This window comes from Pseudomonas ficuserectae (assembly GCF_024584585.1).
GTDB classification, from domain to species: Bacteria; Pseudomonadota; Gammaproteobacteria; order Pseudomonadales; family Pseudomonadaceae; genus Aquipseudomonas; species Aquipseudomonas amygdali.
This window is the reverse complement of the sequence record NZ_CP085684.1, coordinates 1,439,852-1,497,522: the sequence shown is the minus strand read 5'-3', so window position 1 is coordinate 1,497,522 and position 57,671 is coordinate 1,439,852. Positions and strand designations below refer to the sequence as shown.

Genomic DNA, 57,671 nt, shown 5'->3' with positions numbered 1-57,671 from the left:
TTCGGCGCCTGTACCAGCAACATCGCCCATTTCCTGACCTTCGTCAGGCAGCGCGCCAACAGTGACCGTCAGCTTCTGACGCTTGCCGTCGCGAATCACTTCAAGTTCGGCCTTACTGCCGTCCTTGAGGTTGCCTATCAAGTGCGGCAGGTCAGCCGACATGATGATTGGCTGACCGTTGGCACTCAGAATCACGTCGCCAACCTGCAGGCCACCCTTGGCAGCCGGGCCATCTTCAAGCACCTGAGCAACCAACGCACCGGCAGGCTTGTCCAGACCAAACGATTCGGCAAGGTCCTTGTTCACTTCCTGAATAACCACACCCAACCAGCCACGGCTGACTTTGCCGCTGGCCTTGAGCTGGTTGGCCACATCCATGGCGACGTCAATCGGAATCGCGAACGACAGCCCCATGAAACCACCGGAGCGGGTAAATATCTGCGAGTTGATCCCGACTACCTCACCCGCCATGTTGAACAGCGGGCCACCCGAGTTACCCGGGTTGATGGCCACGTCAGTCTGAATGAACGGCACATACGTGTCGTTTGGCAGACTACGACCCTTGGCGCTGACAATGCCTTTGGTCACGGAGTGATCGAAGCCGAATGGCGAGCCGATCGCCAGCACCCACTCACCCACCTTGAGCGTATTGGAGTTGCCCAGTTTCGCTGTAGGGAGGTCCTTGCCGTCAATTTTCAGAACCGCAACGTCGGTGCGCGAGTCGGTACCGATCAGCTTGGCTTTCAACTCGCTGCGATCGGAAAGGCGCACAAGAATCTCGTCGGCACCATCGATCACATGATTATTGGTCAGAATGTAACCATCGGGGGAAATGATAAAGCCCGAGCCCAGTGACTGGGCTTCGCGCTGACGATCACCCTTGCCAGCTCCGGGCGGACGCGACCCTGGCGGCATGCTGCGCTCGAGAAATTCGCGCAGCATGGGCGGCAAGCCTTCCAGGTCAGGCATCTGCTGATTGGCTACGGCGCGATCACGCAGTTTCTGGCGCGTACTGATATTCACCACTGCTGGCGAGGCCTGCTCGACCAGCCCGGTAAAATCCGGCAGGTTCTCGGCTTGAGCCGTAGCAACCTGGCCGAGCATGAGCACAGCGGCAATCAGTGAAAAGTAGGACTTCATGCGTGGTATCGACATATAGCTCCCGTTGGTAACGAGCAAAAAATTAAGCAGTACAAGCAACTGACTCAAAGACCTCAAGCAGCGATGCTCATCTCTGGATCAGCGACATGGCCTCTGGAAACGACAAAAGGCCAAAGCTGCGAGGCTGTGACCTATAGAAAAAAACCAGAGTTTTTGCAACGTGCAAACCTCACCAAACATTTCAGTACCTGCGCCCAGGCCAGGTTGAATGCGCCCTGGCGACTCTTGAAACCCAGGATGAAAATTTTTACATCCTGGAATTCGTGACTTCAAATGTTTATTTTTTGGCTGGAGATTCGTCGTTACGCATCGACAAGGCTATACGCTCGGCGGTGCCCATCGGTATTTCTCCGACGACCGTCACCATCATGTCGCCCTGCGGTGTTGTGAGACGACGCGAGACCGCCACTGTCGGGCCTAGCTGAGTGCGAATATCAGAAGATGCGCCGCCTTTCACTGCCTCGATGAACACTGAAAAACGCGCCAGACCGTCGCCATACATCAGATGGGTAACGGAGGATTGCGTGGAGGAGTCCTTGCGCACACCACTGCTGCTGACGTCGAAACCAGGCGGCAGCCAATCAGAATGCCATGCCACAGAACTTATGGACGGCTCAGGCTTGGCTTTCAACACAGACACGGGCTTGCAGTCGGCGCTAGTCTTGAGCATTTGCTCGGACAGAACGCCGGCGGTATCAAGATCGGTAAACTGGAAACGTTCGAGCAGTTGCCCCTTCTCGCTCAACAGAAGCGACTTGAGCACAAGACCGGTTTCGTTATCCAGGTGAAGTTCAAGGCCGTATCGATGCTGGTCCTTGGGGGACAGCGCAACGATAGTAGCCTGACGACCGGCCACTCTGGATTTTCCGACAATTTTTATGTCGTACCAAGCGGAAAGTCTTTTGACATCGAATGCGCGGGCAGATGAGTCGGCCGGATTGGCCACACCCGCTTCAAGCGTGCCGCTGACGCACTGTGTAAGCCCGTCAACACGCAGAAATTCCTGAGCAGAGCCATCAAGCTGCAACAAACGCTCCTGAACATGCCCATCCGCTATGCGGTGCCAGATTCGATGGGTAGAAAAACTACCATTGCGTTCGTATACAAAGGTGCCTTGATAGCTCTGCTGCTGATCAACCTTGGCAAGACGATTGATTGCGTCTTGCGCATCATCAGCCTGTACCGGGAGGGCAAGCCATCCACCAAGCAGTAATGGCAGTAGAGGGACGGCTCGCATGATCCTCCTTAACGGTTTTCCAGACTCGCAGCACGTGCGTAAGGCAGCGCGCTTTCAGTACCTTTCAACGCTGCTTCCTGGGCGTGCTGACGCAGGTAGCCAGGCAGACGTTGATCACCTTGACCAGCACCCTGCAACACGCCGTTGGCCATAGGGCCAGGCGCCTGCTCGGTACTTTCAGTGTAGCCAGCCAGTACGGCAGGGCCTTTCACTTGTGGAACAGTCAGGTTGGCAGGCTGTTGGGTCTGCTGTGCCAGTTGTGCACCGGCGATATCGTCCTGGTTGTACAGGCGGACACCGGCCAGAACAGCTACGGTAACCGACGCTGCAACAGCCAGACGACCCAGCGTGCGCCAAGGTCCACGTGCTGCTTTGAGCGGGCTGACTTCATCGGCGATCGCGGCAGATACAGCAGCCGAAATATCCAGATGCGGGATCAGCAGCTCTTTGTGCATAGCTGCACGAGCAACTTGGTAACGCGACCAGGTAGCGCGAGTATCGGCATCGTCAATGGCATTCAATACCCGACGTAATTCCAGTTCGTCCGCTTCGTTATCCAGTACCGCGGACAGCGATTCCTGCAGGGCTTCACGACTCATGGCGGGTTCCTCTCTTGGGCTATCGCCGCTGTCTCAGGATTCCTGCAACAACGGCTGCAGGGCTTTATCGATGGCTTCCCGAGCGCGAAAGATCCGAGAGCGCACGGTACCAACAGGACACTGCATGACGCTCGCAATGTCTTCATAACTCAGACCATCGAATTCACGTAAAGTTAGCGCCGTACGTAAATCTTCTGGGAGAAGCTGGATGGTCCGATGGACGGTGCCCTCGATCTCATCTCTCAACAATGCACGTTCCGGAGACTCGATGTCCTTGAGGCCATGATCGCCGTCGTAGAACTCCGCGTCTTCAGACCTTACATCGCTATCCGGTGGACGCCGACCTCGCGACACCAAATAGTTTTTCGCCGTGTTAATGGCGATGCGATACAGCCAGGTATAAAAAGCACTGTCACCGCGAAAGTTTCCGAGAGCACGGTAAGCCTTGATAAAGGCTTCCTGTGCAACGTCCTGAGCCTCATGGGTGTCGTGCACGAATCGCACGATCAACCCTAGAATTTTGTGCTGATACTTCAGCACCAACAGATCAAATGCTCGCGTATCGCCACGCTGTACGCGCTCGACAAGCTGCTGATCCTCTTCCTGGGTTAGCATGAACACTCCTCGTTAAGCATGAAGGAGTGCTGCAACTGACATTGTTCAGGCTCGCAAACATAGACTCGGGCTTTTCGCAAAAGTTCTCCCCCTTCAAGCAAGTTTCCTGCGGGCCATCGTAAAGCCTGCACGAAAAACGCAGCGCGACACGGTCGGCTGCGTGAATAGTCTTGTCGCCGGTTTCGCAGTTGATGATCACTTATCTAACCCTGCGAAAACGACGCTGTTCCTGTGTAGGCAACCTGCTATTGAGCATGGATCCTGGCAAAAAGTTCCATTGGCACAATCACAGGCGTGAGCCGCAGACTGCACAAAGTTCTTTGAAATCAGTGCGCTGGAGCATTTCCAGTAACAGATAACAGGGAAAACAATATGCATGACATCCGGGACTGGAGCACAATCCATACCCGCTGTGGTCTCACATTGCCATGTAGGCGTGGCTATTGTGCCGTTACCCCAATACTTATACTAGTGGTCGCCAAGGGCAGAATTCGCAGATGAGTCAACATTTTCAGCATGACGTACTGGTAATTGGCAGTGGCGCTGCCGGATTGAGCCTGGCACTGACGCTTCCCGGACACCTGAGCATCGCAGTGCTGAGCAAAGGCGATCTGGCCAATGGCTCGACATTCTGGGCCCAGGGCGGTGTGGCAGCAGTACTGGATGACACCGATACCGTACAGTCTCATGTTGAAGACACGCTGAATGCCGGCGGCGGCCTTTGCAACGAAGAAGCAGTGCGTTTCACCGTCGAGCACAGCCGCGAGGCCATTCAGTGGCTGATCGATCAGGGCGTGCCTTTCACTCGGGGCGATGACGCAGATACCGACGAAAGCGGCTTTGAATTCCACCTGACACGCGAAGGCGGCCACAGCCACAGGCGGATCATCCACGCCGCCGATGCCACAGGCGCAGCGATCTTTCGTACCCTGCTTGAACAAGCCCGTAAACGGCCGAACATCGAACTGCTCGAACAGCGCGCCGCCATCGACCTGATCACCGAACGCCGTCTCGGGCTGGAAGGCCAGCGCTGCCTGGGCGCTTATGTACTCAATCGCAACAGCGGTGAAGTGGACACCTACGGCGCGCGCTTTACCATCCTCGCGTCAGGTGGCGCTGCCAAGGTTTATCTGTACACCAGCAACCCCGACGGTGCCTGCGGCGATGGCATCGCCATGGCCTGGCGTTCCGGTTGCCGGGTGGCGAATCTGGAATTCAACCAATTTCACCCCACCTGCCTGTATCACCCCCAGGCCAAGAGTTTTCTGATCACCGAAGCACTTCGCGGTGAAGGCGCCTACCTCAAGCTGCCCAGCGGCGAACGTTTTATGCCACGGTTCGACGAACGGGCAGAACTGGCCCCTCGCGATATTGTTGCCCGTGCGATAGACCACGAAATGAAGCGACTGGGTATCGACTGCGTTTATCTGGACATCAGCCACAAACCGGAAGCCTTCATCAAGACCCACTTTCCAACCGTCTACGAGCGCTGCCTGGAGTTCTCCATCGACATCACTCGTCAGCCGATTCCGGTGGTCCCGGCGGCGCATTACACCTGTGGTGGTGTCATGGTAGACAGCAAGGGCCACACCGACGTGCCTGGCCTGTACGCCATCGGCGAGACCAGCTTCACCGGCCTGCACGGTGCCAACCGCATGGCCAGCAACTCACTGCTGGAGTGCTTCGTGTATGCCCGCTCGGCAGCGGCAGACATCGAGCAGCAACTGGCCGACGTACAGATGCCCACCGACCTTCCGGCGTGGGACGCCAGCCAGGTCACTGATTCGGACGAAGACGTGATCATCGCGCACAACTGGGATGAACTGAGACGATTCATGTGGGACTACGTCGGCATTGTGCGTACCAACAAGCGCCTGCAACGCGCTCAGCACCGTGTGCGTTTGTTGCTGGATGAGATCGACGAGTTCTACAGCAACTACAAGGTCAGCCGTGACCTGATCGAGTTGCGCAACCTGGCGCAGGTGGCGGAACTGATGATCTGCTCGGCCATGCAGCGCAAGGAAAGCCGTGGCCTGCATTACACGCTGGACTATCCCGACATGTTGCCGGAGGCGCTGGACACTATTCTGGTACCGCCCACTTACGTCGGCTGAACTTCAGGCGTACACGCAGACGCCTGTGCGTGTCCAGCGTGAGCGCATCAAACGGGATGCAGCAGCTTTTTATCGAGCGGCCCGGCCGGCCTGCGACAATCGGGCGAAAACGCAGAATCACGACCAACGGTAACGCGAGGCTGTCCGGACATAACTGCACGGGCTGCCAGCCGTCGCGTTGATTCCACAATTGCCAGCCTTGACGATCGCGCTTCAGCGCGGTGAAGGCTGCCGGATGACTGAGCAGGATCGAGCGCGGCAACGTCCAGGCAGCATGCATCAGGCAGAACAGCACACCCAGTACCAACGCCAACGAAGCGATGTTCAGCCAGGACAACGCGATCAGCGCCAGCAACTGAACAGCGAGATACGCCGTCAATAGCAGGCGCGAGGCCTGCCAGTGACATTCAAATCGATCACTTGGGCTGGACACGATCCAGAATCATGCGAACCATACGTTGCAATTCAGCATCCTCGGACTCGGCGCGCTGCATGAACCAGCCGAACATGTCCTGATCTTCACAAGTGAGCAAACGGCGATACAGATCGCGGTCCACGTCATTCAAATGCGGATAGACCTCCCGGACAAACGGCACCAGCAGCACGTCCAGTTCAAGCATGCCACGGCGGCTGTGCCAGTAAAGGCGGTTGAGTTCGACGTCTTCGACCATGGAGCGCTCCTCAAAGTAGGCGGCAAGTATACAGCCGTGAGCCGGGCACGCGAATCTTGCAATGGTCGCAGCAGTTTTCACGTACCCCGTATGCATAACCTCGACTCGGCACTATGATGTGCCCCCGGACTTTTTTCCCAATCTGCGATGACCATGACCCAAAAAGCTTTTTTCTGCACGCTATCCCATGAGGGCGTTCTCGCCGTTCGCGGCGTGGATGCCAGCAAGTTTCTTCAGGGTCAGCTGACGTGCAACCTCAATTATCTGAATGAAGACAAGTCCAGCCTCGGTGCCCGCTGCACGCAGAAGGGCCGGATGCAGTCGAGTTTTCGCATCGTTTTCGAAGGCGACGGTTGCCTGCTGGCGATGGCCAGCGAGCTGATCGAGCCGCAACTGCTGGACCTGCGTAAATACGCAGTGTTCTCCAAATCGAAACTGACTGACGAAAGCGCAGAATGGGTGCGCTTCGGCCTGCAGGATGGCGACAGTGCCCTGGTCGGCCTGGGCCTGGACCAGGCGCAGGAAACCGATGCGGTGGTACGAGCCAATGAGCTCATCGCAATCCGCGTCTCCCCGGGCCGCGCCGAACTCTGGGTACGCGCCGGGCAGGCAGACAGCGTCAAATCGCAGCTGGCTTCGCAGTTGAGCGAAGGCCCGCTCAATGACTGGTTGCTGGGTCAGATACGGGCCGGCATCGGCCAGGTATTTGGCAGCACCCGCGAGGAGTTCATCCCGCAGATGATCAACCTGCAGGCGGTCGGCGGCGTCAGCTTCAAGAAGGGCTGCTACACCGGCCAGGAAATCGTTGCGCGCATGCAATACCTGGGCAAACTCAAACGCAGGCTCTACCGCCTGACGCTGAGCAGCGAAGAAATCCCCGAGCCGGGTACGGCACTGTTTTCGCCGGTACACGCCAGCGCGGTGGGCAACGTGGTCATCGCCGCACAGTCCGGCCAGAATGTTGAACTGCTCGCCGTATTGCAGGGCGATGCGGCAGAAAATGGCCATATAAATCTTGGCTCGCCAGAAGGCGCAGCGCTGCAAATGAGTGATCTGCCCTACATACTGGACAGCAAACTCGAAACTCAGCGCTAAGCCAGACGAACACATTCAGGTTCCTAGTGTCTTTAGAGCGTTCCAGTGCACATGCTGGCGCTCTGCGGAGCGCGCGGAAAACTCTGGACACCCCCAACGGCTGCGAGATGCAACATGAGCAAGATGGCTGACGAGGTGCAGAGAAACTTGATCAAGGCCATCGACAGAGATGCCTTGTTTCTGCCTACCCTGCCGGAAGTAGCACTGAGAATTCGCCTTGCCGCCGAAGACACCGAAATCAGCATTTCGGCCCTGAGCAAGGTCATCGGTAGCGATACAGCCCTTTCCGCACGCCTGATAAAGGTCGCGAACAGCCCTCTGCTGCGCCCGAATTTTGAAGTCAGCGACGTTACCACCGCGGTTCGGCGCCTGGGCGTCAATTACACCTGTAATCTGGCTATCGGCCTGGTGGTCGAGCAGATGTTCCACGCGAAGTCTCCCGTCATCGAGCAGAAGATGCGCGATATCTGGAAGCAGAGCCTGCAGGTTGCCGGCATCAGTTACACCCTGTGTCAGAACTACACGAATCTCAAACCCGACCAGGCCACACTCGCCGGGCTGATCCACTTGATCGGGATTCTGCCGATCCTGACGTATGCCGAAGACCATTACGAGCTGCTGGCTGATCCGATCAGCCTCAACCACGTGATCGACAGCATTCACCCGGTCATTGGCGAACGCCTGCTGCGCTCATGGGACTTTCCCGAGCCGCTGGCCTGCGTGCCGATTCAGTTCCAGAACTTCGCGCGCGTATCGAAAAGTCCGGACTACACAGATCTGGTGCAGATCGCCACAGTGCATATTCACAGGAACACCGACCACCCCTTCAGCCTCATCGAGATGGTCGACCTGCCTGCGTTCAGCCAACTGAGGCTTGCCAGGGCTGAAGGCATGCTGAGCGCCCAGATGGACGAAGCGAAGAGCATGCTCTACTAGGATCAGGGCGCACTGAAACTGACCCGAACCTTCAAACCCCGCTCGGCACCATCGTGCAAGGTGATTCTGGCCAGATGCGCACGGCAGATCTCACCCACAATAGCCAGACCGAGCCCGGCACCGCTGCCCTGCTGACTGCGACGGTAGAAACGCTCGAAGACCCGCTCACGCTCATCTGCCGGAATGCCGGGGCCATCATCCTCGACCTCCAGAACACCCGGCGCATACACCCGCAACACCACGTTACCGCCCGGTGAAGTGTGAGCCAGCGCATTGTCGATCAGGTTGCTCAGCAGTTCGTTCAGCAACGTCGGCTCGCCACGCAGCCAGACCGGCTCGTCAGCCTCCAGCGCCAGCGCGACGCCGCGTGAATGAGCCAACGGCGCCATGGCCATGCCCAGCTCTCTTGCCAGCTGGCTGAGGTCCAGTTGTTGCGCGCCACCTTCGGCAATGGCCCGCGCGCCGTTTTCAATCCGCGCCAGTGACAGCAACTGATTGGCCAGATGCGTGAGCCGATCCGTGCCCAGTGCGGCTGATTCCAGCGTACTGCGCCAGTGTTGCGGGTCGCGCTCGCGCAGGCCCAGCTCAACCCGCGCCTTGAGCGCGGCCAGCGGCGTGCGCAGTTCATGGGCAGCATCGGCGATGAACTGCGCCTGGCGCTCGAACTGCAGGCGCAGCCGCTCGGTAAAGTGGTTCAGCGCCCCCACCAGCGGACGTAGTTCATGCTGCACCTCAACCATTGGCAGCGAGCGCAGATCATCCGGCTGACGCTCTTCGACTGCGGTGCGCAAGCGTTCCAGCGGTCGCAATGCCGCGCTGACCGTGAACCAGACCAGCAGCAGCGCGCCCCCTCCGAGCATGCCCAGGCGCAGCAATGTGTCGGCCATCAGGCTGCGCGCCATACCCTTGCGCGCCTCCTGGGTTTCGGCAACACGAATTTCAGCCGTGCCGTTCATGCCCGGATCAGTCACTGGCTTGAGCAGGCTGACCACACGTACATCCTGCCCTTGATAAATCCCGTTATAAAACTTCGCCAGCGCAGGGTAATCATCGGTACGCAAGGTGCCCGGTGGCGGCGAAGGCAGATTTTCATAACCGGAAATCAGCTTCTGATGGATGTCATTGACCTGGTAATAGATTCGTCCTTCGCTGTCGTAGGCAAAGGTATCCAGCGCCACATAGGGAATGTCGGCGCTCAGCGTGCCATCACGCTGGGTCAGACCAGCAGCGATGGTCCGCGCTGAAGCCAGCAACGTGCGGTCGTAGGCGGTATCGGCCACTTCGCGGCCATTCCAGTAAGCGCTCATGCCGCTGGCCAGCATCAACACCACCAGCAGCAACGCCAGGTTCCACAACAGCCGCCAGCGCAGGCTGTCGTTAATCATCGCGGCTTTCAAGCAGATACCCCAGACCCCGAAAGGTCACGATGGCCACAGAATGCCCGTCGAGCTTCTTGCGCAGGCGATGGACGTAGATTTCGATGGCGTCAGGGCTGGCCTCCTCGTCGAGGCCGAACACTTGCGCGGCCAGTTGCTCCTTGCTCATCACCCGACCTGGCCGGGCAATGAGCGCTTCCAGCACCGCCTGTTCGCGAGACGTCAGGGCCAGCAGTTCCTCGCCGAGCGTGAAACGCCGGGTGTCCAGATCATAGGCCAGTACGCCGCAGCGCTGTTGCCGCTCGCCACCCAGTACGCTGCGACGCAGCAATGCCTTGACCCTGGCCTCCAGCTCGGACAGCTCGAAAGGCTTGGCCAGGTAGTCGTCGGCCCCCAGGTTCAGGCCATGAACGCGATCCTTGACGTCGCTGCGCGCGGTCAGCATCAACACCGGAAGGTTTTTGCTGCGCGCCCGCAGACGCGCCAGCACTTCAAAGCCGTCCATACGCGGCAAGCCGACGTCGAGAATGGCGACGGCGTATTCCTCGCTGCTCAACGCCAGGTCGGCGGCAACGCCATCATGCAGTACATCAACGGTCAAACCTGCGCTTTTGAGCGCCTGCGCGACACTTTCAGCCAATTGCAGATGATCTTCCACAAGAAGAACACGCATCGCCGTCTCCTGATTGTCACTGTTGTTATCGATCTGGGCATCGAGGCTTGTGGCGGTGGAGTTTACAGGCAGGCCGCCGCCTGTGAAGGACAGAAACGATTCGCGGCCCTTCAATTGCGACATGAAAGGTAGCTGAAAGGTTTGCGAAAGGTTCGTCATTTAGCATCGCCAGACGACCCGGCAAAAGGGTACGTACAAAACAGGCGCCCGGATGCGTCTGGACAATAAAAACAATAAATCGCTAAACGGAGTCACGTCATGTCTACGCCAGCCCAGGCTTGCCAGTCCATTGAGCACAGCCCGTCGCGTTTTTCCCCGCACCCGTCGCGCCCCTGCTCCACCTTCCAGCAAAACATCAGCGCACACCGCTGTACCGATGGCACTTGCGTGTCAGCCAACAGGTCTCGTGGTGCGCGAGACAAAAGCATCTGCTGAACAACTTCTCTCTTCCAAAAACAAAAATATCTCTGGAGACTGAACATGAAATCCCCTCTGCGTCAGATAGCCGCCACCGCCGCCTGCATGCTGGTTGCCAGCCAGTTGTTTGCTGCCGAGCCAAAGCGTCCGGAATGCATTGCACCCGCCTCACCAGGTGGCGGATTCGACTTGACCTGCAAGCTGGTGCAAAGCGCGCTGATCAACGAAAAGATTCTGACCTCGCCCATGCGCGTGACCTACATGCCTAGGGGCGTCGGCGCAGTGGCCTACAACGCAGTTGTAGCTCAGCGCCCCGCAGATGCTGGCACGCTGGTCGCGTGGTCCAGCGGCTCGCTACTCAATCTGGCGCAGGGCAAATTCGGCCGTTTCGATGAAAACGCAGTACGCTGGCTCGCCGCCGTGGGCACAAGCTATGGCGCCATTGCAGTGAAGAGCGACTCGCCATACAAGAACCTCGACGATCTGGTCAAAGCGCTCAAGGCCGACCCGAGCAAGGTAGTCATCGGCTCAGGCGGCACCGTAGGCAGCCAGGACTGGATGCAGACCGCATTGATCGCCAAGGCCGCAGACATCAACCCGCGCGCCTTGCGTTATGTCGCGCTGGAGGGCGGTGGGGAAATCGCTACTGCCCTGCTTGGCGGCCACATTCAGGTGGGCAGTACCGACATCTCCGACTCCATGCCGCATATTTTGAGTGGCGACATGCGCCTGCTCGCCGTATTCGCCGAGAAGCGCATCGACGAACCCGAAATGAAAGACATCCCCACCGCCAAGGAGCAGGGCTACGACATCGTCTGGCCTGTGGTGCGTGGCTTCTACCTCGGGCCGAAGGTCAGCGACGAAGACTACAACTGGTGGAAAGCCTCGTTCGACAAGATCCTGGCCTCTGAAGACTTCGCCAAACTGCGTGATCAGCGCGAGCTGTTCCCCTTCGCCATGACCGGCGCGGAGCTGGACACCTACGTCAAGAAGCAGGTTGCCGACTACAAACTGATGGCCAAGGAATTCGGCCTGATTCAGTAATTGAACTCAATTGACTGACGTTAAGTTGCGCCCGCACAGCGGGCGCGGCTCAGGAGCTTCTCATGGTCATACAACGCATTTTTGCTGCCGTACTGCTACTGGCATGCGCAGGTCTGGCCCTTATGGCCTGGCCTTATCAAGCGCCGTTCTCCTATGAACCGGTCGGACCACGCGCTTTCCCGCTGCTGATGCTCGGGTTGATGGGTGCCGCCCTGCTGTACCTGCTGATTCGGCCCACACCCATTGTCCACACCGAGGAAGAACCGGCACTGGACCGTGAAACCCTGATCAAGATTGGCGCATGCATCATTCTGCTGCTGATATTCGCCGGGCTGTTCGAACCCCTGGGCTTCATCCTCAGCAGCATCCTGATCGGCATTCCCATGGCACGCCTGTATGGCGGACGCTGGCTCCCGAGCGTGGTGGTGGTGATTCTGATGAGCGTCGGCCTTTACCTGTTATTCGACAAGGCCATGGACGTTCCCTTGCCTTTAGGCCTGCTCAGCGTTCTGGAGAACTGACATGGATACTTTCAGCTACCTGGGCCAGGGGTTCGGCGTCGCCCTCACCCCTTACAACCTGATTACCGCACTGTCCGGCACATTGATTGGTACCGTCGTCGGCCTGCTGCCGGGGCTTGGGCCTATCAACGGGGTGGCGCTGCTGATCCCCATTGCCTTTGCGCTGGGCCTGCCGCCTGAATCGGCACTGATTCTGTTAGCGGCCGTGTACCTGGGCTGTGAATACGGCGGACGTATCAGTTCGATCCTGCTGAACATTCCGGGCGAAGCGTCCACCGTCATGACCACGCTGGACGGCTATCCAATGGCACGCCAGGGGCTGGCCGGCGTCGCTCTGTCGCTGTCAGCATGGAGTTCGTTCATCGGTGCATTCATCGCCACTTGCGGCATGGTGCTGTTCGCGCCGTTGCTCGCCAAGTGGGCGATTGCCTTCGGTCCGGCGGAATATTTCGTACTGATGGTGTTCGCCATCGTCTGCCTGGGCGGCATGGCCGGTGACAGGCCATTGAAGACATTCATTGCCGCGCTGATCGGGCTTTTCCTGTCTGCGGTAGGCATTGATGCCAACAGCGGGGTGTACCGTTTTACGGGCGACAACATTCATCTGACCGACGGCATTCAGTTCGTGGTGCTGGTCCTGGGTCTGTTTTCAATCAGTGAAATCCTGTTGCTGCTGGAAAAGACCCATCGCGGCCAAGAGGCGGTCAAGGCCACTGGGCGCATGATGTTCAACGTCAAGGAAGCCGCTGCCGTGTTCGTGGTGAACATTCGCTGCGGTCTGCTGGGCTTCATTCTTGGCGTACTGCCGGGTGCCGGTGCGACACTGGCCAGCGCAGTCGCTTACATGACGGAAAAACGCATCGCCGGCCCTGGCGGCAAGTTTGGCCAGGGCGACATGCGCGGTCTGGCAGCTCCCGAGACCGCCATCGGGGCAACCGCTTGCGGCGCATTGGTGCCGATGCTGACGCTGGGTGTTCCGGGCTCGGGCACCACGGCGGTGATGATCGGCGCGTTGTCGCTGTACAACATCACGCCCGGTCCGATGCTGTTTCAACAGCAACCGGACATCGTATGGGGCCTGATCGCTTCGTTGTTCATCGCCAACATCATGCTGGTGATCCTCAACATCCCGATGATCCGTATCTTCACGCGCATCCTCGCCGTGCCGAACTGGGCGCTGGTCCCGGTGATTGCGATCATCACCGGGATCGGCGTGTATGCAGTGCACGCTACCACCTTCGACCTGTTCCTGATGGTTGGCATCGGCATCTTCGGTTACATCCTGCGCAAGCTGGATTTCCCGCTGTCGCCGATTCTGCTCGGTTTCATCCTTGGTGGTCTGATGGAGCAGAACCTGCGGCGCGCCCTGTCGATCTCCAACGGCGAACTGGGGATTCTCTGGGCCAGCCCGATCACCCTCGGGGTCTGGGTGGTGACCGTGTTCATGCTGCTGTTTCCGCTGATCCGTATCTGGCGCAAGCGCGCAAAACAGCAGGCTGCCGCAACGCATGGCTGATTCGTCACTGCGTCAATGGTGGGCAACGCCGCTGGTCGGTCTGCTCGGCGGCTACCTCGCCAGCCAGGTTGGCTGGCCGCTGCCGTGGATGGTTGGCTCGTTGCTGGCAATCATCCTGGTGCGCTGCCTGACACCCTGGCAACTGGCGCAGATTCCGGGTGGTCGTAAATGCGGGCAACTGATCATCGGTATCGGCATCGGTCTGCATTTCACGCCAGTGGTTATCGAGCAGGTGCTCGCGCATTTCGGGCTGATTTTCATCGGCGCGCTGGTCACCAGTCTGTCGTGTCTGGTTGGCGTCTGGCTGATGCTGCGCACCGGAGAAGATCGCCCTACGGCGTTCTTTTCGAGCATGCCGGGCGGTTCCGGGGAGATGGTCAACCTTGGCGCACGTAACGGTGCAACGCTAAGCAGCGTCGCAGCCGCGCAAAGTCTTCGGGTGCTGGCAGTAGTATTGTGCGTGCCGGCGATCTTCAAATACCTGCTGGGTGACGGTACGCCTTCGCTGCATGCCACAGCGGTCGATTGGCGCTGGCTGGCATTCCTGCTGCCGGTCGGCGCAGCATTGGCCTAGCTGTGGCAACGTCTCAAGCAACCCAACCCGTGGCTGTTCGGCCCTCTGTTGCTCAGTGCCGTAGTGAGCGTGGTCTGGGATCTGAAAATCGGCTTGCCCAACGGTGCCAGCCAGCTGGGTCAGCTACTGATCGGCAGCGGGCTGGGTTGTCATTTCAATCGGGCATTCTTTCGGCGTGCGCCATCGTTTCTGGCGCGTACGCTGTTGGGCACTGCGCTGACCATGTTGATTGCCGCACTGGCTGCGCTGGGGCTGAGCGCCCTCACCCACCTGGACCTGCGCTCACTGACGCTGGGCATGATGCCCGGTGGCATTGCCGAAATGAGCCTGACCGCAGAAGTGCTGCAACTGTCGGTCCCCCTGGTGACGGCCATGCAGGTCATGCGCCTTCTGTTCGTGCTGTTTCTTGCCGAGCCGCTGTACCGGCGCTGGAACAAGCGGTTCGCTGACTGAGCCCAATCAGAAGCACTTTGATCAGAGAACGGGCAAGCGCCAGTCGATTGGCTCGATGCCGTTTTGCTCAAGGTACTTGTTGGCCCGCCCGAAATGCCCGTTACCCAGGAAGCCTTTGTAGGCTGACAACGGCGAAGGATGGACGGAGGTCAGCACCAGGTGCTTGGTCGCATCGACCAGTTTCTGCTTGCTCTGCGCATGAGCGCCCCACAGCAGGAACACCAGATGCGGCTGATGCTCGCTGACCACTTGAATGATCCGGTCCGTGAAGTGCTGCCAGCCTTTTCCCGCATGCGAAGCTGCGTTGGCGCGCTCGACGGTAAGAGTCGTGTTAAGCAACAGCACGCCCTGATCAGCCCATGATTGCAGGCAGCCGTGATTGGGAATGTCGATATTCAGGTCGCGTTTGAGTTCTTTATAGATATTGACCAGTGACGGCGGCGTCGGCACGCCTGGCTGCACCGAGAAACACAGGCCGTGAGCCTGATTCGGACCGTGATACGGGTCCTGACCAAGGATCACCACTTTCACATTGTTGAGCGGCGTCGAATTCAGCGCATTGAAAATCAGCGGCCCAGGCGGATAGATCTCTTTACCCGCGGCATGCTCCTGGCGCAGAAACTCGCGCAACTGCGCCATATAGGGCTGCTCGAATTCATCGCGCAGCGCTTCCTTCCAGCTGGGCTCAAGCTTGATGCGGTCGTCGCTAGTCATGGTTACATCCGGTAAAAACAATGCGCGGACACTAGAAAAGCCCGGCAGCAAAGTCAATGCCGGTTTCTACATGCGCCTTTACGATCGGACGCAGAGCGTCCAGAAAGAAGTGCCGACGCGGAGCGTCGGCACGATAGTCAGTTCGCAGCAGCCAGTTCACCGCTCTGGCATGGCAGTGAGCGCAGGTTTCAGCTACCGATGCCCGCCCCGACCATCACCGCGCCCGCCTCGTCCATGATCACGGCCATCGCGTCCGCCTCGACCGCCATGGTCCTCCCAGCCGCGGTTGCCTCGGTCGCCGCGGAAGCCGTCATTGCGTCCGAAACCACCGTTGCCTCGAAAGCCATCATTACGCCCAAAACCGCCATTGCCGCGAAAGCCGTCGTTTCTCCAGCCATAACCCGGTGGGCGTCCCGGCTGGTAGTAGCGTGGCACTGGCGGCGGCGCGTAATAACGCGGTGCCGGGGCGTAGTAGCGTGGTTGGGTGTAATAGCGTGGCTGAGGCGCTACATAGATGCGCTGCTCCTGATAGTAGGTGGAGCGGTAGCCGTTGTCGTACGCGTAAGCGCCACCGACGACGGTTGTCGGCTGCGTGTACACATCGGATTCGTAGTAACCAGGGCCTGCGTAGCAACCGGCAAGGAAAAGGGTCAGCAACGTGATAAGCAAGGGTCTTCGATACATGGCGGCCTCCTGGACCGCGATTGGGCACGAATCAGCGACGCTGATCGGCGTCCGCCAAAGCGGTTGACGGACAGAAGTTCAGACACCGAAAAGGGAATCTAGTGCGTTGGCGCAGCGTGTAAACCCTACTAAAGATGATGGCCATCCTTCACTCAAGGGCTCTAAAGCCGGGGCATGCAGGCATGTTTCGACTTCCTGCAAAGATGCTACAAAACATTTCAAAGCACTCATGCATCAACACAGTGCGGTTACGCACTAGCACAAGGCGGTTTCCCTCGGGGCTGACCTGCGATGGTCCGGGCAGGCCTTGAAAAACAAAGGCCTTGGCGAGTTGGCACAAGTCTCGCTTGATGAATGGCGTGCAGGAGTCAACACAGGTCGCGGCACCACAATTTGCAATAGCCGACTAGGGTTCCGGCTTGCCGACAGGTAAGTGGCTGGTCCGAGAGTTGGCGACCTCCAGTAGAGGTTACACGGCGGGACAAAAGCCCGGGAGACAGGGACACCAGTGGTGTCACGTTGCTCCTGGCCGCCTTTTTTCACTACTGGAGATTTCTCAACATGCAAAAGTCTCGTCTCTTCGGTCTGCTCACGGCAGGCCTGCTTGCTGCGTTGAGCTTCTCGGCGAATGCCGCCCAAAAAGATCACTTCAATGTCTGCTGGACCATCTACGCAGGCTGGATGCCGTGGGAATACGCAGGTAGCCAGGGCATCGTCGACAAGTGGGCGAAAAAATACGGCATCAAGATCGATGTCACCCAGCTCAATGACTACGTCGAATCCATCAACCAGTACACCGCCGGCCAGTTCGATGGCTGTACCATGACCAACATGGACGCACTGACCATTCCGGCTGCAGGCGGGGTGAAAAGCACGGCACTGATCGTCAGCGATTTCTCCAATGGCAATGACGGCATCGTGCTCAAGGGCGAAGGCAAGAAAGTCGCTGACCTGAAAGGTATGGATGTCAATCTGGTCGAGCTGTCGGTGTCTCACTACCTGCTGGCCCGTGCGCTGGACAGCGTCAAGCTCAGCGAAAAAGACCTCAAGGTGGTCAACACCTCGGATGCCGATATCTCGGCAGCCTTCAATACCGATGATGTGCAGGCAGTTACCACCTGGAACCCGATGCTGTCGGACATCAAAGCCAAACCCGGCGTGACCGAAGTCTTCAACTCCAGTCAGATTCCTGGCGAGATCATGGACATGATGGTCGTCAACACTCAGACCCTGAAGGACAACCCGGCGCTGGGCAAAGCCCTGACCGGTGCCTGGTTTGAAGTGGTCGCGCTGATGAACGCCAAAAACGCCCAGAGCAAGGCGGCGCTGGAGCATATGGCCAAGGCATCGGGCACCGATCTGGCCGGCTTCCAGGCGCAACTGGACACCACCAAGCTGTTTGCCACGCCCAAGGAAGCCCTTGAGTTCGCCACCAGCAAACAACTACCGGACACCCAGCGCAAGGTGGCCGACTTCTCGTTCGCCCACGGTTTGCTCGGTGAAGGCGCACGCGATGCCAACGCGGTCGGCATGTCGTTCGCCAATGGCGTGAACCTCGGCGACAAGGCCAACGTCAAGCTGCACTTTGACCCCAGCTACGTGCAGATGGCCGTCGACGGCAAGCTGTAAATCACGCTCAGTAAAAAGGTCATTGCCATGCGTTTGATAAACCGCCATCCGGATCGTGCCGGTCGCCTGATTCTGGTGATCCTGCCGTTCGCCCTGTTGCTGTTCGCCTACTTCATGGGCTCGGCCACCCGGCTTGCGGAAAACCCCACCGACAAACTGCTGCCCAGCGCGGTGCAGATGGCCGATGCGGTCAAACGCATGGCGTTTGTTGCCGATACCCGCAGCGGCGACTACCTGCTGTGGCAGGACACGGCATCGAGTCTGCAACGTCTGGCCATCGGCCTGGGGATCAGCGCGCTGTTGGGCCTGTGCCTGGGCATTGCGGCGGGCATCCTGCCGCTGTTCGGTGCGCCACTGTCGCCCTTGCTGACGGTAATGTCGATGGTGCCGCCGCTGGCGATCCTGCCGATTCTGTTCATCGTCTTCGGCCTGGGCGAGCTGTCGAAAGTGATGCTGATCGTGATCGGCATCACGCCGATTCTGGCCCGCGATCTGGAACAGCGTGCCCGGGAAATTCCGGTCGAGCTGCTGATCAAGGCGCAGACCCTCGGCGCCTCGACCTGGACGCTGATCCTGCGGGTGGTCCTGCCGCAATTGCTGCCACGCCTGTTGATCGCCCTGCTCCTGGTGCTGGGTTCGGCGTGGCTGTTCCTGATCGCCGCCGAGGCGATTGCCTCGACTGACGGTCTGGGCTACCGGATCTTCCTGGTGCGGCGCTATCTGGCGATGGACGTGATTCTGCCCTATGTGGTGTGGATCACCCTGCTCGCCTGGCTGATGGACTGGGGTCTGAAGGCCCTGACCCGACGTGCCTTTCCCTGGTACGAAGGAGCGCGGACATGAGCTTTATCAGTGTGCGCAATGTCTGGCAGCAATACACCGACCAGGTGGTGCTCGAGGGCCTCAACCTGGACGTGGCCGAAGGCGAGTTCTGCACGCTGGTCGGTGCGCCGGGCTGTGGTAAATCGACCTTTCTGCGCCTGTTGCTGGGTCAGGAAACCCCCAGTCGCGGTCTGATCACGCTAGACGGGACGGCCCTGCGCAATGAGCCAGACGCCAGCCGTGGCGTGGTGTTTCAGCGCTATTCAGTGTTCCCGCACCTGTCGGTGCTGGACAACGTGGCGCTGGGTCTGGAACTGCCCCGCTCGGCGTGGCTGGGCCGACTGTTCGGCCAGGCAAAAAGCGAGGCACGCGAGCACGCCGCGCAACTGCTTGGCAAGGTTGGCCTGGGGCATGCGCTGGATAAGTACCCCACGCAATTGTCCGGCGGCATGCAGCAGCGTCTGGCCATTGCTCAGGCGCTGATCATGAAACCCCGCGTACTGCTGCTGGACGAGCCCTTCGGCGCGCTCGACCCCGGCATTCGCAAAGACATGCACCACTTGCTGCTGGACCTGTGGCGGGAAACGAAGCTGACCGTGTTCATGGTCACTCACGACCTGTCCGAAGGTTTCAACCTCGGCACCCGCCTGCTGGTGTTCGACAAGGTCCGCCACGACCCGCACGAACCCGGCGCGTATGGCGCGCGCATCACTTACGACATTCCCCTCAACAGCGAACGCCGCGCCGAACGCGCCGCCATCGATTCGCTGCTCAACGTTTCAGAGGAGCCCGTTCAATGACTGACTCAACCACGCTGTACCCGGTTTTCGCCGAAGAGATGCTGCCCGGTGGCGGCCATCGTTCGTTCATCCTCAAGCGCGGCGAACTGCTGCGCCTGACCGACCTGCACGGCAACGCCAACGTCAGCCTGACTCTGCTCAACGCTCACGAAAAAACCGAGCGGCTGAACCTGCCCGACAGCCTCAAATGCCAGCACACCGCCAGGTTGAGCAACGGCCATTGCCTGTATTCGGACATGGGCCGCGTGCTGGCGGCCATCGTCACTGACACCTGCGGCTGGAGCGACAGCATCGGCGGCGTGCTCAATGCGCAGGAAGTCGCTGAAAAATACGGTCAGGGCCGCTATCAGGAACTGCGCAACGGCTTCTTTCGCAATGGCGTCGACAACCTGCTGGTCGAGCTGGGCAAATGGGGGCTGGGGCTGTCCGACCTGTTGATGACCCTCAACCTGTTCAGCCGAGTCGATGTCGATGAGGCAGGAATCCTGCACTTCGCCGCGAACAACTCGAAAGCCGGTGACTACATCGAGCTGTACGCACCGATGGACACGCTGGTGGTGCTGACCGCCTTGCAACATCCGATGGACCCTAACCCGCAATACGCCCCACAACCGCTCAGACTCAGCTGGATGAAGGCCGACGCCAGCGTTGCCGAGCACTGCCGCACCTCGCGCCCGGAAAACGAGCGCGGCTTCATCAACACCGACCGCCTGTTCGCCTGAGGAGCCCTGTCATGAATTCACACACTCACATTTGCTGCGACGCAACCATACCGGCAGGCGAGCCGTTCCTGGCCGAAGTCAAGGCCGGACAGACCGTGCGCATCCTCGATCTGCAAGGCAACCAGGCTGTCGATACGCTGTTTTTCAGCCTCGCCAACCCGCGTGAACGCTACGACGTACAACGCACCTTGCGCCGCCAGAACAGCGTGTACCTGACCACCGGCAGCGTGCTGTTTTCCAACCTCGGTCAGCCGATGCTGACCATTATCGATGACACCTGCGGTCGCCACGACACGCTCGGTGGCGCATGCGCGCAAGAGAGCAACACCGTGCGCTACGCCCTGGAAAAACGCTACATGCACAGCTGCCGCGACAATTACCTGCGCGCCTGCCTGCACGACGGGCGTCTGACCAAGGCCGACATCGGTCCGAACATCAATTTCTTCATGAACGTGCCGGTGACAGCCGAAGGCGGCCTGACCTTCGAAGACGGTATTTCCGCGCCCGGCAAGTACGTTGAACTGCGCGCCGAGATGGACGTGATCGTGCTGATTTCCAACTGTCCGCAGCTCAACAACCCCTGCAACGGCTACAACCCGACGCCTGCGCAGTTGCTGATTCGCGACTGACCCGGCACCACCCCTCAGCAACGGACGACCGTTGCGTAGATAGATCAATAGCGGGACGGCCCGCTTCCCATCACGAAACCGAGCGCGTCTGGGTTTCCGGGGTTATGCCATGTTCGACAAACTGCTGATCGCCAACCGTGGCGCCATTGCCTGCCGTATCCTGCGGACCCTGCGCACCTTGCAGGTCAAAGGCGTGGCGGTGTATTCCGAAGCCGACGCCGCAAGCCTGCACCTGATGCAGGCCGACGAAGCCCACAGCCTGGGCGAAGGCGGCGCAGCGGGGACTTATCTGGCGGTGGACAAGATCCTCGCCATCGCCAAAGCCAGCGGTGCCAGAGCCATTCATCCTGGCTACGGCTTTCTCTCCGAAAACGCTGCGTTTGCCCAAGCCTGCGAAGACGCCGATATCGCCTTCGTCGGGCCAACGCCCGAGCAACTGCGCGTCTTCGGCCTCAAGCACACCGCTCGCGCACTGGCCAGACAGCATGGCGTGCCCATGCTCGAAGGCACCGAGCTGCTCGACAGCCTTGAATCAGCCATCGCGGCGGCGCGTGATATCGGCTATCCGGTCATGCTCAAGAGCACTGCAGGCGGTGGCGGCATCGGCATGCGAGTGTGCCGCAGCGCTGAGGAGCTGGCCGACTCGTTCGAGGCGGTGAAGCGCCTTGGCCAGAACAATTTCAGCGACGCGGGTGTGTTCATCGAGAAATACATTCAGCGTGCCCGCCATCTGGAAGTGCAGGTGTTTGGTGACGGTCAGGGCGAGGTGCTGGCGCTCGGCGTACGTGACTGCTCGGTGCAACGCCGCAACCAGAAAGTGCTGGAAGAAACCCCGGCCCCCAACCTGCCCGACGGCATGGCCGATGAACTTTGCGCGGCAGCCATCAAACTCGCCAGAGCGGTCAATTACCGCAGCGCAGGCACCGTCGAATTCGTCTTCGACAGTGAGGATCAGCGCTTCTATTTTCTGGAAGTAAATACTCGTCTGCAGGTCGAACACGGCGTCACCGAGCAGGTGTGGGGGGTAGATCTGGTCAGCTGGATGGTACAACTTGCTGCCGGAGACCTGCCGCCACTGGAGCAATTGCAGGCCGGCCTGAAACCGTCCGGCCATGCCATTCAGGCACGGCTGTACGCGGAAGATCCGGGCCGTGAATTCCAGCCCTGCCCCGGCCTGCTGACGGCGGTGAATTTTCCGCCTGCCGATGGCCATGCACTGCGCATCGACACCTGGGTTGAAGCGGGCTGCGAGATACCGCCGTACTTTGACCCGATGATTGCCAAGCTGATCAGTTGGGCGCCGACCCGCGAGCGGGCCAGCACCGGGCTGATCGATGCGCTGAACGAAACGCGCCTGTACGGGGTCGAGACCAATCGCGACTACCTGCGCCAGATCATTGCCGACACGCCGTTCGCCAGCGGCCAGCCGTGGACCCGCTGCCTGGAAGGTCTGGTGTATCACGCTGACACCTTCGAAGTGTTGAGCGGCGGCACGCAGGCCAGCGTTCAGAATTATCCGGGGCGGCTGGGTTACTGGGCGGTCGGTGTACCGCCATCCGGGCCGATGGACAGCCGCGCGTTGCGCCAGGGCAATGGCCTGCTGGGCAATGCCGAAGGATGCGCTGCGCTGGAAATCACCATGAGCGTGCCGTTGCTGCGCTTTAATACCGATGCCGTGATTGCCGTGACCGGTGCGCAGATCCCGATCACGCTCGATGGCGAACCCCGCGCCATGAACGCCGCGCTGCTGGTGTGCGCAGGCTCGACCCTTGCGCTGGGCACCATTGCAGGTGCCGGCGTGCGCAGCTACCTGTGCGTACGTGGCGGGCTGGACGTACCGGATTATCTGGGCAGCAAAAGCACCTTTACCCTCGGCCAGTTCGGCGGGCATGGCGGGCGGGCGTTGCGGGCCGGTGATGTGTTGCACATTGCGCCATTGGTGGATCGTAGCGCGGGCCAGCGGATTGCCGATGACGCACTTGAGGCGCTGCCTGACATTCGCCGTATAAGGGTCATTTACGGCCCCCATGCTGCACCGGAATACTTTACCGAAGCGTACATAGAGACGTTTTTTGCAACCGATTGGGAAGTGCATTTCAACTCCAGCCGTACCGGCGTGCGCCTGATCGGCCCGAAACCCGAATGGGTGCGCGCTGACGGTGGCGAGGCAGGTCTACACCCGTCCAATATTCACGACAACCCCTATGCAATCGGCGCGGTGGATTTCACCGGCGATATGCCCGTGATCCTGGGTCCGGACGGACCGAGCCTGGGTGGGTTCGTATGCCCGGTGACCATTATCGAAGCGGACTTGTGGCAGCTGGGGCAGTTGAAGGCTGGCGACAGGGTCCGGTTTTATCCGGTGAGTGTCGAGGCATGTCATGCAGAACGATGCGGGAGCGAACTTGTTCGCGAAGGCTATCTTCCAGACGCAGAAAATACATCGACTGTACCGCCCTCTTCGCGGACAAGTCCGCTCCTACAGGGCACCGCGGACTCCCGTGGGAGCGAACTTGTTCGCGAAGGCTATCTTCCTGACGCAGCAGATCAATCGACTGTACCGCCCTCTTCGCGGACAAGTCCGCTCCTACAGGGCATCGCGGACTCCAGTGGGAGCGAACTTGTTCGCGAAGGCTATATTCCAGACGCAGAAAATCCATCGACTGTACCGCCCTCTTCGCGGACAAGTCCGCTCCTACAGGGCATCGCGGACTCCAGTGGGAGCGAACTTGTTCGCGAAGGCTATATTCCAGACGCAGAAAATACATCGACTGTACCGCCCTCTTCGCGGACAAGTCCGCTCCCACAAGGCACCGCGGACTCCCGTGGGAGCGAGCTTGTTCGCGAAGGCTATATTCCAGCCCCAGAAAATCCATCGACTGTACCGCCCTCTTCGCGGACAAGTCCGCTCCTACAGGGCACCGCGGACTCCCGTGGGAGCGAACTTGTTCGCGAAGGCTATATTCCAGACGCAGAAAATACATCGACTGTACCGCCCTATTCGCGGACAAGTCCGCTCCTACAGGGCACCGCGCGCCCTCAAAGCACCGCGGACTCCTGTGGGAGCGAAGCTGTGCGCATAGAGGATTTGCCCTCCCCGGTCATTCTCGACATAGGTCAGGACGATAAACGCTTGGTTGCACGCCTGTCCGGCGATACCCACCTGCTGCTGGAAATCGGTGCGCCAGAGCTGGATCTGGTGCTGCGCCTGCGCGGCCATGCCTTGATGCTGGCGCTGGAGGCCAAGCAACTGGGGGGCGTGATTGACCTGACGCCAGGTATTCGCTCGCTGCAAGTCCATTACCGCCCCGAACAACTGCCCCTCCGACAACTGCTCGACATCGTCGCCGGAGAGTGGGACGCAGTGTGCGCAGCGAAAGACCTGCAAGTGGCGTCGCGCATCGTTCATCTGCCGTTGTCCTGGGATGATCCGGCCTGTCAGCTGGCCATCGAGAAGTACATGACCACCGTGCGCAAGGACGCACCGTGGTGCCCGAGCAATCTGGAATTTATCCGGCGCATCAACGACCTGCCCAATCTTGACGAGGTGCAGCGTACGGTGTTCGACGCCAGTTATCTGGTCATGGGGCTGGGCGATGTGTACCTCGGCGCACCGGTCGCCACGCCTCTGGACCCGCGTCATCGATTAGTGACCACCAAGTACAATCCGGCGCGCACCTGGACCGCCGAGAATTCGGTCGGCATCGGCGGTGCCTACATGTGCGTGTACGGCATGGAAGGCCCCGGCGGCTATCAATTCGTCGGCCGCACGCTGCAGATGTGGAATCGCTACCGTGACGTTGCCGCCTTCGAGGGCAAGCCATGGCTGCTGCGCTTTTTCGACCAGATCCGCTTCTACCCGGTCAGCGCCGACGAATTGCTACGCATCCGTCGCGATTTCCCGCTGGGCCGCTTCGATCTGAACATCGAACACAGCACCTTGAACATGGCTGACTACCAGGCCTTCCTGACCCGCGAAGCCGAAGGCATCACGGCATTCCGTGCTCAGCAACAGTCCGCGTTCAACGCCGAACGCGAACGCTGGATCGCCAACGGCCAGGCCGACTTTCAGAGCGATGAAGGCGTCGCGCCAAACACCGAAGAGTTGCCACTGCAAACGGGCCAACAAGGCGTCGACAGCCACATCGCTGGCAATCTCTGGCAGGTCCAGGTGCAACCCGGCGAGCGTGTCGAAGCGGGTGATGTGCTGGTGATTCTGGAGTCCATGAAAATGGAAATCCCCCTGCTCGCGCCAGTCGCAGGTGTGGTGCAGGAAGTCAGGGTGCAACCCGGCTCGGCAGTACGCGCAGGGCAGCGGGTGGTGGTGCTGGCAGCAGACTGAACCGATCAACTTTTCACTTTCAATGGAATTGCGTCATGAACGACTCAGCACTGCCCAACGACCTGCGCCTGGATACCGTACGCACTGCTTACCTGTCCGGCCAGATTTCCCCACGCCAGCTGATTCTGGCGCTACGGGAAAAAGCCGCAACGCTCAACGCGGATTATCACCTGTTCATTCACCTGCTCAGCCCGGCTGAACTGGAGCCCTATCTGGCCGCGCTGGAAAATCGCGATATTCAAAGCCTGCCACTGTATGGCGTGCCCTTCGCGATCAAGGACAACATTGATCTGGCCGCCATTGCGACCACCGCTGCCTGCCCGGCGTACGCCTACACGCCAGCGCGCTCGGCAACCATCGTCGAGCAATTGATCGCGCTGGGGGCGGTGCCCATGGGCAAGACCAATCTGGACCAGTTCGCCACCGGCCTGAATGGCAGCCGCTCGCCCTATGGCGCCTGCCCCAACAGTGTCTTGAAAGAGTACCCGTCCGGCGGCTCAAGCTCTGGTTCGTCACTGGCGGTCGCGCTGGAGGTCAGTAGCTTCTCGCTGGGCACTGACACGGCGGGTTCGGGCCGTGTGCCCGCAGCGTTGAACAATCTGGTGGGGCTGAAAGCCAGCAAGGGGCTGATTTCCACCGCTGGTGTCGTACCCGCTTGCCGTACGCAGGATTGCGTGTCGATCTTTACTGCCACAGCAAGGGAAGCCAGCCAGTTGCTGGGGCTGGTTGCCACGCTTGATCCGCACGATGAATACAGCCGACACAACCCGCAGTGGAATGACCTTTCGGCATTCGGCGCACCTCGACCGTTTCGCTTCGGCGTACCACGCGCTGAAGACCTGGAATTCTTTGGCTGTAACGAAGGACCGAGGCTGTTCAGCGCGGCCATCGCCCATCTCACTGCGCTGGGCGGCGAAGCTGTCAGGGTGGACCTGTCACCGTTTCTCGAAGCGGCGCGGTTGTTGTACGAGGGGCCGTGGGTGGCCGAACGCTACAGCGTCGCCGGGCAGTTAATGGAAGAACACCCTGATGCGGTATTGCCGGTGATCCGCGACGTGCTGGCCAAGGCACCCCAGGTCAGCGGGGTCGATACGTTTCGGGCGCAATACCGTCTACAGGCGCTCAAGGTGATTTGCGATCGGGCGCTTGAAGGGCTGGATTGTGTGGTAACGCCGAGCATCGGCCGCCCGGTAACTTCAGCAGAACTGGCTGCCGAGCCAGTGCTGCGCAATTCGGAGCTGGGCTATTACACGAACTTCGTCAACCTGCTCGACTACGCCGCCATCGCCGTACCCAGTGCCTTCATGAGCAACGGTCTGCCGTGGGGCATTACGTTGTTCGGACGGGCATTCACCGATCAATACCTGCTCAGTCTGGCCGATGCTTTCCAGCGGCACACCGACCTGTCTTTGATCAGCGGTGAAGCACCTCGATTGCCCGCGCCGAAGACCTTAGCAGGTAACGATATGGCCCGGCTGGTGGTCTGCGGCGCGCACCTGGACGGACTGGCGTTGAACTGGCAGCTCAAGCGACGCGGTGCCCGTTTGCTGGAGTGCACACACAGCTCAGCCGACTATAAATTGTTCGCGCTGGCCGGTGGCCCGCCTTTCCGTCCAGGCATGGTACGGGTGGCCGAAGACGGTGTGGCCATTGAGGTGGAAGTCTGGGAGTTGCCCAGTGTCGAGCTGGGTTCGTTTCTGACCGGCATTCCGGCACCGCTGGGCCTGGGGAAGCTGCAACTGGCCGATGGCCGCTGGGAGACCGGGTTTATCTGTGAAGCCTACGGCCTGACAGGTGCTCGCGACATCAGCCATCTCGGCGGCTGGCGTGCCCACTTGCAACAGATGTAAGCGAAAAGGCGGCATGCTCTGACGTGCCGCCCTTTCTGAAACAGCTCTGTTACTCCACAGGCTCTGCCACTACTACATAGTTATGTCATGTTCGGACGGCCTTGCCGACATAGTGCGCATCCACTCACTTCGACCAGCCGTCATGAACCACATCTGGAGTCCGCTTCACCAGGACACCCTCCTTCACGCCTCATCATTTCTGCTGGAACAGCCAAGCGTTCTGCTGCCCGAGTACAGCAACAGCCGACACGATACGCTCAATGCCTGGGCGCCCTTGGCCATGCCTGCGCTCCGGTTTCCACCCCGTGAACAACCACTGCCACCGCTGGCCGAAAAGCACGCTACGCAAGATAAGACCGCACGCATCGAACGCACGCTCGAAGCACTGCGCAAAAGCCCGGGTTTCCAGCTGATCGCCAACTCGGCGTTGCTCCTTGAAGCGTGCCAGCTGGATATGGACTTCCCGCCGACTCGAAAACACTATGTCCACCAACAACTCGTCATGCTGCTCGAACAAAAGACCGGCAAGACGCTGGACCCGGACACGCTGCGGATCACGTTCAGCACGCAGACCCTGCCCGCCCTGAACGACGAGGGGCATGAGCGTTACAGCATTGACATGTCGCTGACCAACGTAGCACTGGCGGTCGTCGATCCAGAACAGTTCGTGGCCCTGTATCGCAGTGAAATCATCGACACGCCCTTGTCCGAGGAAGCCCCGTCACTGAGCGCAAGGCAGGTGCTCAAGTGGCTCAGCGAGACACCGCTGGATCGCGACTACAGCATGGCTCTGGAGGCTTTCAGGACACGACACACAGTCACCTGCCGCACCTTGTCGCGGTTGGGTTTTCTGGATGGGTTGGCTCACCGGTTCTTCCACGGGCACATCAGCCGCGACGGCTATTTCCTGACGCTGGACGCTCTGGGACTCAGTGATTTCCCTGCCGACGTAGCGACACTGGAACAGAGCGGCCGCGGTGAGAAATCCGAGGTTCGAATCTTGTCACTCAACGGCGAAACGGTGCCTGGAATTTTTCAGGTCAGTTCGAAAACCACCTCCCACTGTTTCATTCACATACTGAGTGCCAAGGGCAACGTAATCGAATACCTCAGCGATGATCCGGACCAGATGACCAACAGGCTGCTAGCGGCCCTGAATGCCTCGAAGCTCTATGGCTACACGTTGCATGCGCTTGATCAGGACGCAGGCATCGTTGCCAGCGCGCCGCTGCTCGCAGAAGACGTTTTTACCGAACTGACCCAGGCATCATTCGCCGAGACACAGCTCAACAGCCAGAACATCGACCTGCTCAAGACGGTATCGCGCAGCCTCAAGCTGGCCGGGGCGGTAGACCTCTGGCGGACCAACCCTGCTCTTCTGGAACACATCCCCTCGGCCTCCAGAATGGCTGCGCAGGTCATGGAGAGTTATCTGCTGGAACATCACGGTCTGACGCTCAACCCTGACCACGTGTTCATCGCCTATCAATCCGGTAACTCTATCAGCCCGCTGGGTGGAGCCCGCAATCCACCCACGCATGTTCACACACCCGATGAAAAACCGATCAGCCTGAGCGAAGCGCTGGTGATCAACTATCGGGTGGATGCTCCTCAGGGCTACATTGATCACGACGGTATTACAGAGGTCTTTCTCGACACCACCGGCCAGGGCGTACGCGCTCAGGGCCAGAGTTTGGCGATCACGCCGCAGGCACTTGAAGACTATATCAAGGCATTCGATTTTCTGAACTGGATGACCAAACGTATCCAAGAATTCTGGGGGCAGCAAAAAGAAGCCATCGAACAGGCACTCAAATCAGCCTTCATCCATCAGGCGCTGATCAGCCTGAAGCGCGGCAGCCTCAAACGCAGCGGTTTCGATCAAGTCGTTGAAGCGCTCGCCCCTTCTGCGCCCAATCACTGGCTGATACTTGGCTTCTTCGTTCAGGGCTCGCTGATCGACGGCATGGAACATCAATACACCGGGCTGTTGATACTTGAGCAACCCGGTAAACCGAAGGTGCTCTATCAGCCTGGGTATCCCGAAGCCTTTATCGAGTTTACGGACGGCGATGCACTTGAACGCTATCTGAACCTGAAGACCGCCCAACCGGACTGGCGTGAAGCCGTGATGCGCTACGTTCCCGTGCGCCATCACCAACGTCTGGACTACCTGTTCAAGCTATGGGGCGGCGTTCAGGCACCCGGTCCGCCCGTCTCCATCCTGCGCCCGTGGACGGATGCGCTGTACAACCCAGACGCTCGAAAAGCCCTGCACCACTCATTGTGTGAAAAAAAACTGGAGGGCTCGCCGTTCGGTTATCTGCATCAACTCCTGAAACAGAATTCGCTGGCTGATGCAGAAGAGCAGATCGTGACCTCCGCACAGGTTTCGCTGGCGTACTGGACAGACCGCCTACACCACTTACAGCGTTTGCTGGTGCCTATGTCTCTGTTGCGGACACCGGCGTTTTTAACGTCGCTTGCAGCGGATGTCGGCCTTACTGCACTGAGCATTGCCTCCGCGAATTTGCCGGGCAGTCGTTACGCAGAAAAGAATCAGGCGCTGCAGGCAACATTATCGCTGGGCTTGTTACAGCTTGGGCCGCAGACACCGAGACTACTGCGCACACTGACCAAAATCGTCAAACCTGCCGGTCATACAGCGGGGGCGTCTTTAGTGTTGTCCGGTGGCTCACGAGGCTCCAGCCATTTAAGCATGCGGCCATTAAAACCGCGCCATACACGACTGGAAAAATTCTTTCATACCGACGCCCTGCTAAAACGCTGGACCATCACCAGCATAGTGTCGCCCGGTTTGTTGCCGGTGCATGCCTGGAAGCTGGGCCGCCGTTTCCTGCTCTGGACGTCGGACAGAGGTCAGGCGCGGACACTGGTGGTCAGCACCCACGGGTACTACACCCCGTGGACTGCGACGGTGAAGATCCCCAACGGCACGGAGATCCGCACCTATGCGCCGCATGGTTATGAATTGGTCGACCCCAAATTGCACCGTATCGTCAACAAGAATGCCCGGCCGTTTGCCATTTCCAATACAAAGGAAAATATCCTGATGTATCCAGTAGCCGCGCATGAGCCATTGCTGATGACGGACAAGATAATCGCGGGCACTTCACTGCCCGGCAGGCTTAAGAACTACAGCCTGTCCAAGTTCCAGACAACCAGTTACGAAACCTATGACGATATTGCACGGGTGGTAGGCAACTCGAACGCATCGCCCCTCAAGGGCTGGTTACCGCCAACGCCAATGGATGTACTGACGGTACGCAACCGCTTCGGCAAGACGCCACCGTCGTTGAGCGACCTGTTCAACAGCCTGTCGACACAGGGTATCCATTACGACAGGGTGCTGCTGGTGCACTGCCGATGCGCAGCAATATCTGCACTGTTGCGGCGCACACCGGTTTATCATCCCCCTGCAACATAGCCAATTGGCAGGAGCGCCTGAACCAACTGCCCCGATCATCGAGCAAGACAATCGCCATGAACGACACCCGCCTTTGCCCTCTGTGCGGCTTCAACAACCAGTGCAGCCTGGCTGACCCGCTTACTGCAGATCAGGCCTGCTGGTGCTTTTCGGAAAGCATCGACCCGGCTTTGCTTGAAGCCCTGCCTGCGGACATCCGCGACAAGGCGTGTCTGTGTCCGCGTTGCGCCGGGATCCAGGAGGCCGCATCCGGCCAGTCTGCCGACCGGATCAACAAGTAAGATGCGCCCCCCATCCCCTATCCGCCGCTGTCGCCATGCGTCTTGATCGCTTCCTCAGTAACCTGCCAAGCCTCAATCGCAAAAGCGTGCGCCTGGCGCTGGCCAGCGGGCGGGTGCAGGTGGACGGGCAAACAACCAGCGACCCGCACCACGAAGTGCGCGACTTCAGTCGCGTAGCGCTCGACGGGGAAATACTGCAAGCCGGCAAAGCTGCCCGCTATTTCATGCTGCACAAACCTGAAGGCTGCGTCAGCGCGACAGTTGATACACAGCACCCGACAGTCCTCGACTTGCTGGACGAGCCTGACAGACACGAGCTACATATCGCCGGGCGGCTGGACTTCAACACCACTGGCCTGATGCTGATTACCAACGATGGTCAATGGTCACGACGCCTCACCCAGCCGCAGACCAAAATGCCCAAAGTGTATTACGTCGAGACCGAACAACCGATCGACGAACGCTACGCAGCCACATTCGCTGCCGGTATGTATTTTTCATTTGAGAATATCACCACGCAACCAGCGCAATTAACCCTGCTGCGGCCACGTAGCGCACGCCTGACTATTGTCGAAGGTCGTTATCACCAAGTGAAACGGATGTTCGGTCACTTCAATAACAAAGTGCTGCGCCTGCACCGGGAGAATATTGGCGCGCTGGCGCTGGACCCTGCCCTGGCACCCGGCGGCTACCGGGCGTTGCACGCTGCGGAAATCAGCCTGTTCTGAAAAGTCACAACCGTTTGGCGGATTACGCAAACAAGGTACGAATGACACTTGCGGGTTAACGGATCGGCTGCTTGATTGGGATTGTCAGTCCTTATGCGACTGATGGGGCAATCCATTATTCCAAGAAACACTTTGCCGTATCGAGCTGCTGGTTCGCGACACATTGCCCGCCAATAACAATACCTGTCGAACAGCTTATCGGATCGACATGGGCCTTTAATCGGCTATCGCCTGCCTGTCACGAAACTCGTGCAACGTCATGTGCACGTCTACCTGTTTACGCCAGGAGTTACACCTATGTCGCCAGAAAAAGCAGTGCTGGACATACAAGGACAGTTGCGGGTTTATACCGAATTCTATCACACCGATGCCGCCGCAAAGACCATCATTCTGGTCAACGGCTCACTGGCCACTACCGCGTCATTTGCTCAGACCGTCCGCAACCTTTACCCCACCTTCAACCTGGTGCTGTATGACCAGCCTTACTCGGGCAGGTCCAAGCCACATAACGTGCACGGCGCACCGCTGACCCGGGAAGAGGAAGGTCAGCTGTTGCTGGAACTGATCGACCATTTCAACGCCGAGCACGTTCTGTCCTTCTCCTGGGGCGGCGCAGCTACGCTGGTTGCGCTGGCGCATCAACCAAGACGCATCGAAAGCGCGGTGATCAGCTCGTTCTCACCGGTCATCAACGGCCCAATGCGCGAGTACTTGGACAAAGGCCTCGACTACCTCGGCGCACATAGCCGTTACGACATGGGGCATTTGATCAACAACACTATCGGCAAGCACCTGCCGGCGCTGTTCAAGCGCGTCAACTATCGCCACGTCAGCAGCCTGGACGGTCATGAATATGACCAGATGCACTATCACTTCAGTCAGGTACTGGAGCTTGACCCGGACAACTACCTGACAGCAGGGCAGCGCATCAAGGTGCCGGTGCTTTTCATCAATGGCGCCTGGGACGAGTACACCTCCGCGAACGACGCCGCGCAGTTCTCCCGATACCTGCAGAACTGCTGCTTCAACACCATCGAAGCCACAGGCCACTTCCTGGACATGGAACACAAGGCCGCCTGCCGCGACTCGAAACAGGCGCTCATGAACTTCCTGCAACCGGCACACGCGTCATCCAGCGTCTACAACCGGGTTCAGGGTCACCATGCTTTCGCCTTCTGAAACCCGTGAGCGCCTCTCCGTCAGCCCATACGCATGTGCAGCTGGCGGGGGATGTGCGAGGGTGTGATCAGGAGGGAAATCGCTGCGCGGTGAAATTAGCGCTTCAAATCAAGGCAGGGTTCTGGTACAAAGTCAGCCGCTCAGAGCAGGTCCCAGAGCGGGTATAGTTTAGTGGTAAAACGAAAGCTTCCCAAGCTTTAGTTGAGGGTTCTTACTGGACAACCGCTTTTGTGAGCAAGCTTTTTATGTTATGCGGGTATAGTTTATTGGTAAAACTATAGCTTCCCAAGCTATCGAGGAGGGTTCGATTCCCTCTACCCGCTCCATCCCTTCCAAAGAAAAACTGCTTTTAATCAGATACTTCCGCTCTAAATCTCCGCGCACTCAATTATCGCCTATCCCCTCCTCGGCACACACGGCAGCAACGGTACGCCCCGCCAGACTGCAAATTTTTTGTGAGCGAAACCCAATTCTCGGCCCGTAGCCTCATGCGCCCACGACACCGTGCGCGGAATAATGCCCACCTACCTGTCACGCCGCCGCCAACCAGATTCAACGGAAACCACAGACCGCCAGACATTCGCTCTTCCGCGCGCAGTGAGCAGCCTTCCTAGCAATGAGTGAGACTGAAGAGGACGCGTGAGCAACTCAAGCGCCCTACAGGTCACCAAATCAAAAAGACGTCGGGAATGCGTTGTGACTAGGGGTGCCAGTCAATGCGACGATCGACCAGCGCATGGGCATGGGCATGGGCACGGGCACGGGCACGGGCACGCCAGATGATCACATAGAGACAGAATACTTCCTGCCCAGTCGCAGACCATGAGAAAGGACTTAGTCGAACATGCTCAGCGTTAAAGGGCACCGACAAGCAAAAGGGTATGCACCGGCTGATCCGCGATCGTAATTCGAAATTACGCTGCCATTTCTCAGTTCTACCGCCCTACCACACTCTACCGCTCAGCACGCCGCGCCAGGGCCATGTAACTGACCGACAAGGCCGCCGAGCTGGGGTAGTCCCGCTCCAGCTTTAGAGACTAAAACTCAGTGTGAAGCCTGAAGAAACTCAACAACCTATCAAATAGCATGTATCAATAGAATTTATCTATCGAAAATCGCGTGATTATTTAATATCTATAGTGTATATGTGTATTCATATCACACATATAGGGACTAGTCAATATATGAGAAAATCGAATTTAATCGAATCTTTCACTCCAAGCGGCTCGTCCGTGGACACCAGAAAAGAAGCGGAAGGCCAACCTCCAAAAGCTGGTAGTGGTTTAAAGAATGTGATCTTGATTCGCTGCGACCCGCCCCGCCTGTACGAAGCAGCAACCGGAGAACCTGTAGCCCCCTTCAACGCCTATTCACGCATCATCCACCGGATGCCCCGTAGCAAACGGTCGGAGAACGCAAACTACCAGTACATAGGCCACAACGCATTTCTTGTCGATTATCTCTACGAAGCCAAAGCGCTTGGCGCAGGGGAGATCGACCCGAAAGCTTTGAGTGAAACCCTACAATCCTATTTCAAGCTCTTGACAGAGGCTGCTGGCAGTGACGACTACCTGATCAGAGTCATCGCGACCCGGCTAGGCAGGAGCCCCATCACCATCGCCTCAGCTAACAAATACAAAGCCGCGGCAAACGACTTCCTCCGCAAGTACTCGGCACTGCTAAGGGACTCGCTATCGAAAGTAAACCTCCTTAACCCTGAGGAGAAAGTGGAACTGCCTGCAGAACTCATTGAGCTCGAACCTAGGGCACGTAACCGATCTGAGATTAGCAAGATGCGGTCGAACCTTATGGAGTTCAAACCCAAGCCAGATGAGATGTTCCGGCAGGCGATAGGCGGCCTTCAGGGCGGCAAGGCTCCCACGGATACGAAACGGAAAGACTTTCCGAGCGACCAGATCCTAGATCTTCTCAAAAGCCTTCCACCGTTAGAGCGGACTGTGGCCCTGCTCCAATGTGGGGGCAGCCTGCGGCAGTCAGAAGCGTGGGCCATGAAAATCTCAGACATCAAGGTCTCGGAGCGAACGCTGCTGGTGGCCGATCCGAATAATCGTCGCGACCCATCAGCGAAGGAACTGCCATATAAAGGCAGGGCCACTGCTCACATCTATATGTTCGAACCCTTTAAAAAGATGTTCTTTGAGTCACTGGCAGAATATAAGATCGAGCGCCCCACTTCAGACAGTGATTTCCTTTTTGTGTCAGACAGCCCTAACAGCTACGGCGCACCTCTACTGGAAGCACTGGAAGCCAACTCGTTAAATCGTAGGCTTAATCGCGCGCTCTTGAAAGCCCAGACTGAGAACAAAATGGCTTTTACTGAGCGTGGTGGCAAGCCTTATACATCCCACAGCTTACGGCACTTCTACGGCTACTGGGCAAGAAACTTTGTCTACATACCTGGTCGACCAAGCATAGGTTTGACCTTGGCCGAAATCCAAGTTCTGATGGGGCATGCCAATATCACTGCCACTATGATCTACGCAAAACTCGACCAAGAAATCATGATGGCCGAGATCGACGCGTCAGAAAAGATTAAACTGATTTGGAATAAAACAAAATCCATAGACAGCCTGCGTGCCGACTCCTACGAAGCCCTAGCGCGAGACTTGCGCAGGAGGCTGGCAGCGTGATTAATCTATTGACAGTGATAACTGTAGCAAACGCTAAAAAACTCGCAGCAGCAGCGTATATAATTTTCAACCTAATCATCAGTAAAATCAAATCAAAGGAAAACGGACTCAAAGAGAACTCTATCGACAAGCAGTATCACAAAAGAATTGCAATCCTAAAGTTATCTCACCTGAGACCACTAAATAACATATCAGAACAAGACCTGCAGATTATCTATGAAATATCCCAAGGGGTAGAATACGACAAAGCAGAAGACACAAAACTTTATCACAAACTTACCGGCTCAGATCCAGAATGGGCTGAAGACGTTTCGGGACTACGAGTAGTATTTAAAGAGTTTCTGTGCTTACTGTGGTCAGAGGGTGTCGTGACGCTGCCCTACACATTTAATATAACGCACGCCTGGAAGAAAAATCCGGAATTTGAAGAAAAATATACGTATGGCTTCATCTGGGAGGTCGCGAAGGGTGTGAATTCTTTGGAGCGAGCCTCGCGTAACTGGCAGTACCGTACCAACTGGCATTCACCCAAAGACGTCGATTTCAACGAGCTGTGGTCGGCGGTTCCCGCCATGGTAGAGATTTACGGGAGCACAAAAAAGCATGGAAAATTCGCGCTCTTTAGCTGGGTCAATAGGTTTTCTACTTTACATCCCGAAATAATATCCCCAGATCAAGCCTTCTATTTAGAACGCTATCGAATGTACCTGGCTGCCAAGCGCACGCATGAAGGTGATGCGTCCCGATATACAAAGACATACTTGGAATACGTTAAATATTACGTCATGACACCTGAAGAGGCCAAAAGCCTGCCTACCCATGACAAGAAGCTGAGACGCTACAAAATCAGAAACATCAATAGGCAATACGCTCGGCCATCACCAAAGGCAATAGAAAATCGTCGTGAACAAAAGATAAAACAGCGTGCCGAGCAGTTGCTTTCGGAAGCCGGCGGAGCGGTGACCGAGGACGGAAGTCTGCTGGACACGCTCAGCATGGCGGTGTCAGCAGAAGACTACATGCTGTTGGTCGAATTTCCGAAACGAAACGCCGACCTTGACTGGATATCGAATACGTTCTATCCAGGTCGACAGAAAGTTGAAATTATGGAGCACTATAGCCAGTGGATCCTAATGGGATCTAAATTTTTCAAGAAACTCCAAAAATCAAAAAGAAAATCACAAGGCTATATCGATGCCCAAGTAAATCATTTTCGATTCCTATTGGATTATGTATTTTGTTACCTGCCACTATGGAAAGAGCAGCACCCAGACTCTCGCATTGTACTCCCCGAGCGCATCGAAGATTTCGAGCGTATTTTGTACTGGTGCGACGACCTAATTGATGAAGAAACTGTTGAAGCAATAAGCAATTTAAAAGGCCTTGATGACAGCTTTGAGGTTCCGTTAACAGCTTTGCAGTTACGCAACACCCTTAGAACACAGAAATCTAATAAGCCTTTTATCAATGCGGTGCATTTGTTTTTTGAAACAGTGAGAACTTATGGCCCTAGATACGACATCGTAGACGGCAAATACTCTAACCCTGTCAATATAAAAATGGACTCAACAGGCAGCGGCAGCCGGTCAAAAAGCAACAAAATTCCCTTTCCACGCGAAGCGGCTATTATTGCTAAGGCTTACATGCATACGCTTGACTCAATAGGCGTCCAACTCAGAACCATGATTATTGATGGCCGGATCAGTGTTGAAAACGCCGCCATAATTAAGCGAAGTGATTGGATAGATTTGTCTGAACTAGAAATTACTGCGTTAGTAACCATTCAAAGGTCAACCAACCCAACTGAAAATCTTGAAATTCCGATCGACTCTATCCCCAACATTTATCATTGGTGGTACGGGGATTACTTTGTCCCTGAGGCCGAATATACAGAAATGATAACCTCGTATGTTCCGTGGCTTTCAAGCCTGAGAATGCTTGCGATTGCGTTATTCGCAGGCCAGAGGCTTCAGAATGGCCAGTGGCTAGACCTGAGGACATTTGACAAGGGTTTTGAGAGCAGCAAAATAGATGAATTTAATTTGTGTATGTTGCACATAAACACTGACAAATCCGGAAACTCTCGGGACGTGGTGATTGATGGTCACGTAATGGAAAGCTTATTTGATGAGCGACGTTTTCAAACAGAGATCTATCGTATACCTCCAGGCCTCGTTTACTACGAAAATGATCCGAGAGATCCGCAAGGCTATGGTCAAATCTGCCCGTTGTTTCGCAGTCCATGGGGCGGAAACGATCTCCCGTTCGCTGACTCTACTTATTCAAATGAGTGGATACGTTTCTGCCAGGGACTTGAAGGGTTGTACAATTCGGTCGTATCACCTGATTCGCTTCACGCTTTTATCACACCAGGCAAAACAGGCGAAGATCTTGCAGTCCATGTGCCCCATGCTCTGCGAGCGACATGGATAACACATATGCGGATCTACGGGCATCTGGAAGTTACCATCGCGGCCCGACAAGCCGGCCACCGATCTGGTAACATGTCTGACTACTACACAATACTTCCTGCGGAAGAGCTTCTCGAAAATATCAACACGGCTAACAATATAGTTACCGAAAGTGCTTACAAGGCACTGATGGGCAAGATAAAGTCTCCAAACTCTCCTGGGAGCGCGATTGTTGAAGGCTGGAGCCAGGACAAACAGCAACTTATCAGAGATCAAAACTTCATTAGTAAACAATTCTATTTTATCAACAGCCAAGAAACCGGTCTTGATTTGATGGTAAAATCTGAAACAGTTCCGCTGTTCATGACCCATTGCATTTGCATGAGAAATGGTGATTGCCCTATGAAGTTGATGGAGTTTACACGCCGAGCTAGAACATGCAGTTTGTGTGATGGCGCAGTGTGGGGTGTAGACCATCTCCCTGGAATAAATGTTTGTATGAGACAGGCCCAACGCAAAAGCGAAAAACTTATTGAGAAGATTGTACAGCTCAGCTCAACCGATTTGCCGGCTGCAGAATTAGAACCATACCATTCAGATCTCACTATCACACGATACGAATTAGCGTCCTATACACGACTAGCTGATCAGCTTAATACATTTCTGGAGTCTGAGAACAGCAATCCCGGCTATATAAGCCGGTACCGGGATCTGGTTGGAGCAAAAAGGCACGCGGTCGACATGGCAAACCCTCGCCACCGCATCATTGCAGAAATATTGGATTCCGAAGCTTATCCACACTTGACGTCTGTCAACTACACTGCCGTAGTTGAGAAGATCGCCAAGTCCCCAGAACTCCTCTCGGCAGAATACCCCCAGCCTTCCTACTTCCGGCTCCTAGCCAACCAAATTGCGTCGATTCTTAAAGCCACAAACTGCACATTCGACGAAACTTTCGATTTGATATCGGAATCGGTCCGAAAGTTGGGAGGCAAGTAAAAATGAGGAAGACTTCATCTCGTCCTGCAGATCAACTTAAAGTTGATAGATCCGGTCGAAAACTCCAGCTCACAAACACGCTATCCAAGACTCACGCTGTGCTGCAATCCTTCTTGAAGAACGGCGAAATCATCAAGAATGCCTCGATCCTAGCTCAAAGGGTGGCAGCAATTGTTGGCGTTGATCCTTCCTTATATCGCAAAAAGTCGACGCCTCACAAGGAATTATTTGACCAATACGCGGTTAAATTGTGTGTAAAACTTCCAAAATCAATACTCAATGCGAGCATTCCTGATGACGTAATTCGTCTCCAGCTAAGCGAGGCAACTCACCGTATAACAGTGCTCGAAAAAATACTGGGGGACTTGCCCCACCGAGCGCAACCAGTTGCCACCCCAGTAAGCAGGACAGACGCCAATCTATATGATTTTGAGAAAACCTGTCACTTGGTTGAGAAAATCCTACTTGAAAATCAATACCTCTATTTTGATAGTGGAAAATTAATGACGAGTGCGACAATGACCTCAATCCCCGCTGAGCTTTCAGACGCAAAGACCTGCAAACCATTCTTGGACTGGCGCCATGCAAGAACCAAAAATATTGGATCACTTAGCACAACTGAACTTGAGCAATCGCTTCGCCCTTCAGCTTCGGGAAGAGTTGATGAGCCTGATTAAAAATAGTATCCCTGTTCCTGTCCGCAAAGGCAGCATTGATCTGACCTGGCTTGCAGAGCGTATCGGCGCGACACGACAAATTTTTTATCCGGGGAGAGGAAGCTCCGAAGTTATTCAGCTTCTATCACTATTGAATCAGCACCTAAACAGCGGTAATCACCAAGCGACAAAGCCCTCTGAGCAGAATATTGAGTGTTCAAAGCTTCGAGTTGAACTGACCTTGGTGCGTCAAGAGAACTTAAACCTAAAGCAGCAGCTGCGTCTAGTACGTCATGAACAAGACATGATGCATGCGTCAGGAATAATGTTGGGTGATCTTGATTGAAAAAATATCTGATCAAGCGAATTTTTCATCGCCTCGACGGTATTAGCCTAGCGAGTTGCCACGATACAGGGAGTGATCGGACGGTATCTTTACGGTACCGCACCGCTGGGTTCGAACTACCTTTGGTGGCCGGGCGCATGTACCTGCTACGAACGAGTGCCCGTAGCAACGGGGTGAATTTGGTAGCAGTTCTGGAGTGCGGTGTAGACGCCTCGGGCTGGGACGAGCTTATCAAGAACAGTTTCTTTATAGACAGCTTTCACCTCCCCCCCAAGGCAAAGAAATTGCTTCTGTCACAGAGTCTTGGCTCGCGTGAGGTACTGCTTGAGTCTCTAACGAGCGGCGACATGCTTCCGTGGTGCAACGTACTCCTGGAACCCGAGCGCACTTTGCTCGGGCTTTCTTTTCAGGAAAGCCTGTCACGGTATCAGCGGATTAAGCGTGTGATGGCTTGGGGGTTAGCTCAAATCCACGCTGAGCGCTTTTATGAGACCTATGGTTCGCAGGCTTATGAATCATCATCAGCACAAGTGAAAGCCCTCCTCGCCTTCGCGTCACAGAACGAGAGGCGAGCAGCCCTCTCATCCACGGGAGCGAGGTTGTCGCCTGATCAGAGGACTGTACTTGAAGCCATGGGCTGGTTCCTGGAGCAAATTCGCGGCGAGCGCACGCTATTCCGTGAAACTGACGTACCTGTGAAGCTGAAAGAAGGGCTTAGGCTTAGCGCCAATGCCGGTTGGGTAATCACTGACGGCGATCACTATCAACTCAAGTCCAACGCTAACCTGCAAGTGGCTGTCCGCAGACAGCTTGAGCGCCTTTCGCGGAATTTTTTTCCAACCTATACCGCTGATGAAATTCGCTACAGTTATTCAAGATACAGCCAAGTCGTTGCGTCCTATAGCCATATTGATTACGAAGACGAAATCACCGCTGCCGTTAACTCCAGAATATCCATCATTCGCCCGCAGGACTTGAAGTGCCTTCATGAATTCATGGCCCAGTTGTCGGGGGTACTGCAAATTCTATATGCCTCGGCTCCACTGGTAGTCGTGTACTCCAGTGGTCTGAGCTCCCTGCATGAACTTCATGCTGAAAAAGAACCAATCCCTTTTTACCGGCTGCCGCAAGACCTCCCCAAATACAGCACAATCATGGTTACCGATTGTGACTTGTTCAGCCTCAGCGATTTCCTGATCACCCTGCAAAACATCCCAGAAACCTCACGCCTGGTGCTCATTGACAGCCGTAGAACCAAGCCCGGAGCCACGCCACATTTCATTGATGGACTTGCCCGCTATTTCGCAGCTTTAGACGTCCAGCGCAACGTGATGCCTCAACGATTGACGCCCAATCAAGATTCGATCTGTCCGCAGGAGCCGTTCAATGTCCGCCATGCCGAGCAATGCCATAGAGGACATCCTGAAGAGGTCTTCGTCAGCGACCATCCGGCACTCGTTGATGCCATCAACCAGCGGCTGACTCGCCCCCGTTCACCGATAGTTCTGGAGACTCAAGATAGAAGCTTTAGAAAATATGATCGAGTCTGGCTCCGACCGGCATATTCGAGCAAATGGGATCCGTTTATCTGCACGTTGCACTCGGTCAGCGCAAAAGGATTATTCGTCGAAATGGATGGGCGTTTTTTAACGTTGTCCAAACAGCTAGTGCAGGATGCAGTCGTCGCACTCGGTTTCGCCATGTCCCCGACGGCGGCGGTACAAACCAGGGCGCTATCGGTAGTGTTGATCGCCTCAAGGCCCCATAAGGAGGAATGGATCGCCTACCTTGTTGCATACGGGTTGAAGGTCACGGACTCTTTCCCCCATGATCTAGCTCCGAGTAGACCGTTCACAAAGGGGCTGGCGTACCAGCGTTTAGCGCCCCTGGTTGAATAGTATGCCTGGGGGGGGGGGTATCGAACTCATTCCTCATCACCATCCAACTCAGCTCACCTCATCCGTTAAATGTTGCCTTACACTGATACCTGAGATTTGCATCCCTGACGCACTTCACATGAGGCGCAGCCCTGGCCCAGAAGCTCAGTAGTCTGCCGTGTATGCCAACGGGTAAATGTGTCGCTTCTACCCGCGCTCTTGATTGCACAATTTAAACCATACGTGATAGCGTCGAACTTTCGATCAACCTGGATCGAGCGGTCGGCACGCATAGCCTCTGTGCATCAGGATTAGTTCACATCTCTTCGCACGCATTTCGACAACAGTCAGCGGGCAGCCGACACCATGACGTATTGGAGAATTGCTATGCGCATCCCGATTTATTCGGAAGATCTGCTCCCCCAATCTGGCTTCAAGCGAATCGCGAAACGAGTCCAAAAACTGTGGCCAGGCCAAAATCCCATCAGCCTATCATTCGCGCGTGAGCTTCTTTCAAAATGGCTCGGGTATAGCGATTACCATGATGTGGTGCAAAGCTCAAAATCAAGCTCGATCAAACCACTGAGCCCCTCCGAGAGCGAAGTGCGGACAGCCATAGCGTCGGCAATGCTGACTACGCTTAGTTCCAGCCATGAACCCACTATTGCAGCCAGAACGCTGCGGGTATTCGCAGAGGCATTGCCGCTCCAAGCACTAGTCAGCTTCAAGCACCTCCAGCCGCAACCATCATCTGATACCCGCACCATTGGCCCCTCTAACGTCACTGCTGCCCAGAGCCTTCGGCACACTGAGGCCAAAAGTGATGCCCCGCCCCTCAAAACAGGTATCAAAAAAGCACCTAGGCTTGTCTCGCCTCGACGGACGATCAGTCCACATGAGTTAGAGGCAGTCAGAAGGGTGGTACAGGCCTCCGGCAACCTTCGTGATCAGAGCCTGTTTGCTCTCATTGAGACTGGGCTACGCTCGCACATGTTTCTTTCAGCCAAAGCCAATCTCGAAAAGCTTGATGACTCTAATCCTGGCTTCCTGATCCTGATTGATAAGCAGCGCCATACCGTTGTGCCCCAAAACACCAACGTCTTGGAGAGATACATCAGGTCTGAAAAATTAAAGACCGATGGCTATCTTTTTCCCTCCTCGAAAGCCCCTAATGAACCCATGTCAGCGCGGGAGTTCTCCGAAATCGTCAAGGGCTGGACGTCAAAGGTAATCTCCGACGGTCTGCAACCCACCGCATATTCCATTCGAGCCGCAGTCATCGAACTTAGTTTGGGAAATCTCCCAGCTTATGACCAGTTACCCAAACAGGTGGGGCACCTCGAATCGGTCATGACCCAGCACTACCTTACGCCGTCTGACACAACACTGAACGGTGGTCATGCGCCGAAGACGGAGCCAGACGAGGCTGACTGACCGACGATCGACTCTTTGAAAAAATGGCCGGTGCCATTGGTTGAATAACCGCCCGGCCATGCTCCCCTTTTCTAGTACACCAACCGACTTCTCTATAACGGCATTTTTCATCCGGCCAATGTCAACCCAGCCTTCTGTCTTCTCACTCAATTCCTAAGGCGGAGGATGCTCTGGTCGCATCTACGCGCGACAATGCTGAGCATAGGTACCAGAGGCCAAATCTGGGACAGATTAAGCTGATGAAATTCAACTACTCTCCGAGCTGGGTAGGACATTTCCCCCTGCTTGTCCGCTTTACTTATGACCAGCCGGCTGGGGCTACGAGTCGCCAGGGCCGTGGTGACCGAAGCGCTGGCTCACTGAGCAGCGATACACAGTTATGAAGCGAGTACGCTATTTCAGTCAACGATTGAAAATTCAGCCCCCCAAGGAAGTGATGATGCCAAGGAAGACATTGATATTTGGAAACGGCCTAGGGATGGCGCTTGATCCCCAACATTTTTCGCTTACCAACGCTATGGCTGATGTATGGAATGACCCTTTTGCCATCAGTGATGTGCACAAAGAGCTAATCAGTCAGTGCCTTGGTGGAAATGGCGTCATCCCCGCGCGGGAAGATCAGCTCGACCCACTGCACCTGGTGATCTCAGCGTGCAGGACGCTTAGTAGCATCAACATGTCACAGCGGATGAACGTTCACTGGTTATCGCAGGAAGGTCTGCAATTTCCGGTCGCAGTGGGAAACTACCTTCACAAGGTAGCCACCAGGCTGCACCTTTACGCCCATGGCCTCCCGCAGGCCTTTCTGGAACCATTAATCGCGTTCGTTCGCCAGACAAAGTCACACGTCGCCACTCTCAACTACGACAAGCTTCTCTATGGAGCATTTCTAGATGCTGGCCTAATGGCGGGCTATTTCCATACCACGCTTGTGGACGGCATGGTTGCAAATGGCTTCAGCTCAGATGCACTGACGCGCTTATACAACAATGACTTTGGATACTACCTCCACCTACATGGCTCCCCTCTATTCTTTGACCACCATGGACTGGCCAGGAAACGTGATCGACATCAGCTCAACCCTTTTTCACCGGAAGGGTCTGATCACATCGTACTGACCCACGTTCGCCATAAGCGATCGGTGATTGGCGCCTCGACGGTGCTTTCCACGTACTGGAACTACCTAGGGCTCAGTCTGAACGAATCTCAAGAGATCATCGTGTTCGGGTACTCGGGGGATGATGACCATCTCAATGATGTGATCGCCGCCTATGCCCAGTCCAGACACATCGTGATAGTCGAGTGGAGCGGCGTTAATCAAACTGAAGCACAGAGACTTGCATTTTGGTCTCAAAAATTCAAAACCGGTAATTTCCACTTATGGCGCCTACCGAACGTTCTGACCTTCACGCAGTGGGATCACATTTATTGAGTTCGAGCGTCGGTGAAGGTCTGATCACTCCCTCGGCGCAGGGCCACATGATCAGGGTTGTAGCGGTGGTGGCTGAACGGTTTGAGTTCGATGAACTGATCGAGAAAATCATACTTTCCGTGAATAGCACAGGCCAAGATTTGAACCAGCTGTGGATCTGTGAAGGTCGACTTTCCCCGACCCAGCGTCGATCAGGGCTTCAGTTGCCCGCAGCGGCATCATGCAGTTTCGCCTGCGTACTCAGCCACTCCGCATACCCCATCACAAGCTCCCAAGCGATGGATCTGGCCAACTCGTACTCAGCCGGGCTCGGCTGTCTCAAGGCGCCGTCGGCTGTCCCTCGATGCCGACTGGCGGAGGTAGGTCTGTTACACACGGCTTGAAACTGGCCAAACTTGGAAAATTCTATCTTCAGGGCGTCCGCGACCCGATGGCGCTTCAGAAACTTTGATTCCAACGCATCCCAGATTTCGTACAGGTGAACAAACTCGTTATCTGGATCACGGAGAGAGTTCCGATGACTGGCCAGTGTCCGAGCGAGAATCAGATCATCCGAGTGACTCTCCAGCAACAAAGCTTGCCGAGACTCTCGCTCAATGCGCTCCTGCTCCGAGTCCTCGATCACGACCCCATTCCTGATAATCTGAATTTCAAAATGATCGCTTATCGAGACAGAGGCATAGCATTCAAGGAACATCTCTCGTTTGCCATCCGAATGCGCCACAGTCAGGGTTGGAGGGTGTGAAAACTCTACTGCTTGTTGGAGCCTGCGCTGGGCAGGTGCCAGCCTAGCCTGGATCGCGACCAATAATTTATCAGCAAGCGTTGCATCCGCCCGATAGACCTGCTCATCAAAATCTGCTGTGACCCTGCCACCCGCAGCGACAACGCTACCACCAAACTTTTCAAACTCCAGCAAGCCGTCAATCAGGCCTGCGGGGCTATAGCTCCACTCCAAGGTCGCCTTGCTGCTCATGTGTCACACTCATCGGCTGCCGAAGGCCGTTTCTAACGCTTCGCCAGTACAATGACAATAGCTGTCTCGCCCGGAAGCCATCTCGGCGTACAAAAGGCTACTGCGCATCCTGTCTCCAAGGGTTTTGTTCCACGTCATAGTACATAGGTACGAAGAGAGGCTGGAGTCATCGCGAAAGTAATTCTTCTAACAACGCTCGGGTCGATCATTACCGTTTCAGCCTGCATTGTCTGGATCAAAAGCACTGCATCCGCTTAACACTTTGAGCCTCAAGTTAGCCCATGGCCAAGCGGATCTGGATCGCGTGGTGCTACCATCGTACCCACACGTCCCCTACACAGAGACAGGATTTCCAATGTCAAAACTCGCAGAATTCCGCCAACTCGAACGCCATCTCGCCGAGCAGTTAGCGGCGTTGGAAGCAATGAAAGGCGACAAAGGCCTTGAGCAAGAAATTGAATTTGAAACCAAATTGCGTGGCTTGTTGGGCGAGTACAACAAGAGCTTAAGGGACGTCATCTCGATTCTTGATCCTCTGGGCGGCTTCAAGCCAGGCACGGCTGCTGCCGCGCCGGTGAAGGGCACACGTAGGCCTCGCGCTGTGAAACTGTACAAGAACCCGCATTCGGGTGAGGTGGTTGAAACCAAAGGCGGAAACCATAAGGTTTTGAAAGAGTGGAAAGCTGAATACGGCTCGGACACTGTGGAGTCCTGGATTTCCTGATCGCTGGGCAGGCTTGCCCTGAGGGTGGGCTCTTAGCCCATGGGCCTCTGACTACTACAAACTTTGGAAGCCCAATGAAGCACCAAACCAGCCCAGTCCATCTCACACCAGATGAATTCGCATCGATGATGGAAGAGTTCGATCAAGCTGGTGCGTGGATGCAGGAACAGCTTACGCGCAACGCTCAAGCTCAAGCTCAAGCTCAAACTGTCCTACTCTCAGAGCAATGCCTTAAGAATAGTCAAACGCCCCCGCCCGGCCCAGCCGAGCAGGTGTGAAGAGGCCCCAAAGCAGTCTGCTAATGTTTGGGCTTGGATTTTAGCAATCCGATTCTGTCTGACGCTGCGTAGCTGATGGAATCGGTGAGCTGGGCCTGCATGTCGTGAAATTTTTCTTCAAGCGCCGGGTAGCGACCAGCCTCGCGCAAGGCTCGGAGGACTTCGAGCATCTCGACAGCTTCTTCGAGAGTCATCTGGATATCGCAGTACACGCTTGCGCTCATCACTGCCTCCAACCTCTCCAGTGGCGTCATTCAGGATATTTGAGAAGGCGAGGTGCCTTGTTCTGCGACATTTGTACAGCGCGGCTACGATTCGCGAAGCACGTGCCTTGCGAAGACCATCAGATCATTGATGCCACTACACTGTGATCTGTCTAGGTGTATGCCAGTGATACCTACTTCGCGTGGGCCATGACAATCACAGCGCAGTGAATCACCCACCATGATGACTCTGTTCTCACCAAATCCATTGTCAGATTCGACGCCTAGCATTTCGCAGGTTGACTGATACATCCGTGGGTCTGGCTTAATCAGGCCAATTTCATAGCTAAACCCGAATGCATCCATGGTCGGAAATAACCTTCTGACAGCGCGACCGTATGGGTACGCAAGGTTGCTGCAAACTGCAAGCAGGAGACTACACTCCTGCAGCAAGGCGACAGCTTCTAGGGCATCCGGGTATGCCACGACGGAGCTAATTTCTTGCTCAAGCATCTCTTGAATTTCAGCCAACCGTGCAGGGTGGACGTTGATGCCCAGGTGATCAGCCGCTTCGGACAACCCACCGTTAAACCTCATCAAATTTTTTGCATCGTCGGGCCTCGGACGACGTCCGTGCCGAATCCCTTCCTTCAAAAGCTGTCGATATGGATGTCTGCCAGGCTTGATTTGCAAAATCGTCCCGAAAGCATCTAAAAGCACAGCCTTGTATCTCATCATTCGTCACCTTGTTCCGAGGGAAGGGGTCGGGCCACTCAATGAACAGAACTCACGAAGTTAGCGTGGTATCACTCAGCCGCAACTGGGCAGCCCTCACCACGGAAGCGTCCGCCTCCTTCCTAAAGCCTCGGCCCATAAGTATGTAGATGGTGCCGGCGGTTTCGAAAACCCCATCTTGGTTGTAGGACGTTGCAAACCCAGACATGACGCTGTCCCCACCGCGAAGCCTGTGGCTGTTATCTATCTGGACGTGGTGAGCGTACATGATCATAGGCAGCATTGGTTCCGGAAGCGGCACAGCCCCATCTGGACTGATCATATCAATCAGTACCCAGCCCGAAACCGCGCACCAAGGCTTACCTGAGGCCCGAAGCTTTTGCTCGATCGCAGAAGCGGCCCGTGAAGAAGCTCCTGCCATAGACTGACCTTCTAGAGAGATCATTTCGAAGAATAGTAATAGCTCCATTGTCATTCTCCGGGCAGCGTCAGCAGGTCGCAGCCTGGCGCAATCAGTACGTACGCGCTGCCTGTGAGGGTAATTGCGACGAGGTGATCTGCAATTTCGACAAACTCCAAGACATCGGATGTCCGAATCAAACGACCATTTCGGAACCGATCCTTGTGGTCAAAATAAACTCTACCGACCAGGCTAAATCCCTCAATCTCAGGCTGGTGCAGATACGCAGTGATAGCCCGCCCAAAACTGATCCTTGAGGCTGCCAACACCTCGATCGGTACGAACGCTCTTATAGCCACTGAGTTAACCCTTCCCCTGCTCGGTGACGATAACGTAGTGATCCTTTCCGCAGACGCTGCGCAACATCACAAATTCATCCTTGCGGAAAAGTCGCGTGACAGGTGGAGTGACCACTGTCATGCCATCCTCAGTGTTACCCGATAGATCGAAATAAGCCTGAGCAGCATACCTGTCGCCTATCCGCGCTGCGCCCAAAAGGTATGCGTCTATGGTTACACCCCAGTCGATGTTGCTGGCCACCAACACCTGAGACGGAATCGCCGGCGACGGAGATAAACTCGAAATCTGCCTGTTAGTCATGTGGTGATCTCCACAATCTTGTCCGGGTCGAATCCCGTTTCTTCGCCGGGATATCCCCGCTGATTCGAAATCAACCGACATTCGCCAAACAGGACATCGATGGATCGATGGGTGTGGCCGAAGATCCACACATTGGCCTTTTCCACTAATGAGTGCCAGCGATTGAAATAAGCTGCGCTGACGTGACCATCATGCTCATCGCCGGCAGCTTCTGAGATCGGGCAGTGATGGCTCACTACCACCGTTGTCCCCTCAAAAGGTGTACTGAGCTCTCGGTCAAAAAACTCACGAGTCGCCCGATTCTTTGCAATGAGGTCAGCCGGGCGAAGACGGCGATAATGGGTATCTGCGCGGATCATCTTGAAGTCATTCATCACACTCGCGCAGGTCATCGATGCTGCGACCACATCGCCCGTAGCGGAAAAATCCGTCCACCCCGTTCCGACCAAAAATCTGACATTGCCATGAGTCCACGATTCGTTCTCCAACACGTGGACATGATGCGCTGCAGCGGCTTTCATCTTGCTCAACGTGCGATCAAGGTGGCCTCGGTACAGCTCGTGATTACCGCAGCAATAGATGACTGGGCAGGTAAACGTCTCATTCGCCCAAAGTACACCTCTGGTCTGCAGATCGATGTCTCCTGCGAGCACGACTAGGTCGACCAAGTCGACCACGTGTTTTGGAGTCGGAAACGGTGCGAACTCATTGTGCAAATCGGATAAAACCAAAATTTTCATGATAACTCGTGGGTTCGCAGGACAGCTTGGTGTGCTGCTGATATGCGCTTTTTGGCCCAGTAAGGGACAGCCACCAATGATCGATTTATGGGTATATTGAACTGACCATTACGCCTCTCAGCCCAGCCCCCAAAAAAGGTTTTCGCGTTTGCTCCATTTATTGGAAAGGGACGCGCGCCTGAGCAATGCCAGCTCTGCTCACAGCAGAAGTCCCCTATAAGCAACTATATACAGTGGAAGGGGACTAGGCAACATGGCTTTATCGTTAGCTTTGGGGAAGCTCCATGAACCTTAGGCTCGCGATCGGCGCAGTGCTTCGCACGCTACGCAGTAAAGAAAAGCGAACCAGGGAAAGCCTCGCAGAAGCTAGCAGCCACACCTACCTGGCAAGATTGGAACACGGAAAATCAGGTATCACTGTTGAGAAGCTTGAGCTCATTAGCGAGACCTTCGGGATCAGCCCCCTGACATTTTTGACCCTCGCCCTAGCGACCAGTAAGGGGGAGACGATTGACAGTCTTCTACGTCAAGCGCGCACCGAACTCGACGAGTTCGAGGCGGGCGGTGGACTGGACACGATTACCAACCAGGTCAAGGACGGTGAGCTGGTCACACGGCTCCCCGGCAGACAGATCGACTCGCAACGGCTGGAGAATGTCCTCAAGTGCAAAGCCCAAGGGATGACCCAGAAAATGACTGCAGAATCGTTGGGGATCAGCAAGCAGACGGTCAATAAGCTCTGGACGCGGGGCAAGGAATGAACCGCTATACCGATTCTCATATCTCGTTGTTTATTGAGCGTGTAGTCCTTCGACTTTCATTTCGTTGAGCACCCGCTGAGGTCTGGGACTACAGAGGGTAGGAGTAACTGAAGAGTGAACGCCACTGACCAACCGGATCCAGCTCGACAACCTGACAGTGGAATGAGCGAGCAACAACTGCAAGCGACCGCCGCAGAGCCAGACGCAGCAACCAATAGCGAGCCTAATCTCTTTGATTTGGAACTGGCGTCGATCAAGGACTTCCAGCAAACGAAGATAAGCCGCCTGCTGGAGACCATCGACACGCTCGAATTTTACTCGCTTGACGCCCAATTCAGCGCTCTGTCCAAACAGGCACTTGCCGAAGGTCAGCGGGGTGTTTATCTGGCTTATAGAGTACTGATGGTAGTGTGCTCGTACCATTTTTCCGTTGATCGCCATGATGCCTTCGGGCCAAGGCTGACCAGAGACGGAATGCGCACTCCTATTCCCGCAGACATCGCCGGTGAGCAAAGCCAAGTACTCGCCGCTATTGCGGAGAATATCGATCATCCACTCATACGAGCGCGGGTTGCCGACGTAGCGTGGTACAACCACAAAAGCCTTCACAAATGCGCTGGCTTAGCCATCGAGGCGTATTGCGAAGCAATCGAGTTCTATCTCGACGATAAACTCTCCTTCAGCTACGAACCGCCCTCCGGCTTGTCCTCCAAAGTTGTAGACCTGATCCACCGGGTGTTCCATATCATCGCAAACACCGGAAAGCGGAAAAATCCCCCTGAGGTTGCTGTTGCCTTATGGAGGCGCTTGTACGTTCAAGCGGATAAGCTTCGGTGCCACTCATCGTTTGATCGACTTGCTCGCCTAGGGCAGGCCTTCAGCCTGATTGAATGGACGCTGGTGGCCCAAGACGCAGAGAGGTCGGCAAACGATGCTGAGGCAAGTGATTATGCCTTGGCGGTCAAAGTGCTATGGGAGCTTGCTGCTCAGGCTCACCAGCAGTCCAAAGACCACGAGGGCTTCAAGCGCTGCAAGCTAAGGTCGATACAACAGACCCTCAAAATGGGCGAAGGAGTGGACAGCTTCTTGGCCAAAGCGAGCTGGACGCGAGATGCTATTCGGGAGCTTCGATCAATCCCTGGAATGCAGAAAGAGCTAGAAGCCTTGAAGGCCGATCTACTGGATCAGCAAGCACAAGCGGCTCACGAGTTCTCAGCTTTTCAAACTCCCATGGATCTGAGCGAAGATCGCCAAGGAACCATCGATATTTTCAGAGACCTGACGCTTCCAGACTTCTTTTACAGACTTGCCCATATTTGCAATGTGCCGCAGAAAATAGCGTTGCACACAGACATCATCAAAGATCGCAGCGATTCCTTTTTGTCCGACCTGTTCAGTGGACGGATTTACACAGATGTTTTAGGTCGTGTGGTCAATCAAGCTCCTGTCGTAAACCTGAACGAGACACCACCCCCCGAGTGGTATGCGCACGAGAGCCTGATCCCCCTTGATATCCATTACCAGATGGCAGTCGAAAGCCGAATTAAACCTGCAGCTCAGACGTTGCTGACAAAATTCGCTGTCGACGATCGCCATCTGATGGCGATCACTTCGGCCAGCCATTTCGTTTGCCCAGGGTTCGAACACATCTATGCCTTGGGCCTCGCGCGCTTTCTCCAAGGCGACATGATGTCTGCGTGTCACCTGCTGCTCCCTCAGCTAGAAAACTCTCTGCGCCATGTCCTTATCGACTCAGGTTTCGATACGTCGAAACTCGATGAAGAGATGCGGCAAGAAGACAGGTCGATCAGTGGACTGTTGAAGAATCGACGCGATGAGCTGGAGTCGGTTTTTGGTGTGGATCTGATCTACACCATTGATCTTCTCTTCAATTTCAAGGGCGGGCCATGCCTGCGCCACGAACTGGCGCATGGAAAGTTGGCCTCTGGCAACTGCTACCTTCATTCAAGCATTTACGCATGCTGGTTGATGTACTACCTAGCTTGCCTGCCACTACTCGCACACTGGAAAACCCATGTCGCACCACAGCTGGAGGAGATAGCGCTCTGAACCTCCCTGCAAAAGCACTGCTGGATGTGCTTGGAATTCACAAGCGATGCCAAGCTCCGTCAGATAGCTACTCTACATCTGGAAGAAACGACCTCCATCGGCAGCCTCTGGTATGCCTAGCCGCTGGAGGACTTTAGCTACTAGAGTTGTGCAGCCAAAGCCAGCAACGGAGAAAATGCAGCTTATGAATCCATCGTTTGAGGTGCTACTTACGATCGCTACCCAATGGAAAGAGCGTCACAGAGAATGCCTTGGCGGCGTTGTACTGTTTTGGGAGGGCGAGGCGTACGCCTGGAAGGATTCCCTGCGGGACGCTGGACATGAGCGACCAGGTGTGCCCGCGATTGACGAAGCGGGTAACGTATTTATCGCAGAAGGCGGCGATGACTATAACGGTGCTAAATGTTGGGTTGTCGTTGACAAGGCTATGCATCAGCGTTGAAGAGCTTCGAGTGCGTCTGGCACATCCAAAGGAGATTGCCTTCGCGGTTTTGATCCGTCCATTAGGACAGTGGAAGCCGAGCCGCGCTTCGGCACTAAGGCAGTTTTAACACTGTAATTGAAGGTCGAGAGCGATCTTGAGCCTTCCTGGAGACCTTACTCTGATGGTTCCGACAATCAGGGCATCGAGCGCAATCTGGCGTGGAAGGATCGAGCACCTATCTCTCCGATTCGCATCCGAAGCTATGCTAATACCAATCTGATGTGGAGCCGTAATTCCGTCCTCAAGCGGTTGGCCGAGGATCGTGTTGCTCTCGGCGGTGCCTTCGGCGACCCGCGATGCCCGTAACAACTTTGGCGTCCAAGCCGGCGCGCAGTTGCAGAAGCCGCTTGAAATCATGAACCGTACGGCACGGTATTTGACTGTCCCGGAGGAGCGTCCACCTAGGCTCTGGTCGATGCTCACGCGGTTGATCGGCTATGAGTTTATCGTCCGCGCAACGACCAGAGGATTCCTCCCAGGTCATTGGCCACGGGAGAGCAGCATTGCCATTTTCAAAAAACAAAAAGTCATCGTCGTGCTGCATGTCGGTGTTTATGCAGAGCGCGTCAAACGTACCAGGAACATCGGCTTGGCTGATCACGCCGCTACAATCATTGTCGAATGCGTACAGATGGTCGAACTTCAGCTCGGCAGCCTCAACAAGCGCCCAGTCCCAAGGACTCCAAAATGTGGGCCGTTTATCCATGGTCTGACGCGTCAAAATGCCGCGCGATGCTACTACGTGACCGCGTAAATCGCTTGTTGATGCGTTTGGCCAGCGGCCAGCTAGACTGAGGTCTTTGACTTAAAAAAGGACGCTAGGATGATCGAGTCACCCTATGTTACGCACCGTGAAATCCTACTGAACGGTAAATACGGCACGGCCTACCTCCTTCAAGAATTTGTCCTTTACCAGTACGATCCCGAGCGGTACTCATTTGAAATCGATCACCATCGCGGGGGATTCGACAGCAGACACCTTCAGGTCTACCAAGATATGAAGCAATGGTTCGGGGACAACGGTCTTTCATCAACAGGCTTCAAGGAGATCGCTGCGACCATCCAGGCTCGTTGGATCGGACAGGCCGAAGCTAACCGTGCTGACCTTCTTCGCTTACGTGAAATGCGTCCAGAGGATTATCCGAATGAGCCGGGGGCAGATCAGCTGGATTCCTACCGAACGAAGCTCGCGAACCTTGAGATGTTTCATCAACGTTTTGTAGACAAGGGCTACTTGGACGCCGATGGCTAGAGCTTAGTCAGGCGAAGGGGTCGATGAAAAATTTCTGGCGTAGTAATCGATCAATGCCGAAGCCTGCGTCCCCTTCCTGAAATTCAACTGCTCACTCATATCCAAAGATGGAAGCATGTGGATCAATTGTTCTTCAGCAAAGAGCTCAACAACGCGTTCCGAATCCAGCCCATCCACTAGCCTGCCAGTCATCCTCTGAGCCGCCTCAATCGTGGCGCCGATCAAAACGTCGGCAAGCTGAACCGCTGGACTCTGTTTGGAATCAACCTGTGTAACAGCGGCTAACTTGAGTGGAAATCGGATGCTAGCGATAGCAGACTGCCGAAATTCAACCTCGTCGGTGTGATGGATTTGACGTTGTATGAGATCGTGGTAGGTCAGCAAATTTTTTGACTGATCATGCTCGACCCGATAGGCGCCGGTGCTCATTTGCTCCATGCGTGAAATGAGGGCTAGCAATACCGGCAACGCCATATCGGTAGTGACTCCGGGGGTCGCGATAGCACCCAGGCATTCCGGTGCCGCGTGGAATGCCAAAGGCCCTAGGGCTTCCGGAAGTTGTTGCCAATGTGTCTGCTGAGCGGCGGCGACAAGAGCTGCGAGGGCAGCGCCACTTTTGAGCTTCATCGCCTCTTGAAATCTGCGCTCCAGCTTCGCCATCGGCTCAGGCCCCAACATTGTAGGGCCAGCGTAGTAGAGCAATGATGCCAATGCGTAATTCTGCCCATCCGCATAGAAATCGATTTCCCGCTCGTAGTAGAAGGGCTCGACCGCGTAATCCAGAAATTTGAGCAGCAGGGCGAAGCGCTTGTCGCAAACATAGGTGACGCATTTGTAGTTCGCCAGAAGATCACCGATCAAACCCAAAAGCCTGGGATGATTGCTTGAGCGCTTGGACAATGATCTGTATTTCAACTCGGGGGCCTGCAGCTTGGGAAAATGCTCTCGAATCAGCCTGGCAGCGTCCACATCTTCAATGCCGATCGCCGAAGCGCCTTGGAAAGGCTGCGCTTGGTTCAGAAGGTCAAAGCCTGTGTAACCGCTTTCATCAATTCGGAAGCATTCCAAGCGAATCACCTTTTGAGGGAATTATCGAAGCATGGGGCGGTGCCCATTCTTGTACCGCTGTTCAAGGGCCAACCAGCGACTGGTAGACCTTGCTTACCCCTCCCTCCAGCCCCTTCACTGCCTGAGAAACAGTAAAGCAGCCGTAACGCACACCGTCCTTAGCACGCGCTGCGACGTTCAAAAAAACGACAGCATTACGCTTATTCCTGATAAATCTGAAAAGGTCGATCAGGTGGGCTCATCCAAACGGTGGCCTGCAACATACCGCACTAGGCAGGCGGCAACTCAGCGGGTAGCTCCCCGGCTCGCGCGCGGTCAGCCATGCTCACTACGCAGCGCTCGATGAACTGAAGCTCCTGCGTGAGCTCAATGGCGCGCTTTTCGAGCGCCTTCAACCCTTCCCGATGCTCCTTTTGTACCTCTTCAGGTGCTCTGGCGAGTCCTGCCAATTTCCTGCGGCCCTTCTCGATTTTTTCATTCACCTCTGCAAGGTACCTTTCTCCGAAGTCCTTTTTTTTGCCCATGAAAAGCTGGCATTCCAGGAAACGGATCGCGTCATAGATTTTCAAGACCTCACCACTGGTCTTGGAGTGCACAAAGTTCAGGCTTCCTTCATCAAAGGCGTGATGCTCCTGGTTTTGGCCGCCCCAGTTCACCAGATCATTCTTGATGAAATTGAAGTGCGATAGGTCGTAGTCAATGAAGGGTTCCACAAGCTTGAAGGTGTGCTCAAGACTCACCTGCAGGTACATACTCTTCTTGAGCTGCGATTTGTTGAAGTTCGCGGTGACCTGGACGCCGTTCTCTATACAGAACTCCAGTACCATGGACTCGAACCAGATCCGGCAATACAGCAATGCTTGCCGAACGTCGAAGACCGACATCGCCACGTGCACCTTTTTCTGAAAACCACCTGCGTGATCAATGACCACGATGCCTTTATTCGTATAGCTGAGCACATGGTTGGCGTGCTGGTCGCATTGAGGATGACGGTCAGCGATGATGCAGAAGCGCTCCCAGAAGAGGCGATCATGGGTGGTCACCACCATCTGGATCCGGCGCAGGTAAGTGTCATTGAAAAACAGATCAATGATGTTGGATCGGTGATCTGTGTCGATCGCATTGACGACGTCATCAAAGACGATGAGCGGAAAATTGTTTTTCTCAGCCATCGCCAGAAGAATCGATAAGCCCAATGCCCTCAGATGCCCCTCGCTGAGCACGGCAAACGCATCCAGCAGAGATCCGTCCACGTTGGTAATCTTGATGCGGTAGCTCTCCGTGAGCCTTTCAAAGGTCAGTGTCTCTATCTGCTCATGGTCATCGTCATGATTATTGATCGCGCGGTAGTACTCGGCAGCCTTGGCTTCGATCCCTGTGATGCGCGCTTTTTCGAGCTCTAGCTTGTAACCTAGCAGGTCGCCATACAGCGTTCGGTATTCAGCCTCAAGATCCTTGAGCAACTGGTTGAAGTGGCTGTTATCCACCGAGTCATTGAGCAAAGCCGTTCTCTGCCCTATCAGCGCAAGCATCCTGTCATTGGCGTCTGTGAACCCGGTTAGCGCCTGGGTTTTGAGGTCAAACTGTCGTTTCAGCGACTCATCGACCTGCTTGAGGTGTTCGATGAGCGCATCCAGACGAGCCGCTTGAACCTCCGCCTGATCAACCTCCCGTTGCTTGCGCTCGCAGGCACGCAGATAGGCCTCGATCTGGACTGTACTGTCAGCGCAGAGCGCGATGAAAGCATTGAGGACAGACGCCGCCACTGTCGAGCGGTCAGTCGCCGTATGGAACTCTATGAGCACCGCGTCCAATGCGTCCATCGCCAGTGGGCAGGGTACATCGGCATAGGCATTGGCCTTCACGGAACTGATCCCGGTCGCGATCCTTGAAGCCCAGAGGACAACTTGAGCATCATTTTTCTGTTTGGATTGCTTCAGAGCCTCCAGAGCCCCGAGCGCCTTGATCTGATCACGAGCCCTTTCAAACGGGTTCACCGTGACTTGGTCAAGGGGCGTCAAACAGGCGGGACAGGTCTTCTCAGACGGCTGTTCGGTGGCTTCCAAAGCCTCCAAGGCTTCAAAAACAGCGCGATAGTTAACGTCACTGGCCCTTTTCAGAAACAGTGTCTCGATCTGCGTTTTGCGGCTGAGCAACCGCTTGGCGATGGCAGACGTACGCGCAACATGCTTGATGGGAATGACCACCGGTGCTTTGGCGGCTCGCAGTCGCTCGGCCCCACGGATGTGCATGTCTATCGTCTTGCGCAGCCGCTTTGCCTTGGGACGAATTTCGAAATCCTGATCGGCCCGCAGCCCCAAGAGCTGACAGGTTTGCGAAATCGCAGCGTACAGATCTGCCCTGTGCTTGCTCCGCACTTGGCCAAGCTCTGTTCGAGCGCGTTCAAGGTTCGTCAGGGCCTCGGCCTGGTCGGCACGCATGAATGCCTTGAGCGTAAAACTGTCAGGGCGCACGAATCGGGAAATGACTTCCTGAAGCTCTTCCAGGCCGAACAAGGTCGCCAAGACATCACTTTCGCCACTGCCAGTGTCCTTGGAGCCCAGGAGCGAAAACTCCTGAAGGCGATTGCGATCAATAAAGCAGCTTGACCAACTGATACTGGGCGCAATTTTGAGCTTATTCGTTCCCAGGAGAGCGAGCTGGGGCTTGGTTTCTCCTCGTGC

48 protein-coding genes, 1 tRNA gene, 1 pseudogene and 1 riboswitch (2 of these 51 running past the window's edge) are annotated in these 57,671 nt (G+C 56.0%); of the genes and pseudogenes, 32 read left to right on the top strand and 18 right to left on the bottom strand.

Features of this window, described 5'->3' with window-relative positions:
• The 4 genes from LJU29_RS06700 to rpoE form a co-directional block, all read right to left on the bottom strand.
• Nucleotides 1-1,140, bottom strand: partial view of a DegQ family serine endoprotease gene (locus tag LJU29_RS06700; RefSeq protein ID WP_257112693.1) — the 5' portion only. 285 nt of this gene lie to the left of the window's left edge; only the first 1,140 of its 1,425 coding nucleotides appear in the window; the start codon lies at nt 1,138-1,140; its stop codon lies beyond the left edge, outside the window.
• 298 nt (nt 1,141-1,438) lie between these two features.
• The gene (locus tag LJU29_RS06695) at nt 1,439-2,398 is read right to left on the bottom strand and encodes a MucB/RseB C-terminal domain-containing protein (protein WP_257111888.1); all 960 of its coding nucleotides are present in this window, start codon (nt 2,396-2,398) and stop codon (nt 1,439-1,441) included.
• A gap of 8 nt (nt 2,399-2,406) precedes the next feature.
• Nucleotides 2,407-2,997, bottom strand: a complete 591-nt coding sequence (locus LJU29_RS06690; protein WP_004658251.1) for an anti sigma-E factor RseA C-terminal domain-containing protein — start codon at nt 2,995-2,997, stop codon at nt 2,407-2,409.
• Between the two features lie 33 nt (nt 2,998-3,030).
• A complete protein-coding gene (gene rpoE, locus LJU29_RS06685) occupies nt 3,031-3,612 on the bottom strand; it encodes an RNA polymerase sigma factor RpoE/AlgU (RefSeq protein ID WP_002554912.1) in 582 nt (193 codons plus the stop codon).
• A gap of 497 nt (nt 3,613-4,109) precedes the next feature.
• On the opposite strand from rpoE, the gene nadB reads away from it, so the two are divergent.
• The gene (nadB, locus tag LJU29_RS06680; protein ID WP_002554913.1) at nt 4,110-5,726 is read left to right on the top strand and encodes an L-aspartate oxidase; all 1,617 of its coding nucleotides are present in this window, start codon (nt 4,110-4,112) and stop codon (nt 5,724-5,726) included.
• On the opposite strand, the gene LJU29_RS06675 is transcribed toward nadB, so the two are convergent.
• Both LJU29_RS06675 and LJU29_RS06670 read right to left on the bottom strand, forming a co-directional pair.
• Entirely contained in the window at nt 5,695-6,159 is a 465-nt protein-coding gene (locus tag LJU29_RS06675) for a protein YgfX (protein ID WP_054995892.1), read from the bottom strand. The genes nadB and LJU29_RS06675 overlap by 32 nt on opposite strands.
• Nucleotides 6,143-6,397 (bottom strand): FAD assembly factor SdhE, encoded by a 255-nt coding sequence (locus LJU29_RS06670; RefSeq protein ID WP_003378499.1) that lies wholly within the window; start codon nt 6,395-6,397, stop codon nt 6,143-6,145. Before LJU29_RS06670 ends, LJU29_RS06675 begins: the two co-directional genes overlap by 17 nt.
• Nucleotides 6,398-6,550: 153 nt before the next feature.
• Between LJU29_RS06670 and ygfZ the strand changes: the two genes are divergently transcribed.
• Nucleotides 6,551-7,492: a CAF17-like 4Fe-4S cluster assembly/insertion protein YgfZ gene (ygfZ, locus tag LJU29_RS06665; protein WP_257111884.1), complete on the top strand. Its 942-nt coding sequence runs from the start codon at nt 6,551-6,553 to the stop codon at nt 7,490-7,492.
• Between the two features lie 114 nt (nt 7,493-7,606).
• Nucleotides 7,607-8,428 (top strand): HDOD domain-containing protein, encoded by an 822-nt coding sequence (locus LJU29_RS06660; protein WP_002554917.1) that lies wholly within the window; start codon nt 7,607-7,609, stop codon nt 8,426-8,428.
• Nucleotides 8,429-8,430: 2 nt separating this feature from the next.
• Here the strand turns inward: LJU29_RS06660 and tctE are convergent, their stop codons facing one another.
• Nucleotides 8,431-9,813 carry a two-component system sensor histidine kinase TctE gene (gene tctE, locus LJU29_RS06655; RefSeq protein ID WP_004664052.1) on the bottom strand — a complete coding sequence of 461 codons (1,383 nt, stop codon included), beginning with the start codon at nt 9,811-9,813 and terminating at the stop codon, nt 8,431-8,433.
• Nucleotides 9,806-10,477, bottom strand: coding sequence for a two-component system response regulator TctD (gene tctD, locus LJU29_RS06650; protein ID WP_002554918.1), 672 nt, complete (start codon nt 10,475-10,477; stop codon nt 9,806-9,808). The genes tctE and tctD overlap by 8 nt, the downstream gene beginning before the upstream one ends.
• 480 nt (nt 10,478-10,957) lie before the next feature.
• Between tctD and LJU29_RS06645 the strand changes: the two genes are divergently transcribed.
• The 4 genes and pseudogenes from LJU29_RS06645 to LJU29_RS06630 all read left to right on the top strand — a co-directional run bounded on the left by LJU29_RS06645 (nt 10,958) and on the right by LJU29_RS06630 (nt 15,002).
• Nucleotides 10,958-11,938, top strand: coding sequence for a Bug family tripartite tricarboxylate transporter substrate binding protein (locus LJU29_RS06645; RefSeq protein ID WP_257111882.1), 981 nt, complete (start codon nt 10,958-10,960; stop codon nt 11,936-11,938).
• A 62-nt stretch (nt 11,939-12,000) separates the two neighbouring features.
• On the top strand, nt 12,001-12,459 hold the full coding sequence (locus LJU29_RS06640; RefSeq protein ID WP_005746607.1) for a tripartite tricarboxylate transporter TctB family protein: 459 nt from the start codon (nt 12,001-12,003) through the stop codon (nt 12,457-12,459).
• Nucleotide 12,460: 1 nt separating this feature from the next.
• Nucleotides 12,461-13,975 (top strand): tripartite tricarboxylate transporter permease, encoded by a 1,515-nt coding sequence (locus LJU29_RS06635; RefSeq protein WP_002554921.1) that lies wholly within the window; start codon nt 12,461-12,463, stop codon nt 13,973-13,975.
• A pseudogene (locus LJU29_RS06630) lies at nt 13,968-15,002 on the top strand (AbrB family transcriptional regulator). The gene LJU29_RS06635 and the pseudogene LJU29_RS06630 overlap by 8 nt, the downstream one beginning before the upstream one ends.
• 21 nt (nt 15,003-15,023) lie before the next feature.
• Here the strand turns inward: LJU29_RS06630 and ung are convergent.
• Both ung and LJU29_RS06620 read right to left on the bottom strand, forming a co-directional pair.
• Nucleotides 15,024-15,716 (bottom strand): uracil-DNA glycosylase, encoded by a 693-nt coding sequence (gene ung / locus LJU29_RS06625; RefSeq protein WP_002554923.1) that lies wholly within the window; start codon nt 15,714-15,716, stop codon nt 15,024-15,026.
• Nucleotides 15,717-15,908: 192 nt separating this feature from the next.
• A complete protein-coding gene (locus tag LJU29_RS06620) occupies nt 15,909-16,316 on the bottom strand; it encodes a hypothetical protein (protein ID WP_005735129.1) in 408 nt (135 codons plus the stop codon).
• A gap of 479 nt (nt 16,317-16,795) precedes the next feature.
• A riboswitch (guanidine-I (ykkC/yxkD leader) is annotated at nt 16,796-16,898 on the top strand.
• A 63-nt stretch (nt 16,899-16,961) separates the two neighbouring features.
• Here LJU29_RS06620 and LJU29_RS06615 point away from each other — a divergent pair.
• From LJU29_RS06615 to LJU29_RS06525, 19 genes are all read left to right on the top strand, one after another.
• Nucleotides 16,962-18,029, top strand: a complete 1,068-nt coding sequence (locus LJU29_RS06615; protein ID WP_257111881.1) for a putative urea ABC transporter substrate-binding protein — start codon at nt 16,962-16,964, stop codon at nt 18,027-18,029.
• A 27-nt stretch (nt 18,030-18,056) separates the two neighbouring features.
• The gene (locus tag LJU29_RS06610; protein WP_257111880.1) at nt 18,057-18,872 is read left to right on the top strand and encodes an ABC transporter permease; all 816 of its coding nucleotides are present in this window, start codon (nt 18,057-18,059) and stop codon (nt 18,870-18,872) included.
• Entirely contained in the window at nt 18,869-19,651 is a 783-nt protein-coding gene (locus LJU29_RS06605) for an ABC transporter ATP-binding protein (protein ID WP_257111879.1), read from the top strand. The genes LJU29_RS06610 and LJU29_RS06605 overlap by 4 nt, the downstream gene beginning before the upstream one ends.
• Entirely contained in the window at nt 19,648-20,373 is a 726-nt protein-coding gene (locus tag LJU29_RS06600; protein ID WP_057423180.1) for an urea amidolyase associated protein UAAP1, read from the top strand. The genes LJU29_RS06605 and LJU29_RS06600 overlap by 4 nt, the downstream gene beginning before the upstream one ends.
• 11 nt (nt 20,374-20,384) lie before the next feature.
• A complete protein-coding gene (locus LJU29_RS06595) occupies nt 20,385-21,002 on the top strand; it encodes an urea amidolyase associated protein UAAP2 (RefSeq protein WP_005755360.1) in 618 nt (205 codons plus the stop codon).
• A gap of 109 nt (nt 21,003-21,111) precedes the next feature.
• A complete protein-coding gene (locus LJU29_RS06590; protein WP_257111877.1) occupies nt 21,112-25,344 on the top strand; it encodes a 5-oxoprolinase/urea amidolyase family protein in 4,233 nt (1,410 codons plus the stop codon).
• A 35-nt stretch (nt 25,345-25,379) separates the two neighbouring features.
• Complete coding sequence (gene atzF / locus LJU29_RS06585) at nt 25,380-27,194, top strand: allophanate hydrolase (protein ID WP_257111876.1); 1,815 nt, start codon at nt 25,380-25,382, stop codon at nt 27,192-27,194.
• A 142-nt stretch (nt 27,195-27,336) separates the two neighbouring features.
• Entirely contained in the window at nt 27,337-30,642 is a 3,306-nt protein-coding gene (locus tag LJU29_RS06580) for a dermonecrotic toxin domain-containing protein (RefSeq protein ID WP_257111875.1), read from the top strand.
• Nucleotides 30,643-30,698: 56 nt separating this feature from the next.
• Nucleotides 30,699-30,923 (top strand): cysteine-rich CWC family protein, encoded by a 225-nt coding sequence (locus tag LJU29_RS06575; protein WP_005755353.1) that lies wholly within the window; start codon nt 30,699-30,701, stop codon nt 30,921-30,923.
• Between the two features lie 35 nt (nt 30,924-30,958).
• Nucleotides 30,959-31,651 (top strand): pseudouridine synthase, encoded by a 693-nt coding sequence (locus LJU29_RS06570; protein WP_005755352.1) that lies wholly within the window; start codon nt 30,959-30,961, stop codon nt 31,649-31,651.
• Nucleotides 31,652-31,948: 297 nt separating this feature from the next.
• A complete protein-coding gene (locus LJU29_RS06565) occupies nt 31,949-32,830 on the top strand; it encodes an alpha/beta fold hydrolase (protein WP_257111873.1) in 882 nt (293 codons plus the stop codon).
• Between the two features lie 252 nt (nt 32,831-33,082).
• A tRNA-Gly gene (locus LJU29_RS06560) sits at nt 33,083-33,156 on the top strand.
• Between the two features lie 906 nt (nt 33,157-34,062).
• The gene (locus LJU29_RS06555) at nt 34,063-35,481 is read left to right on the top strand and encodes a tyrosine-type recombinase/integrase (protein WP_257111871.1); all 1,419 of its coding nucleotides are present in this window, start codon (nt 34,063-34,065) and stop codon (nt 35,479-35,481) included.
• Entirely contained in the window at nt 35,478-38,891 is a 3,414-nt protein-coding gene (locus LJU29_RS06550; RefSeq protein WP_257111869.1) for a site-specific integrase, read from the top strand. Before LJU29_RS06555 ends, LJU29_RS06550 begins: the two co-directional genes overlap by 4 nt.
• 2 nt (nt 38,892-38,893) lie before the next feature.
• On the top strand, nt 38,894-39,568 hold the full coding sequence (locus LJU29_RS06545) for a hypothetical protein (protein ID WP_080269598.1): 675 nt from the start codon (nt 38,894-38,896) through the stop codon (nt 39,566-39,568).
• Nucleotides 39,555-39,893, top strand: a complete 339-nt coding sequence (locus LJU29_RS06540) for a hypothetical protein (protein ID WP_229610940.1) — start codon at nt 39,555-39,557, stop codon at nt 39,891-39,893. The genes LJU29_RS06545 and LJU29_RS06540 overlap by 14 nt, the downstream gene beginning before the upstream one ends.
• A complete protein-coding gene (locus LJU29_RS06535; protein WP_257111866.1) occupies nt 39,890-41,791 on the top strand; it encodes a hypothetical protein in 1,902 nt (633 codons plus the stop codon). The genes LJU29_RS06540 and LJU29_RS06535 overlap by 4 nt, the downstream gene beginning before the upstream one ends.
• 366 nt (nt 41,792-42,157) lie before the next feature.
• Nucleotides 42,158-43,204, top strand: coding sequence for a site-specific integrase (locus LJU29_RS06530; RefSeq protein ID WP_257111864.1), 1,047 nt, complete (start codon nt 42,158-42,160; stop codon nt 43,202-43,204).
• Between the two features lie 439 nt (nt 43,205-43,643).
• Entirely contained in the window at nt 43,644-44,636 is a 993-nt protein-coding gene (locus tag LJU29_RS06525) for an SIR2 family protein (RefSeq protein ID WP_005755336.1), read from the top strand.
• Between the two features lie 199 nt (nt 44,637-44,835).
• Here the strand turns inward: LJU29_RS06525 and LJU29_RS06520 are convergent, their stop codons facing one another.
• On the bottom strand, nt 44,836-45,612 hold the full coding sequence (locus tag LJU29_RS06520; protein ID WP_257111862.1) for a hypothetical protein: 777 nt from the start codon (nt 45,610-45,612) through the stop codon (nt 44,836-44,838).
• A 355-nt stretch (nt 45,613-45,967) separates the two neighbouring features.
• Here LJU29_RS06520 and LJU29_RS06515 point away from each other — a divergent pair, with 355 nt between their 5' ends.
• The gene (locus tag LJU29_RS06515) at nt 45,968-46,336 is read left to right on the top strand and encodes a histone-like nucleoid-structuring protein, MvaT/MvaU family (protein WP_024678831.1); all 369 of its coding nucleotides are present in this window, start codon (nt 45,968-45,970) and stop codon (nt 46,334-46,336) included.
• A gap of 298 nt (nt 46,337-46,634) precedes the next feature.
• Here LJU29_RS06515 and LJU29_RS06510 read toward each other — a convergent pair whose 3' ends face one another.
• The 5 genes from LJU29_RS06510 to LJU29_RS06495 all read right to left on the bottom strand — a co-directional run bounded on the left by LJU29_RS06510 (nt 46,635) and on the right by LJU29_RS06495 (nt 49,352).
• Nucleotides 46,635-46,838: a hypothetical protein gene (locus tag LJU29_RS06510; protein ID WP_032608730.1), complete on the bottom strand. Its 204-nt coding sequence runs from the start codon at nt 46,836-46,838 to the stop codon at nt 46,635-46,637.
• Between the two features lie 84 nt (nt 46,839-46,922).
• Complete coding sequence (locus tag LJU29_RS06505) at nt 46,923-47,555, bottom strand: HAD family hydrolase (protein WP_257111859.1); 633 nt, start codon at nt 47,553-47,555, stop codon at nt 46,923-46,925.
• Nucleotides 47,556-47,604: 49 nt separating this feature from the next.
• Complete coding sequence (locus LJU29_RS29535; RefSeq protein WP_371321908.1) at nt 47,605-47,973, bottom strand: DUF6957 family protein; 369 nt, start codon at nt 47,971-47,973, stop codon at nt 47,605-47,607.
• 342 nt (nt 47,974-48,315) lie between these two features.
• Entirely contained in the window at nt 48,316-48,612 is a 297-nt protein-coding gene (locus LJU29_RS06500; protein ID WP_024678825.1) for a hypothetical protein, read from the bottom strand.
• Nucleotides 48,609-49,352 (bottom strand): metallophosphoesterase family protein, encoded by a 744-nt coding sequence (locus tag LJU29_RS06495; RefSeq protein WP_257111858.1) that lies wholly within the window; start codon nt 49,350-49,352, stop codon nt 48,609-48,611. Before LJU29_RS06495 ends, LJU29_RS06500 begins: the two co-directional genes overlap by 4 nt.
• Nucleotides 49,353-49,636: 284 nt before the next feature.
• Between LJU29_RS06495 and LJU29_RS06490 the strand changes: the two genes are divergently transcribed.
• The 5 genes from LJU29_RS06490 to LJU29_RS06470 all read left to right on the top strand — a co-directional run bounded on the left by LJU29_RS06490 (nt 49,637) and on the right by LJU29_RS06470 (nt 53,919).
• Nucleotides 49,637-50,113 carry a helix-turn-helix domain-containing protein gene (locus LJU29_RS06490; RefSeq protein ID WP_257111856.1) on the top strand — a complete coding sequence of 159 codons (477 nt, stop codon included), beginning with the start codon at nt 49,637-49,639 and terminating at the stop codon, nt 50,111-50,113.
• Nucleotides 50,114-50,275: 162 nt separating this feature from the next.
• Complete coding sequence (locus tag LJU29_RS06485) at nt 50,276-52,183, top strand: DUF7380 domain-containing protein (protein WP_257111854.1); 1,908 nt, start codon at nt 50,276-50,278, stop codon at nt 52,181-52,183.
• Nucleotides 52,184-52,358: 175 nt separating this feature from the next.
• Nucleotides 52,359-52,625 carry an antirestriction protein ArdR gene (locus tag LJU29_RS06480; RefSeq protein ID WP_080269596.1) on the top strand — a complete coding sequence of 89 codons (267 nt, stop codon included), beginning with the start codon at nt 52,359-52,361 and terminating at the stop codon, nt 52,623-52,625.
• Nucleotides 52,626-52,932: 307 nt separating this feature from the next.
• Nucleotides 52,933-53,421: a hypothetical protein gene (locus LJU29_RS06475; protein WP_024678820.1), complete on the top strand. Its 489-nt coding sequence runs from the start codon at nt 52,933-52,935 to the stop codon at nt 53,419-53,421.
• Nucleotides 53,422-53,490: 69 nt separating this feature from the next.
• A complete protein-coding gene (locus LJU29_RS06470) occupies nt 53,491-53,919 on the top strand; it encodes a hypothetical protein (RefSeq protein WP_024678819.1) in 429 nt (142 codons plus the stop codon).
• A 3-nt stretch (nt 53,920-53,922) separates the two neighbouring features.
• On the opposite strand, the gene LJU29_RS06465 is transcribed toward LJU29_RS06470, so the two are convergent.
• Both LJU29_RS06465 and LJU29_RS06460 read right to left on the bottom strand, forming a co-directional pair.
• Nucleotides 53,923-54,987, bottom strand: coding sequence for a DUF3800 domain-containing protein (locus LJU29_RS06465; RefSeq protein WP_024678818.1), 1,065 nt, complete (start codon nt 54,985-54,987; stop codon nt 53,923-53,925).
• 269 nt (nt 54,988-55,256) lie between these two features.
• Nucleotides 55,257-57,671, bottom strand: the 3' portion of a protein-coding gene (locus tag LJU29_RS06460) for an AAA family ATPase (protein ID WP_257111848.1). It continues 462 nt past the right edge of the window; the window shows 2,415 of its 2,877 coding nt (coding positions 463-2,877); its start codon lies off the right edge, out of view — the gene reads right to left on this strand; its stop codon occupies nt 55,257-55,259.

Coding starts and splice junctions, on each gene's coding strand:
- LJU29_RS06470 (WP_024678819.1), top strand. CDS start 53,491: ATGATCGAGTCACCCTATGTTACGCACCGTGAAATCCTACTGAACGGT.
- LJU29_RS06520 (WP_257111862.1), bottom strand. CDS start 45,612: ATGAGCAGCAAGGCGACCTTGGAGTGGAGCTATAGCCCCGCAGGCCTG.
- LJU29_RS06690 (WP_004658251.1), bottom strand. CDS start 2,997: ATGAGTCGTGAAGCCCTGCAGGAATCGCTGTCCGCGGTACTGGATAAC.
- atzF (WP_257111876.1), top strand. CDS start 25,380: ATGAACGACTCAGCACTGCCCAACGACCTGCGCCTGGATACCGTACGC.
- LJU29_RS06480 (WP_080269596.1), top strand. CDS start 52,359: ATGCAGCTTATGAATCCATCGTTTGAGGTGCTACTTACGATCGCTACC.
- tctE (WP_004664052.1), bottom strand. CDS start 9,813: ATGATTAACGACAGCCTGCGCTGGCGGCTGTTGTGGAACCTGGCGTTG.
- LJU29_RS06695 (WP_257111888.1), bottom strand. CDS start 2,398: ATGCGAGCCGTCCCTCTACTGCCATTACTGCTTGGTGGATGGCTTGCC.
- LJU29_RS06545 (WP_080269598.1), top strand. CDS start 38,894: ATGAGGAAGACTTCATCTCGTCCTGCAGATCAACTTAAAGTTGATAGA.
- LJU29_RS06595 (WP_005755360.1), top strand. CDS start 20,385: ATGAATTCACACACTCACATTTGCTGCGACGCAACCATACCGGCAGGC.
- LJU29_RS06565 (WP_257111873.1), top strand. CDS start 31,949: ATGTCGCCAGAAAAAGCAGTGCTGGACATACAAGGACAGTTGCGGGTT.
- LJU29_RS06510 (WP_032608730.1), bottom strand. CDS start 46,838: ATGAGCGCAAGCGTGTACTGCGATATCCAGATGACTCTCGAAGAAGCT.
- LJU29_RS06600 (WP_057423180.1), top strand. CDS start 19,648: ATGACTGACTCAACCACGCTGTACCCGGTTTTCGCCGAAGAGATGCTG.
- LJU29_RS06590 (WP_257111877.1), top strand. CDS start 21,112: ATGTTCGACAAACTGCTGATCGCCAACCGTGGCGCCATTGCCTGCCGT.
- LJU29_RS06515 (WP_024678831.1), top strand. CDS start 45,968: ATGTCAAAACTCGCAGAATTCCGCCAACTCGAACGCCATCTCGCCGAG.
- LJU29_RS06575 (WP_005755353.1), top strand. CDS start 30,699: ATGAACGACACCCGCCTTTGCCCTCTGTGCGGCTTCAACAACCAGTGC.
- LJU29_RS06580 (WP_257111875.1), top strand. CDS start 27,337: ATGAACCACATCTGGAGTCCGCTTCACCAGGACACCCTCCTTCACGCC.
- LJU29_RS06540 (WP_229610940.1), top strand. CDS start 39,555: ATGAGCCTGATTAAAAATAGTATCCCTGTTCCTGTCCGCAAAGGCAGC.
- LJU29_RS06505 (WP_257111859.1), bottom strand. CDS start 47,555: ATGATGAGATACAAGGCTGTGCTTTTAGATGCTTTCGGGACGATTTTG.
- LJU29_RS06670 (WP_003378499.1), bottom strand. CDS start 6,397: ATGGTCGAAGACGTCGAACTCAACCGCCTTTACTGGCACAGCCGCCGT.
- LJU29_RS06570 (WP_005755352.1), top strand. CDS start 30,959: ATGCGTCTTGATCGCTTCCTCAGTAACCTGCCAAGCCTCAATCGCAAA.
- LJU29_RS06495 (WP_257111858.1), bottom strand. CDS start 49,352: ATGAAAATTTTGGTTTTATCCGATTTGCACAATGAGTTCGCACCGTTT.
- ygfZ (WP_257111884.1), top strand. CDS start 6,551: ATGACCCAAAAAGCTTTTTTCTGCACGCTATCCCATGAGGGCGTTCTC.
- LJU29_RS06530 (WP_257111864.1), top strand. CDS start 42,158: ATGCGCATCCCGATTTATTCGGAAGATCTGCTCCCCCAATCTGGCTTC.
- LJU29_RS06525 (WP_005755336.1), top strand. CDS start 43,644: ATGCCAAGGAAGACATTGATATTTGGAAACGGCCTAGGGATGGCGCTT.
- nadB (WP_002554913.1), top strand. CDS start 4,110: ATGAGTCAACATTTTCAGCATGACGTACTGGTAATTGGCAGTGGCGCT.
- tctD (WP_002554918.1), bottom strand. CDS start 10,477: ATGCGTGTTCTTCTTGTGGAAGATCATCTGCAATTGGCTGAAAGTGTC.
- LJU29_RS06605 (WP_257111879.1), top strand. CDS start 18,869: ATGAGCTTTATCAGTGTGCGCAATGTCTGGCAGCAATACACCGACCAG.
- LJU29_RS06640 (WP_005746607.1), top strand. CDS start 12,001: ATGGTCATACAACGCATTTTTGCTGCCGTACTGCTACTGGCATGCGCA.
- LJU29_RS06635 (WP_002554921.1), top strand. CDS start 12,461: ATGGATACTTTCAGCTACCTGGGCCAGGGGTTCGGCGTCGCCCTCACC.
- LJU29_RS06645 (WP_257111882.1), top strand. CDS start 10,958: ATGAAATCCCCTCTGCGTCAGATAGCCGCCACCGCCGCCTGCATGCTG.
- LJU29_RS06660 (WP_002554917.1), top strand. CDS start 7,607: ATGAGCAAGATGGCTGACGAGGTGCAGAGAAACTTGATCAAGGCCATC.
- LJU29_RS29535 (WP_371321908.1), bottom strand. CDS start 47,973: ATGGCAGGAGCTTCTTCACGGGCCGCTTCTGCGATCGAGCAAAAGCTT.
- rpoE (WP_002554912.1), bottom strand. CDS start 3,612: ATGCTAACCCAGGAAGAGGATCAGCAGCTTGTCGAGCGCGTACAGCGT.
- LJU29_RS06490 (WP_257111856.1), top strand. CDS start 49,637: ATGAACCTTAGGCTCGCGATCGGCGCAGTGCTTCGCACGCTACGCAGT.
- ung (WP_002554923.1), bottom strand. CDS start 15,716: ATGACTAGCGACGACCGCATCAAGCTTGAGCCCAGCTGGAAGGAAGCG.
- LJU29_RS06610 (WP_257111880.1), top strand. CDS start 18,057: ATGCGTTTGATAAACCGCCATCCGGATCGTGCCGGTCGCCTGATTCTG.
- LJU29_RS06500 (WP_024678825.1), bottom strand. CDS start 48,612: ATGACTAACAGGCAGATTTCGAGTTTATCTCCGTCGCCGGCGATTCCG.
- LJU29_RS06615 (WP_257111881.1), top strand. CDS start 16,962: ATGCAAAAGTCTCGTCTCTTCGGTCTGCTCACGGCAGGCCTGCTTGCT.
- LJU29_RS06485 (WP_257111854.1), top strand. CDS start 50,276: ATGAGCGAGCAACAACTGCAAGCGACCGCCGCAGAGCCAGACGCAGCA.